The sequence below is a fragment of the Proteus sp. FME41 genome, from assembly GCF_014897315.1.
Classification (GTDB): Bacteria; Pseudomonadota; Gammaproteobacteria; order Enterobacterales; family Enterobacteriaceae; genus Proteus.
This window is the reverse complement of the sequence record NZ_JABUYL010000004.1, coordinates 173,014-229,380: the sequence shown is the minus strand read 5'-3', so window position 1 is coordinate 229,380 and position 56,367 is coordinate 173,014. Positions and strand designations below refer to the sequence as shown.

Annotated in this window: 68 protein-coding genes (2 of these 68 cut by a window edge); 25 read left to right on the top strand and 43 right to left on the bottom strand. The window is 38.2% G+C overall.

The window, feature by feature from the left end:
• Both INT04_RS06095 and INT04_RS06090 read right to left on the bottom strand, forming a co-directional pair.
• Positions 1-1,012, bottom strand: partial view of an AAA family ATPase gene (locus INT04_RS06095; RefSeq protein WP_193015265.1) — the 5' portion only. It extends 125 nt beyond the left edge of the window; only the first 1,012 of its 1,137 coding nucleotides appear in the window; its start codon is at positions 1,010-1,012; the stop codon falls past the left edge of the window.
• Positions 1,009-1,713, bottom strand: a complete 705-nt coding sequence (locus tag INT04_RS06090) for an RNA ligase family protein (RefSeq protein WP_193015264.1) — start codon at positions 1,711-1,713, stop codon at positions 1,009-1,011. The genes INT04_RS06095 and INT04_RS06090 overlap by 4 nt, the downstream gene beginning before the upstream one ends.
• A gap of 252 nt (positions 1,714-1,965) precedes the next feature.
• Here INT04_RS06090 and INT04_RS06085 point away from each other — a divergent pair, with 252 nt between their 5' ends.
• The 3 genes from INT04_RS06085 to INT04_RS06075 all read left to right on the top strand — a co-directional run bounded on the left by INT04_RS06085 (position 1,966) and on the right by INT04_RS06075 (position 4,185).
• Positions 1,966-2,754, top strand: a complete 789-nt coding sequence (locus tag INT04_RS06085) for a glucose 1-dehydrogenase (protein ID WP_193015263.1) — start codon at positions 1,966-1,968, stop codon at positions 2,752-2,754.
• Positions 2,755-3,124: 370 nt separating this feature from the next.
• Complete coding sequence (locus tag INT04_RS06080; protein ID WP_193015262.1) at positions 3,125-3,382, top strand: hypothetical protein; 258 nt, start codon at positions 3,125-3,127, stop codon at positions 3,380-3,382.
• A gap of 110 nt (positions 3,383-3,492) precedes the next feature.
• Complete coding sequence (locus INT04_RS06075; protein WP_193015261.1) at positions 3,493-4,185, top strand: XRE family transcriptional regulator; 693 nt, start codon at positions 3,493-3,495, stop codon at positions 4,183-4,185.
• Positions 4,186-4,206: 21 nt separating this feature from the next.
• On the opposite strand, the gene INT04_RS06070 is transcribed toward INT04_RS06075, so the two are convergent.
• The 4 genes from INT04_RS06070 to INT04_RS06055 form a co-directional block, all read right to left on the bottom strand.
• Positions 4,207-4,833, bottom strand: a complete 627-nt coding sequence (locus tag INT04_RS06070; RefSeq protein ID WP_193015260.1) for an ABC transporter ATP-binding protein — start codon at positions 4,831-4,833, stop codon at positions 4,207-4,209.
• On the bottom strand, positions 4,827-5,603 hold the full coding sequence (locus tag INT04_RS06065; RefSeq protein WP_193015259.1) for an ABC transporter permease: 777 nt from the start codon (positions 5,601-5,603) through the stop codon (positions 4,827-4,829). The genes INT04_RS06070 and INT04_RS06065 overlap by 7 nt, the downstream gene beginning before the upstream one ends.
• Before the next feature lie 101 nt (positions 5,604-5,704).
• On the bottom strand, positions 5,705-6,460 hold the full coding sequence (gene modA / locus INT04_RS06060; RefSeq protein ID WP_193015258.1) for a molybdate ABC transporter substrate-binding protein: 756 nt from the start codon (positions 6,458-6,460) through the stop codon (positions 5,705-5,707).
• Positions 6,461-6,693: 233 nt separating this feature from the next.
• Positions 6,694-7,680, bottom strand: a complete 987-nt coding sequence (locus tag INT04_RS06055) for a sugar-binding transcriptional regulator (protein ID WP_193015257.1) — start codon at positions 7,678-7,680, stop codon at positions 6,694-6,696.
• 371 nt (positions 7,681-8,051) lie between these two features.
• Here INT04_RS06055 and cutA point away from each other — a divergent pair, with 371 nt between their 5' ends.
• Together cutA and sra are read left to right on the top strand one after the other, a co-directional pair.
• A complete protein-coding gene (gene cutA / locus INT04_RS06050; RefSeq protein ID WP_193015256.1) occupies positions 8,052-8,360 on the top strand; it encodes a divalent-cation tolerance protein CutA in 309 nt (102 codons plus the stop codon).
• A gap of 328 nt (positions 8,361-8,688) precedes the next feature.
• Positions 8,689-8,922: a stationary-phase-induced ribosome-associated protein gene (sra, locus tag INT04_RS06045; protein ID WP_193015255.1), complete on the top strand. Its 234-nt coding sequence runs from the start codon at positions 8,689-8,691 to the stop codon at positions 8,920-8,922.
• Between the two features lie 113 nt (positions 8,923-9,035).
• On the opposite strand, the gene INT04_RS06040 is transcribed toward sra, so the two are convergent.
• A complete protein-coding gene (locus INT04_RS06040) occupies positions 9,036-10,091 on the bottom strand; it encodes a DNA polymerase beta superfamily protein (RefSeq protein ID WP_193015254.1) in 1,056 nt (351 codons plus the stop codon).
• Positions 10,075-10,854: a DNA polymerase beta superfamily protein gene (locus tag INT04_RS06035; RefSeq protein WP_193015253.1), complete on the bottom strand. Its 780-nt coding sequence runs from the start codon at positions 10,852-10,854 to the stop codon at positions 10,075-10,077. Before INT04_RS06035 ends, INT04_RS06040 begins: the two co-directional genes overlap by 17 nt.
• Positions 10,855-11,005: 151 nt before the next feature.
• Here INT04_RS06035 and INT04_RS06030 point away from each other — a divergent pair, with 151 nt between their 5' ends.
• Entirely contained in the window at positions 11,006-11,401 is a 396-nt protein-coding gene (locus tag INT04_RS06030; RefSeq protein ID WP_226893989.1) for a hypothetical protein, read from the top strand.
• Positions 11,402-11,600: 199 nt separating this feature from the next.
• Here the strand turns inward: INT04_RS06030 and INT04_RS06025 are convergent, their stop codons facing one another.
• The 4 genes from INT04_RS06025 to INT04_RS06010 are packed head-to-tail and all read right to left on the bottom strand — an operon-like array spanning position 11,601 to position 13,082.
• Positions 11,601-12,095, bottom strand: a complete 495-nt coding sequence (locus INT04_RS06025; RefSeq protein ID WP_193015252.1) for a hypothetical protein — start codon at positions 12,093-12,095, stop codon at positions 11,601-11,603.
• Complete coding sequence (locus INT04_RS06020; protein ID WP_020945794.1) at positions 12,095-12,439, bottom strand: M15 family metallopeptidase; 345 nt, start codon at positions 12,437-12,439, stop codon at positions 12,095-12,097. The genes INT04_RS06025 and INT04_RS06020 overlap by 1 nt, the downstream gene beginning before the upstream one ends.
• A gap of 2 nt (positions 12,440-12,441) precedes the next feature.
• Positions 12,442-12,714, bottom strand: a complete 273-nt coding sequence (locus tag INT04_RS06015) for a phage holin family protein (protein ID WP_004243326.1) — start codon at positions 12,712-12,714, stop codon at positions 12,442-12,444.
• A complete protein-coding gene (locus INT04_RS06010) occupies positions 12,711-13,082 on the bottom strand; it encodes a putative holin (protein WP_020945795.1) in 372 nt (123 codons plus the stop codon). Before INT04_RS06010 ends, INT04_RS06015 begins: the two co-directional genes overlap by 4 nt.
• A 161-nt stretch (positions 13,083-13,243) precedes the next feature.
• On the opposite strand from INT04_RS06010, the gene INT04_RS06005 reads away from it, so the two are divergent.
• The gene (locus tag INT04_RS06005; protein WP_193015251.1) at positions 13,244-14,281 is read left to right on the top strand and encodes an acyltransferase; all 1,038 of its coding nucleotides are present in this window, start codon (positions 13,244-13,246) and stop codon (positions 14,279-14,281) included.
• On the opposite strand, the gene INT04_RS06000 is transcribed toward INT04_RS06005, so the two are convergent.
• Both INT04_RS06000 and INT04_RS05995 read right to left on the bottom strand, forming a co-directional pair.
• Entirely contained in the window at positions 14,278-15,048 is a 771-nt protein-coding gene (locus tag INT04_RS06000; protein WP_193015250.1) for a hypothetical protein, read from the bottom strand. The two genes, INT04_RS06005 and INT04_RS06000, sit on opposite strands and share 4 nt — an antisense overlap.
• A gap of 12 nt (positions 15,049-15,060) precedes the next feature.
• Positions 15,061-16,569 (bottom strand): glycerophosphodiester phosphodiesterase family protein, encoded by a 1,509-nt coding sequence (locus INT04_RS05995; RefSeq protein WP_193015249.1) that lies wholly within the window; start codon positions 16,567-16,569, stop codon positions 15,061-15,063.
• Positions 16,570-16,742: 173 nt separating this feature from the next.
• On the opposite strand from INT04_RS05995, the gene INT04_RS05990 reads away from it, so the two are divergent.
• The gene (locus INT04_RS05990; protein ID WP_193015248.1) at positions 16,743-16,994 is read left to right on the top strand and encodes a hypothetical protein; all 252 of its coding nucleotides are present in this window, start codon (positions 16,743-16,745) and stop codon (positions 16,992-16,994) included.
• Between the two features lie 24 nt (positions 16,995-17,018).
• On the opposite strand, the gene INT04_RS05985 is transcribed toward INT04_RS05990, so the two are convergent.
• The 25 genes from INT04_RS05985 to INT04_RS05865 form a co-directional block, all read right to left on the bottom strand.
• A complete protein-coding gene (locus INT04_RS05985) occupies positions 17,019-17,318 on the bottom strand; it encodes a hypothetical protein (RefSeq protein WP_193015247.1) in 300 nt (99 codons plus the stop codon).
• A gap of 10 nt (positions 17,319-17,328) precedes the next feature.
• A complete protein-coding gene (locus tag INT04_RS05980; RefSeq protein WP_193015246.1) occupies positions 17,329-20,712 on the bottom strand; it encodes a hypothetical protein in 3,384 nt (1,127 codons plus the stop codon).
• Positions 20,712-23,795, bottom strand: coding sequence for a hypothetical protein (locus INT04_RS05975; RefSeq protein ID WP_193015245.1), 3,084 nt, complete (start codon positions 23,793-23,795; stop codon positions 20,712-20,714). Before INT04_RS05975 ends, INT04_RS05980 begins: the two co-directional genes overlap by 1 nt.
• Positions 23,796-23,797: 2 nt before the next feature.
• Complete coding sequence (locus INT04_RS05970; protein WP_193015244.1) at positions 23,798-24,346, bottom strand: hypothetical protein; 549 nt, start codon at positions 24,344-24,346, stop codon at positions 23,798-23,800.
• Positions 24,346-24,816: a hypothetical protein gene (locus tag INT04_RS05965; RefSeq protein ID WP_226893988.1), complete on the bottom strand. Its 471-nt coding sequence runs from the start codon at positions 24,814-24,816 to the stop codon at positions 24,346-24,348. Before INT04_RS05965 ends, INT04_RS05970 begins: the two co-directional genes overlap by 1 nt.
• A gap of 1 nt (position 24,817) precedes the next feature.
• Positions 24,818-27,280: a hypothetical protein gene (locus INT04_RS05960; RefSeq protein WP_193015242.1), complete on the bottom strand. Its 2,463-nt coding sequence runs from the start codon at positions 27,278-27,280 to the stop codon at positions 24,818-24,820.
• Positions 27,280-27,885 (bottom strand): hypothetical protein, encoded by a 606-nt coding sequence (locus INT04_RS05955; protein ID WP_161772410.1) that lies wholly within the window; start codon positions 27,883-27,885, stop codon positions 27,280-27,282. The genes INT04_RS05960 and INT04_RS05955 overlap by 1 nt, the downstream gene beginning before the upstream one ends.
• 51 nt (positions 27,886-27,936) lie before the next feature.
• Positions 27,937-28,278: a hypothetical protein gene (locus tag INT04_RS05950; protein ID WP_193015241.1), complete on the bottom strand. Its 342-nt coding sequence runs from the start codon at positions 28,276-28,278 to the stop codon at positions 27,937-27,939.
• Between the two features lie 8 nt (positions 28,279-28,286).
• Positions 28,287-28,718, bottom strand: coding sequence for a Bbp16 family capsid cement protein (locus INT04_RS05945; RefSeq protein WP_129041519.1), 432 nt, complete (start codon positions 28,716-28,718; stop codon positions 28,287-28,289).
• A 58-nt stretch (positions 28,719-28,776) separates the two neighbouring features.
• Entirely contained in the window at positions 28,777-29,757 is a 981-nt protein-coding gene (locus INT04_RS05940; RefSeq protein ID WP_060555917.1) for a major capsid protein, read from the bottom strand.
• 15 nt (positions 29,758-29,772) lie between these two features.
• On the bottom strand, positions 29,773-30,450 hold the full coding sequence (locus tag INT04_RS05935; protein ID WP_193015240.1) for a peptidase: 678 nt from the start codon (positions 30,448-30,450) through the stop codon (positions 29,773-29,775).
• A 29-nt stretch (positions 30,451-30,479) separates the two neighbouring features.
• Positions 30,480-30,794 (bottom strand): hypothetical protein, encoded by a 315-nt coding sequence (locus INT04_RS05930; protein ID WP_193015239.1) that lies wholly within the window; start codon positions 30,792-30,794, stop codon positions 30,480-30,482.
• The gene (locus tag INT04_RS05925; RefSeq protein ID WP_193015238.1) at positions 30,791-32,455 is read right to left on the bottom strand and encodes a portal protein; all 1,665 of its coding nucleotides are present in this window, start codon (positions 32,453-32,455) and stop codon (positions 30,791-30,793) included. The genes INT04_RS05930 and INT04_RS05925 overlap by 4 nt, the downstream gene beginning before the upstream one ends.
• Before the next feature lie 9 nt (positions 32,456-32,464).
• A complete protein-coding gene (locus INT04_RS05920) occupies positions 32,465-32,677 on the bottom strand; it encodes a hypothetical protein (protein WP_004243356.1) in 213 nt (70 codons plus the stop codon).
• A gap of 185 nt (positions 32,678-32,862) precedes the next feature.
• Entirely contained in the window at positions 32,863-34,347 is a 1,485-nt protein-coding gene (locus INT04_RS05915; RefSeq protein WP_175216672.1) for a terminase, read from the bottom strand.
• On the bottom strand, positions 34,347-34,910 hold the full coding sequence (locus INT04_RS05910; protein WP_234566131.1) for a terminase small subunit: 564 nt from the start codon (positions 34,908-34,910) through the stop codon (positions 34,347-34,349). Before INT04_RS05910 ends, INT04_RS05915 begins: the two co-directional genes overlap by 1 nt.
• 158 nt (positions 34,911-35,068) lie before the next feature.
• Positions 35,069-35,428: a hypothetical protein gene (locus INT04_RS05905; RefSeq protein ID WP_069368910.1), complete on the bottom strand. Its 360-nt coding sequence runs from the start codon at positions 35,426-35,428 to the stop codon at positions 35,069-35,071.
• Between the two features lie 59 nt (positions 35,429-35,487).
• A complete protein-coding gene (locus tag INT04_RS05900) occupies positions 35,488-35,982 on the bottom strand; it encodes a phage protein NinX family protein (RefSeq protein WP_193015237.1) in 495 nt (164 codons plus the stop codon).
• Positions 35,983-36,197: 215 nt separating this feature from the next.
• The gene (locus INT04_RS05895; RefSeq protein WP_175437864.1) at positions 36,198-36,371 is read right to left on the bottom strand and encodes a hypothetical protein; all 174 of its coding nucleotides are present in this window, start codon (positions 36,369-36,371) and stop codon (positions 36,198-36,200) included.
• A gap of 126 nt (positions 36,372-36,497) precedes the next feature.
• The gene (locus tag INT04_RS05890) at positions 36,498-36,893 is read right to left on the bottom strand and encodes a RusA family crossover junction endodeoxyribonuclease (RefSeq protein WP_193015236.1); all 396 of its coding nucleotides are present in this window, start codon (positions 36,891-36,893) and stop codon (positions 36,498-36,500) included.
• Positions 36,890-37,303 (bottom strand): hypothetical protein, encoded by a 414-nt coding sequence (locus INT04_RS05885; RefSeq protein WP_036936156.1) that lies wholly within the window; start codon positions 37,301-37,303, stop codon positions 36,890-36,892. Before INT04_RS05885 ends, INT04_RS05890 begins: the two co-directional genes overlap by 4 nt.
• Positions 37,304-37,525: 222 nt before the next feature.
• Entirely contained in the window at positions 37,526-38,008 is a 483-nt protein-coding gene (locus INT04_RS05880) for a replication protein P (protein ID WP_193015235.1), read from the bottom strand.
• Positions 37,977-38,912: a DnaT-like ssDNA-binding domain-containing protein gene (locus INT04_RS05875; protein WP_193015234.1), complete on the bottom strand. Its 936-nt coding sequence runs from the start codon at positions 38,910-38,912 to the stop codon at positions 37,977-37,979. Before INT04_RS05875 ends, INT04_RS05880 begins: the two co-directional genes overlap by 32 nt.
• A gap of 1 nt (position 38,913) precedes the next feature.
• Positions 38,914-39,135, bottom strand: coding sequence for a hypothetical protein (locus tag INT04_RS05870; RefSeq protein WP_072068381.1), 222 nt, complete (start codon positions 39,133-39,135; stop codon positions 38,914-38,916).
• A gap of 141 nt (positions 39,136-39,276) precedes the next feature.
• The gene (locus tag INT04_RS05865; RefSeq protein ID WP_223231915.1) at positions 39,277-39,498 is read right to left on the bottom strand and encodes a hypothetical protein; all 222 of its coding nucleotides are present in this window, start codon (positions 39,496-39,498) and stop codon (positions 39,277-39,279) included.
• Between the two features lie 134 nt (positions 39,499-39,632).
• Between INT04_RS05865 and INT04_RS05860 the strand changes: the two genes are divergently transcribed.
• The 16 genes from INT04_RS05860 (at position 39,633) to INT04_RS05785 (ending at position 48,940) form a co-directional block, all read left to right on the top strand.
• On the top strand, positions 39,633-40,241 hold the full coding sequence (locus INT04_RS05860) for a hypothetical protein (protein ID WP_004243373.1): 609 nt from the start codon (positions 39,633-39,635) through the stop codon (positions 40,239-40,241).
• A 248-nt stretch (positions 40,242-40,489) separates the two neighbouring features.
• Complete coding sequence (locus INT04_RS05855) at positions 40,490-40,651, top strand: hypothetical protein (protein ID WP_004243375.1); 162 nt, start codon at positions 40,490-40,492, stop codon at positions 40,649-40,651.
• Positions 40,638-42,362 carry a PD-(D/E)XK nuclease-like domain-containing protein gene (locus INT04_RS05850; protein ID WP_193015233.1) on the top strand — a complete coding sequence of 575 codons (1,725 nt, stop codon included), beginning with the start codon at positions 40,638-40,640 and terminating at the stop codon, positions 42,360-42,362. Before INT04_RS05855 ends, INT04_RS05850 begins: the two co-directional genes overlap by 14 nt.
• A 45-nt stretch (positions 42,363-42,407) precedes the next feature.
• Positions 42,408-43,448, top strand: a complete 1,041-nt coding sequence (locus tag INT04_RS05845) for a RecT family recombinase (RefSeq protein ID WP_069368900.1) — start codon at positions 42,408-42,410, stop codon at positions 43,446-43,448.
• 44 nt (positions 43,449-43,492) lie between these two features.
• On the top strand, positions 43,493-43,750 hold the full coding sequence (locus INT04_RS05840; RefSeq protein ID WP_193015232.1) for a helix-turn-helix transcriptional regulator: 258 nt from the start codon (positions 43,493-43,495) through the stop codon (positions 43,748-43,750).
• A gap of 30 nt (positions 43,751-43,780) precedes the next feature.
• The gene (locus INT04_RS05835) at positions 43,781-44,326 is read left to right on the top strand and encodes a hypothetical protein (protein WP_193015231.1); all 546 of its coding nucleotides are present in this window, start codon (positions 43,781-43,783) and stop codon (positions 44,324-44,326) included.
• Between the two features lie 39 nt (positions 44,327-44,365).
• Positions 44,366-44,692, top strand: coding sequence for a hypothetical protein (locus INT04_RS05830; protein ID WP_193015230.1), 327 nt, complete (start codon positions 44,366-44,368; stop codon positions 44,690-44,692).
• Positions 44,693-44,726: 34 nt separating this feature from the next.
• Complete coding sequence (locus INT04_RS05825) at positions 44,727-45,047, top strand: hypothetical protein (RefSeq protein ID WP_193015229.1); 321 nt, start codon at positions 44,727-44,729, stop codon at positions 45,045-45,047.
• A complete protein-coding gene (locus INT04_RS05820; protein ID WP_193015228.1) occupies positions 45,047-45,229 on the top strand; it encodes a hypothetical protein in 183 nt (60 codons plus the stop codon). The genes INT04_RS05825 and INT04_RS05820 overlap by 1 nt, the downstream gene beginning before the upstream one ends.
• Positions 45,222-45,575, top strand: coding sequence for a hypothetical protein (locus tag INT04_RS05815; RefSeq protein ID WP_193015227.1), 354 nt, complete (start codon positions 45,222-45,224; stop codon positions 45,573-45,575). The genes INT04_RS05820 and INT04_RS05815 overlap by 8 nt, the downstream gene beginning before the upstream one ends.
• 72 nt (positions 45,576-45,647) lie before the next feature.
• Positions 45,648-46,817: a DNA (cytosine-5-)-methyltransferase gene (gene dcm, locus INT04_RS05810; protein WP_193015226.1), complete on the top strand. Its 1,170-nt coding sequence runs from the start codon at positions 45,648-45,650 to the stop codon at positions 46,815-46,817.
• A gap of 90 nt (positions 46,818-46,907) precedes the next feature.
• Positions 46,908-47,273 (top strand): DUF2528 family protein, encoded by a 366-nt coding sequence (locus INT04_RS05805; protein WP_193015225.1) that lies wholly within the window; start codon positions 46,908-46,910, stop codon positions 47,271-47,273.
• Positions 47,274-47,276: 3 nt separating this feature from the next.
• Positions 47,277-47,645, top strand: a complete 369-nt coding sequence (locus INT04_RS05800) for a phage protein NinX family protein (RefSeq protein WP_193015224.1) — start codon at positions 47,277-47,279, stop codon at positions 47,643-47,645.
• Positions 47,646-47,664: 19 nt separating this feature from the next.
• Positions 47,665-48,102, top strand: a complete 438-nt coding sequence (locus INT04_RS05795; RefSeq protein ID WP_413465705.1) for an SAM-dependent methyltransferase — start codon at positions 47,665-47,667, stop codon at positions 48,100-48,102.
• The gene (locus tag INT04_RS05790) at positions 48,099-48,740 is read left to right on the top strand and encodes an MT-A70 family methyltransferase (RefSeq protein ID WP_036936129.1); all 642 of its coding nucleotides are present in this window, start codon (positions 48,099-48,101) and stop codon (positions 48,738-48,740) included. Before INT04_RS05795 ends, INT04_RS05790 begins: the two co-directional genes overlap by 4 nt.
• Before the next feature lie 2 nt (positions 48,741-48,742).
• Positions 48,743-48,940, top strand: a complete 198-nt coding sequence (locus INT04_RS05785; protein WP_036936127.1) for a hypothetical protein — start codon at positions 48,743-48,745, stop codon at positions 48,938-48,940.
• Positions 48,941-49,135: 195 nt separating this feature from the next.
• Here INT04_RS05785 and INT04_RS05780 read toward each other — a convergent pair whose 3' ends face one another.
• The 3 genes from INT04_RS05780 to guaB all read right to left on the bottom strand — a co-directional run bounded on the left by INT04_RS05780 (position 49,136) and on the right by guaB (position 53,678).
• Positions 49,136-50,332 carry a tyrosine-type recombinase/integrase gene (locus INT04_RS05780; protein WP_193015222.1) on the bottom strand — a complete coding sequence of 399 codons (1,197 nt, stop codon included), beginning with the start codon at positions 50,330-50,332 and terminating at the stop codon, positions 49,136-49,138.
• A gap of 218 nt (positions 50,333-50,550) precedes the next feature.
• On the bottom strand, positions 50,551-52,128 hold the full coding sequence (guaA, locus tag INT04_RS05775; protein ID WP_193015221.1) for a glutamine-hydrolyzing GMP synthase: 1,578 nt from the start codon (positions 52,126-52,128) through the stop codon (positions 50,551-50,553).
• Between the two features lie 83 nt (positions 52,129-52,211).
• Positions 52,212-53,678: an IMP dehydrogenase gene (gene guaB / locus INT04_RS05770; RefSeq protein WP_036936121.1), complete on the bottom strand. Its 1,467-nt coding sequence runs from the start codon at positions 53,676-53,678 to the stop codon at positions 52,212-52,214.
• A gap of 169 nt (positions 53,679-53,847) precedes the next feature.
• Here guaB and xseA point away from each other — a divergent pair, with 169 nt between their 5' ends.
• A complete protein-coding gene (gene xseA, locus INT04_RS05765) occupies positions 53,848-55,230 on the top strand; it encodes an exodeoxyribonuclease VII large subunit (protein ID WP_193015220.1) in 1,383 nt (460 codons plus the stop codon).
• Between the two features lie 101 nt (positions 55,231-55,331).
• Here the strand turns inward: xseA and INT04_RS05760 are convergent, their stop codons facing one another.
• Positions 55,332-56,367 carry the 3' portion of a TonB-dependent receptor gene (locus INT04_RS05760; protein WP_193015219.1) on the bottom strand. Its footprint extends 1,208 nt past the window's final position, so only the last 1,036 of its 2,244 coding nucleotides appear in the window; the start codon falls outside the window, past its right edge — the gene reads right to left on this strand; it ends in the stop codon at positions 55,332-55,334.

Sequence of the window (56,367 nt, the reverse complement as noted above, 5' to 3'; positions counted from 1 at the left end):
CATTATTTTGCTTTTGCCATTGAGCATAAGGCACTTCAATGTAAACCAGCGTTATTTTTGCATTATAACGATAAAACAAAGAGATCAGCTGATCCCGCATTTTTCTTGTAATATTCGTAGCATTCCAAACAAAAGGTTTGTGCTCTCGTAAATAAACTCGAGCTTGCTCTTTTGCTTGTTGTGCTATCCAACCATTAGCATCTCGATTATCGGGTTTAATATGATGTTGGCGGCGTAGCTCATCTAAACTTACGATAGGAATATCTGCACAATATTGGTGAATATAGGTATCTTTTCCCATCCCGGGTAACCCACACAGTACCGTGACGTCACTTCCTTTTTCAGGATAAGGCTCATAATTACAATCAGTACTATTCTCTGTATAAAAATAATGGAAACGTGCGTTATCAGACGAGAATAGAGCTGGCTTACGCCAACAATTTAACTCTTCACAATAAAGTATAAATAACGTAATTTTGTCAAAAAGCCCTTGTTTATCATCACAATCTCGCCCTAAAACATCGGCTTTAGCCAATAATGTCAGCAAATAGCAATCCACTCTTAAGGATGCTGCAATAAGTGCTTTTTTAGGATCAGGCTTATCCATCACCCACAAAGGTAATCCATGAAAACGAACCAAAGCTGCAATGTGCTCTCTATCGGCAAAACTTAAAGGTACTTTTTCGTAGAGAAAACGACGTGTTGTCAATTCACCTTTACGTGCATGGCCCGGAGAAATAATACGTCCCTCTTCTTCCCGTGTTGTAGAGCGTTTTTCTACATCATGAAGAAGTGCCGAAATCCATAAAATTTGTTGCTCTCTTTCTGTCAGGGTTTTATATTCAGGTAATAATTTAACTGAATTGATTACCCTTTGTGTATGTATTGCTACATCACCTTCTGCATGATGAATAGGATCTTGCATAACACCCGCCATATCACTCATTTCATCATACAGTTCACAAAGATGTTCCCATGACATTTCAGTGTGTAATTTCTTATGAAGTATCATCGAGACTCCTGTGTTTTTTCCCAATTTAACGGCGCACGTCGCCAGTTCTTTTTCCAATGCACATCCGTTTTGACATGATCTTTTCTAACATATTTAAAAACACGATGAGAAAAGTCATCTAAAGAAAATGATTGTGCATCTCGAGTGACAATACCTTCCATTGGGCTAAGTTTTTGCGTTAAAACATCTTGAGATTGAAAGAAACTTGCCTGTTTCGCTTGTGAAACAATCATATTTTCAAAATCAATTTTATCCTGGCATTCAGGCAATTTAATTTCTGGCACAGTTGGAAAATCAAAAAGTGAGGCATAAAATTGCACTTCTTCCCAACTTAACCATTTATCTTTATGGCGAACGGCAAATACATAAAAATATTCGTCTAAGTGTGCATATTCAATAGAGTGAATAGCATATAAATTTTCGCCAAAAATATCTAAATCGTCTAAATCATTTTTCATCAACTGCCAACGTTGACGTAATTGAGAAGTCCATGCTGATTGTGTTGGTGTCGCATGAGAGCGAGCAAAAACGCCCATTTTATTTAAGCAATTATTTTCTCCATCCAGTTTTTCTGTATGGATAAGATGTTTTATATTGCAGATATCCTGCCACCATTGCGCATTTATACGATCGTCGTTTGTTGTGCCTGGTGAAAAAGGATAGTGATAAGTTCTATCATATTTTTGTGATTGATTATTCATTATTTTATACTCATTAAGTAACAGAAGCCCTACCAAATTTAAGAGTCATTCGGTAAGTTAATTTTTCTGTATATGCACCATTCCTTCAGTGCCTTAATGCGTATTACATAATAACAACCTACAATAAAAAGAAGTGATAAATAAATAAGGAGATTATATTAGCGATAAGATTGGCTGAACGCTAGATAAATAATTCTTTTTATCACTCATATCACTTTTTGCCTAATTTTTAAATCAAATATCGGAGGATGTATGTACAACGATCTCCAAGGAAAAATCGCTGTTGTTACAGGTTCATCACGAGGAATTGGTGCTGCTGTGGTATCACGGCTTATCACTGAAGGAATGAATGTCGTCATTAATTATCATTCTGACGAAAAAGAAGCCCAATCCCTTGCTGATAATTTAAATAAATTAAACTTAGGTAAAGCTATTATTTTTGGGGGTGATATCAGTAATGAAGATGTTGCTCATCACTTTATTTATTACGCTATAAATTATTTTGGCAAGCTCGATCTTCTTATTAATAATGCGGGGATTGAAACACAAACCCCCTCTCACGCCGTTAACTTAGCCGATTGGCGTAAAATTATCGATGTGAATTTAACAAGTTATTTTCTTACGGCCCGCTCTGCACTAAAATATTTTGTAGAAAATAATATTCAAGGCAATATCATTAATATGTCTTCTGTGCATGAGATTATCCCTTGGCCAACCTTTGCAAGTTATGCCGCAAGTAAAGGTGGAGTAAGAATGCTGACACAATCTCTTGCTCTTGAATATGCAAACTACGGTATTAGAATTAATTCAATTGGTCCAGGTGCAATCAATACGCCTATTAATCAAGAAAAGATGGAGGATGATGCCCTTCGCAAAGAGTTAGAACAAATGATCCCAATTAAATATGCCGCTGAGCCAGAAGCTGTAGCTAATGTCGCAGCTTGGTTAGCATCTGAACAATCTATTTATATTACAGGACAAACTATTTTTATTGATGGTGGAATGACTCTTTATCCTTCTTTTCAAGGCGGAAAAGGTTAATCTTTAAAAATTAATATTATAGGTTTATTTCTGTCAGCCTAATTATTCTATAAATACTATCTGTTCTAACCGAATTAGAACAGATAGCAAATAATCTAAATAACAATATTAAAACAATAGCCCATAGGCGAAAAACAATTCTATTTGTTTTCACAATACCTTTATGTATATTATTTCCTGTTTTTTAGGTTGCTTTCCTATAACACATTGCTAATAATTACAAATAAACACTAGAAAAATTGTGATCATATACGCCTTTTTACATCATTAATGTCATTTAAGACAAATAGAAACTGCTTTTTTATCTACAAGTAGGTAATCTATTTATCTGATTTTGATGACCAAACATGAATAGTTAAAAGGATATTTTATGTTTACTTCACAGCTCATGCTGGTCGGTTACGTGTTATTAGTAAGTCCTTGTGGAAATGATTCTTGTGATGCCGTTCCTGTTACTGAAGCTATTTATACTAAAGATGAATGCACAACTCGACTTAACTACTTAAAACAAAAAAGACCAGACCTTATTATTTTCTGTGGAGAAGTCTTAAGAGATCCTGATGTAACTGATGAGAATCCTTACCTCACACCACCAAACAGTGCAGATGATGTTTTCCAAATTAAGTAGTTAACCGACTCTTAATTTTATCATTAAGATGAAATACAATTTAATTTGTTTTTTGTTTACGGTATACTCTTTGTACTTGAATATGTAAGGACACGTATTAGGAGTCACTAATGTCTATTGCGAAACGTACCAAAGACAAACGCATTGCGTTAGATTTAACACAATCCGAACTTGCTACTTTAGCGAATACCACACAGCAATCTATAGAACAGTTAGAAAGCGGTAAAACTAAACGCCCTCGTTTTTTACCAGAATTAGCCAAAGCCTTAAATTGTGATTTAGCTTGGTTATTAGACGGTGAAGAACAGCCTAATGTCGCTTCTGAGATCCCACCTGAAGATGAATGGCAACCCGTTAGTGAATGGGATAGCAACACCCCTTTAGGGGTTGATGAAGTCGAAATTCCCTATTTTAAAAGTATCGAGCTTGCCGCAGGTGATGGCTGTTGTACTAACGAAGATCATAATGGGTACAAATTGAGATTTTCAAAAAGCACATTACGCCGTTATGGCGCTTCTTCTCAGAATGTTATTTGTTTTTCTGTCTATGGTGATAGCATGTCACCGGTTATTCCAAATGGGTCAACCGTTACTGTTGATACAGGAAACACTCGTATTGTTGATGGCGGTATTTATGCTATTGAACAAGACGCCTTATTCAGAATAAAACTACTCTATCGTCAACCCGGCGGTAAGTTGATTATTCGTAGTTACAATAAAGATGAATTTCCAGATGAAACAGCTGAAACTGAATCTGTAAAAATTATGGGTCGTATTATTCACTGGTCCGTAATGGCGTGGTAATCAGCAAATAAGTATTTAACCTCACAGTATTGAACTTTCAGTAACAATTTGCCCTTTAGACAATAAAATCGTTTTATCTGCTAACGCCCTAATTTCACGGGGTTCATGTGTGACCATAATCATCGTTATCTCTTTAGATTTTAAAGTGTCGATTAGGTCCCAAAGCTGATGACGCGTTTCCCAATCCAAACTCGAAAAAGGTTCATCCAGTAGTAAAAGTTTGGGTTGGCTAATAAGTGCTCTTGCCAGCGCAACACGTTGCTGTTCCCCTCCAGAAATTTGATATGGGTAACGAGCCATCAAATGTGCAATTCCCATTTGATCTAATATTCCCGCTTCTCTTTCTTTACTTCGTTTTTGCTTTGCACCATATTGTGCTAACCATAAATTTTGAGCCACCGTCATAAATGGAAATAAATAAAGCCGTTGGTTTAAATACCGACAAGAGCGTAACCATACAGGTTGTGTATTGATATTTTTATCTGCAAGATAGATATCACCTGAATATGAAGCATATCCCGCTATTGCATTTAAAAGTGTTGTTTTACCGCTTCCTGATGTGCCACTTATTCCTAAACAAGTTCCCTTTTCTACCTTTAACGAGACATCTTTTAATATACCCGTAGTTAATGAGCGTATTTCTAACATGATGTCTTCCTTTCTTGCTGTAAACGATGCAATGCAAATAATAAAGTAATCGCAATAGCAATAAGAACAAGCGCGCAGCCTATTGCCAGTGTAAAATCTCCACTTGCGATATTCAAATAAATTGCCATGGGTAGCGTTTCTGTTTTTAATCGGGTTGCACCGGCTAGCATCAGAGTGGCGCCAAACTCACCTAATGCACGCGAAAATGCAATGATACATCCGCTCATTAATGCGGGCCAACAAAGTGGTATTTCAATCAAAAAAAAGGTTTTTGTTGGCGTTAATCCTAAATTTTGTGCGGTTTGAATATAAGCGGGATCAACAGACTTAAAGGCAGAAAGACTATTTCGCATAATAATAGCACTAGCGACATATGTCTGAGCAATAATAATACCTAAAGGTGAGAATAAAGAACGTGATAATTCAGGGAGAAACCCTGTTAAAGGTCCTTGGTTTCCTAACAATAATAATAATCCGATGCCAATCACTAAAGGGGGAGTAACTAAAGGTAAATCTAATAGTGCATCAATAAAGCGATGCCCTTTAAAAGGAATTCTCGCCATTGCCCATGCAGCAGGCACACCTAAGATAATAGCCAAACACAAAGAGGTGAATGCCGTACTCAGTGACATACCAATAGCAAAATGAAATTCAGGATCGGTAATAACTTGCCTAAGCTCAATATAAGAAAGCTGACAAATTAGTGAAATTAACGATCCTAAGATCAGAAATAACAGTAAAAAAAGTGGAATTAATGCCCAACGGAACACGCTATTTCCTTTTCTAAAAACAAAATCTATTTTGCTGTAATAATAAAAAAAGCCACCCGTGAGTTGGTGGCAAAAAAATACAATTTATGTGAGAAAAAAATCTATGGTTTCGAAATGACAGGAAGAAAACCATAATCAGTAAAAGCTTTTATTCCTTCTGGGCGTGTAAAATAATCAGCAAGTAATTGTGCTTCTTTTGGGTTTGCTGATGTTTTTAAGATCGCAAGTGTTGCCACTTCTTCTGGGCTACCTTCAGGAACCGGAAGTAAAACCAATTTATCTCGGTTTTTCATTGCATCTGCATATCCAATAATGGCGGCATCTACTTCGCCATTTAATAAATACATTAGTAATTGTTTAATCGTTGCTGTACGAACAATCACTTTAGTGCGTAATTTATCACCTTGACCTGATGCATCAATAAGCTGTTCGCCACTTTTACCGAGTGCAATAGCTTTAGCATCACCCATGCCTAACTTTAGTGAGCTGTTCGCAAGATCTTCTAGCGTTTGAATATCACCTACTTTGTCTTTACGTACTGCAATAACAGGAATATGCCTAACGATAGGATATTGATTAACAACCTGCCCTTCTTTATCTAATTTTTCCACATAATCTTGTGAACCAGGGAAGAATAAATCTCCCTGCTTAGTTAAATTAAAGCGTGTTAATATTTGACCAGAACCACCGTACTCAATGGTCACTTTATTGCCCGTTTCTTTTTCAAATGCATTAATAACTTGTTCTACTGGCTGTTTTAAACCAGCCCCTGCATAAAGATGAAGTTCAGCTGCAAATGTATTATGACAAATTAATCCTAGTGCCAGCCCTAAGCCAGCAAACCATTGGTATTTCATAAAATAATTAACCCTAGCTATCGCTATATAATTTTTTATATAATGAATGATATAAGAGCTTAAGGCAAGAGACTCATATAAAAAAAGAGAAAAATGTTAATAACTTATCATTTTACTCTTTTTTCGTGAGCCACCCTTAGGGGAATAATCAATAAAAATAATGATATTACATATTTTATTTTTATTAAAAAGCATCAATCCAGCCGTGGATCCTCGTTTTCACGAGGATTGTATTATTTGCTATCCATTTCCAATAGTGCAAGAGCGGTAACTTCATCAATTACAATATCAGTCGCGTAACCTCCTTTTATCGCGCCTATTGTTGCTTGAATATTTTCCACTCCACCCGCAATAAAAAGTCTTTGTGGTATCTGTCTTAATTGAGCAAGACTTATTCCCATTATTCTAAGGTCAATATCAGCAACCAAAGGATTACCTTGTGCATCATAAAAACGCCCACAAATGACGCCCACAGCACCTAAATCACGGTATTGCGCCATTTCACTGCTAGTCAAAACGCCCGTTGCAACCAAGGGGTTATCATCAAGTGTATTGCCAACAACAAAAAGTGCTTTATTACACTGATTTAATGCTGAGAAATTACGCCTAATAATAGGTTCAGCTTGCAGTTCCATTGCTAAACGCGCACTCGACACTACTGCAGGAACATGTAAATTAATACTGCACCCTGATAGTTTATTAGCGATTAATGCCGCTGCCTCTGTTGTTTTAAAATCAGGCTGCGGTGCGACTGCCCCTATCATTTGTAGTACAGTGACGTTGTTTAATGACTTGAGTGGAAGATAATTACCTAACTTATAAATTGTTCGTCCCCAAGCGACACCTAAAATATCATTATCATTAATTATTTGAGAAAGATACATCGCCCCTGCTTTTGCTAATCTTTCTCTGTTCATATTTAAAGTGTGTTGCGATTTGTTTTTTTCTTCATCAGGTAAAATAAGCACATTATTAAGATCAAATTTGGCTTTTATTCTGATTGCATAATCAATCGTAGAAAATACTGATGAATCCAAGCTAATATTTACGAATCCTTTTTCTCTGGCTAGATGTAAATACTTCACTACAGTAACCCGAGAAACACCCATAATATTTGCAACTTCACTTTGACTGAGTCCGTCCTGATAGTAAAGCCATGCAGCATAGAGAACGGGATCATTATCAAATAAACTCGCGTTTTTAAGCGAATTATTATCCATTTTAAACCCCACAAATTTTTATAAATTTTATGACTAATTAGTTTATTTTATATTAAAGATATTATTAAAGATAAAAATGCCTTTGGCTAAATTAAACCTTATAACACAAATAGATACATTTCATTAATCTACTCATAATATCGGCACCCTGGTATTTTTCTTTACTACAAGAACCTCATAATACGTAAAAAGCCCTTAATAATGCCGTAAATGGTTCATATCGAGAAAGTTTTTTTTGAAAACACTGTTTTATTTTGCTAAAAATAAAAATATTAGCTTTAAGTTTTAAAAAGTTTTATTTTGGTGAAATTAAAATTACCCAAATCTTATCGTTACTACTAAAAAACAGATTAATAACAAAAGGAAAAACAATGATAATTGCATACTCAACTGTGCCAAATGAAATGGTTGCTAATGAAATTGCTCACTATCTCATCAATGAAAAACTGGCAGCTTGTGTAAATTTGATACCTAATATTAAATCTATTTATTATTGGAATAATAAAATTATTGAAGATAATGAAATACTTATGATGATAAAATCCGAAAAAAGAAAACAACAAACTTTAATTGATACACTTGTCGAAATACACCCTTATGAAACTCCTGAGGTTATTATAATACCGATTGAAAATGGTTTTAAAGGTTATCTTAATTGGATACACCAATCGTTGAATTAAAATAACGTTAAGTTTTAACAAAGATCTCTTTTCTGCTCTTTAAAAAAAATGATCATAACTTGTAAATAAAACGTATCATTGCATCTCGATTATTAGACAAGTGCAGTTATGTTAATATTAAAAATAATTTTTCATTTTACTGTTGTTATTTTTATTTTATTTAAAACAATTTTATTCACATAATATTCTTATACTTAATTGTTACTCTTAAAAAAAACAGTTAATAGCCTTTAATGCTAAATTTAAACACTTACCAACATCTTATTCTTGTTATTATCTGCTATACTCAATACGCTTTTTCTAAATTACACATGAAAAGGAGTGAGTTGTGAAAACAAACAGAGTCGCAAGACGTATTTTAGGTTTACCTTATAATTTAAGCCGGTCTAAAAAGAAAGTGCGTTTTTCCATTATTGCCTCTACAAGTGCAGAAAATCTACCTGCTGAGCTAAAAAACATGGCTCAAATCTGTTTAAAACAAGATTTTAGAAAAAAAGCAGAGAATAAACGTATATATATGAAACTAGTAGATGCTTATCCAGAGTATCTTGCAACTAATTAATTTTTTATACGCTAATGCTATTTATAAATAATTATCATATTAGTTTATTTTTTAATTATTAAAAATAGTATATCCCTTACTTTATGTAAGGGATATTAAGTTGTTAAATAACCCTACTTTTTATAAAGTGCTTTCCGAATACTTATAAGTGCTGACTGAGCCGCTAAATAATCAATTTCTTCTGGCAAATAACTTAATTTAAATGCATTTCGAATACGTTTAATCAAAGTTTCACTATGCTCTAATAGTTCATCATAACTAAACTTACCTGCTTTAATGGCTAATAGCTCCTCTCTGTTATCACACCAAACGTTGACTTTACTTTCTTGTGCAATACCTAGAGCAACATAGAGCAATCTAAATGTGTGCATCATATTTTTGCTATCGTAACTTCGCCCATGATCAATATTTTGCTGATAACGGATATCATTACGTTGCTCTACCCATTGCCAGTAGTCATGATATTGCTTGCGATATGCACTATAGCCTTCTTTATTGAAACTGAGATAACCTTGTACTTTAGCGTCTTTAGGAATACTGCTTAACAATACATCACTCGCATTTTCTTTTCTAATAATGCCTTGAAAAAGAGAAGTACTATCATAATACATTGCATATAAATCTTGAGCGTGAGCCAATTTTACTAACCCAATATGCTCTTGTTTCCAATGGTGGTTATCTAACCACGTATTAATTAATATTGTTTTTCCATCTTCAATCACATAACAAAAATCTAAAATAGTTTTTAGCTTTTTCTCGACTGGATTTACTATTTTTTTATTTAATCCTTGTGCTTTTTTAATTTGTCCTTGAGCATAATGCACAAATGTTTGAATGCAGGTTTTAGATAAGAACCATTCTGGCTTAATTAAAGACATTAAAGGATGTCGATATATAACAACTTTCTCAGGAGAATTCAGTAACTCTAAAATGTTAGGGTTTGAAGCACATAATAACTCAACAAATCGCCCAAGCTCATAATAAACAATATCATTGGTTTCATTACTGACTTGCGGTGTATATTCCAATCCATAGAAAAGATCTTTAGGAAGATAAAACACACCTTTAATATCTGTATCTGATGTTTCAGTCGCAAGATTATGTGAACGGCTTCCTGCGATACTTTCAAACAAAAGGTAGGGTTTTATATCTTCAATTGTCAGTTTCATCTAATTTTTTCCTAAACCAATTATTTAAAACATCATTATCTGGTACTTTCCGCTTTGTTAATTGCACATCTGTCTCTTGCCATAAAAAAGTAATCAAACATTGCATTATATCTGTTGGCATCCAAGTAAAATGCTCATCTTTATCTGATTTAAACTCTACTAATTCGTGGATAGACTTTTGTTCTTCAATAGATAGGATTTTTATCAATTTATTTAGCTCCATAGGTGGAATATCACCCGTTCTTACTGTCCAATAAGCAGATAGAAGAGAACGTAGCATATAGAACCATTTTTTTAATTTTATTGGTGCTGCACTAATCTTATTTTTAAGGTTATTTTCAGGAGAATATCCACTCACAACTTTAGCAATCCCTCTGTAATGATGAACAATCACTTTGGGTTGATAATAGAGTTTTGCAAGCTCAAATAGTTCTTTTTGAACATTAGGATATTGTTGATAAATTATTGGTGATTGAAGCCATTCTAATAATATACAGTTCGATTTACGTAATAAGTGTAGTGCTTTAGTAATATCCCAAGCGCCCACATCAAACCAACTGTTTTCTATCCATTCAAATGTTTCTTTAGGTTTATCAATAGAAAGATAAGCATGACGAGGACGTATAAAAACGCCTCGTACATCATAGTCACTGTCTGTTGATGCAAAGCCCCAAGCACGGCTTCCACTTTCAGCAACGTAGAGTAACTTCACCTGATGTTCTTGCTCTATTTGTGGCAGTTTTTTTAAAATCTCATTTTGCATGATGTCCTTATCTCCTTTATTTTACTTCTTTAGCTAATTTACATTTTAATACTAATATTTTATGGTTATAACACAGTCATGCGCCAATACAAACTTGACCAATTTTTTATTTTATCCATGTATAATTAGAGGGATTATTAGTAAATATTGGATGGATATAGACCATTTGAAAGAAGGTCATGCTGGATCAGAAAAAGAAGAATACATTCCGACAGAAATTAGCAAAATACTCTCAGATAACATCACAACATTCATGTTAAACGATGGAATAAAATCAAGAGTTAAACTTTCCGTTGACTCAGGTCTTGCTCAGTCAACGGTTAACCGCATTATTAATTGTGAAGCAAGTGCTACGGCTGAAAGTATTGATGCTATAGCTAAATCAATGGGCCGCCAAACTTATGAATTGTTAATCCCTAAGAATGATAAAAGTGCTATTAACTACGATAGAAAAGCCTATTCTAAATTACCTTTAAGTGAGCAAATATCAATTCAAAACTTTATTGAATTTATTATTTATAAAAATAATCCTATTACTAGAAAATGATTATATATAAAAAAGCCACCAGTAACATACTGATGGCTCTTGGTTTTTTAACCTTTATCAACTATTGCTGATAAACGGTAGTTTATTCCCACTCAATTATATTCTGGCAATCTAACTCACTGATAAATATAAATTATATTTAAATTAGATATCACTAACACCGTCACCGATACCGCCATTATGAAATCTGTCTACTTTTTCATCGGTAAGAATTGAGGAGTTTTTCCTTTGCTTCCAGCTCTGAAATACAAAGGTTGAGTGTTCTGGTGTTTTCATCTGCACGCTGAGCTTCACGCCCATATCGTTCAAGTGTTTCTCGTAGTTGTCGAGAAAGTTCACTGGCTTTGGATTTCTCAACTCGGCAGGTATTGGCGTTATCGGTACTTGTAACTTCTGTTTTCGTGGTACCAGTTGAGAGCTGCATCCTGTCAAAGTGATTAAGAACACGATCAAGCAAAGCGTCTGTGCGTATCGTATCATGCTGTTGTGCGTCATGATATATCTCCAACCTATTCTGCTGTTCATTGTCTGCTTGTTTACGCAGTTCAATATTTGTGGCCACTTCCTTTTCATCTAATTGATTACCTGCAATCTGTTTACTCATTGCTCGGTTATCAAAATAAATACCGCCAGCAACAAAGCCAGCGGTAAAGGAAATAGCCAAAGCAATTAACGCTATGACGGTTTTATTCATTAACGAACCCCATTGTGCTCTAATGAAAAATGATTACCGTCAGGACGAGTTTTAAAACGCCCGCCCCAACTTCCGCCCAATGATTCCCAATACTCCCCCAGTTCTTTATAGTCGCTGGTGGCTGTAAGGTATTTTCCGTTAGCATCAAATAGGTTGAAATCAACTGCTAAACGTTGAGTATGCAGACTGTTGCTAATACCCGATCCTTTCTTTGCATTTAATTTAGCTTGTTCTTCGGTACGATAAGCCTCACCAAACGTCAGTTTATATCCCTTCTGCTGAGCAAAGGTGATCAGCTTTGCAACCATACCTGTAAACGTATTCTGTTTATCGACTAATGACATATTCACCCCTTTATAAACTTGATGACATTGCCTTTACTGACTAGCAACGTTGTGCAGATCAGGATATTGGCAAAGATGTTGTAGATATCAGCGTGATAATTAGGATCGAAATAAGCGCGAATAGGTACGCTTGAAGAGTAAGCAAGAATGAGGAAAGCTAACCATCCACCTTTTTTACAGTGTTGTCTGCCGTCACGTTTAAAATAGAACACACGTAGAAATATGACGGTACAGATGATGGCATTAACAATAGTGAGCAATGTTTCGCATTTCATTGTTGCCCTCCTTGTTTCGGTATATCAGCCCTTCCATATGCTTTTACGCTTAACTTAACCACAAGCAAAGCGGAAACAAAAGCCCCTACGGCATCGATATGTTCGATTTCGTATTGCTCCGGTTTCACACCGAAAAGACCAGTAACAGAAATAAAGATAGTTGCTGCAGGACTAAAGAATATAAGACCACAAACGAAGCTTAGAAAAGCTAATACCGATCTACGTTTAAAGCTATATTCAGTAGCAGCAGTGGTAAAGAAAATGGCTCCCAACAGTGAACCCATAACAACTTCTGCTGGAAGCCCTGCGAAGTAACCAAGAAAAGCAGTAGTGCCGATCCCAGCTTTTGTGTAGACATCTTCTTGCATGAGTGTAGTACCAGTGATTAATGAATAATCATGATACTATATAACCAGGAAGATAACCAAAAATGCAAATAACAAAAAAAGGCACAAGAGATGATGTTTGTTTCATTCATGATAATTAATATATATCATATATAGTTATTATTAATATATATGGAATTATAATGGAACGCATATTATGGGTTGATGTTGCTAGGGTGATCGCTATTTTTCTAGTTGTGTTCACTCATGCTCATGAAGTTGTTGCTTATGGAGATATTTATACAAAAAGTATTTTTTATTCCATAGATAGGCTGGCCGTCCCTATTTTTATAATGATTTCAGGTGGGTTAATATTACCAAAATTATCAAATGTTAATATCCTATCATTCTACAAAAAAAGAATCCCACAATTTATTCTATTGATAATTTTCTACTCAATTTTTACTAGCGCCATAAAATATATGACTGATGGAACAGGATTCTATGACTCATTCTTAAAAGCCGCCATTGAAAACAATGGAATAACAAATAACAATAAATATCCCGGCTCATATGGTTACGCAAGGCAAATGTGGTATATGTACATGATTGTACAACTATACTTGATGGCGCCGTTTATATCTAAAATGGTTACAAATACCAAAACGTCACACTTAGTTTTATTTATATTCATTTGTCTATTTTTTAATCAAATGAAGGATACCTTATATCAATTAGGCATTGAAATTGACTTTATATCAAAATTAGGCAAGGATTTTACAGGTCCATTTATAGCATATTTTGTTGCTGGATATGTCATTATGTGCAGAGACCCAATAAAGTTATTGGATAACAATATTACTAAATTATTATTATTAATAATCCCTTGTTTAGCCTTGCTCTATATTGATGTTACTAACAATAAGGTTAACTGGTCTTTGCACTGGTACCCAAGATCTTTATTTATATTTTTCTCTAGCATCGGATTTATTTTATTGATAAAGGAATTTTTTAATAAAACCAACAATAAAATTATTAGTTTTATTAGTTATTTCTCTTTTGGCGTATACCTAGCACACTATGCATTTATATTTATCACATTGAAAATAATGAAAATTTATGGGTGGGATGACAATAAAACACTATTACTGATTTCCCTGTTAGTCATCCCAATTATCATGTCACTCATTTATGCGAAAATTATGAGCCTCAATGAATATACTAAAAAATTAGTATGTTAAATATAAACTGAAAACGAGATAGTTTTGTTTATTGTCTCTCCAGTTGTACCTACCATTACTCCATCTATAGGGTGCTGCAATCTAATATTCAGCGCCCCCGCTTTTGTAAATGATGCAACAGGCTGTAATATTGCGTTTCTTACTGGTTTATCATCAGCGTTATAAATTGATGTTATGTTTACGATGGGAAGTCTGTCTAGAGCTACAATTTCTTTTGGTCTTACATCTAAGTTAATACTTGATGCAACAACCTCTCCTATATTTCTATGATCATAAGAGTTGTCCAGTGTTGCAACGCCATTTGTTAGCTTTACAACGCCGTCCATTAGTATTCGCCTAGAACCTAAGTTTTGTGATTTTATTTCAAAATAAATATCTGTAAAATAAGCGATTCCCTCAGTTCCGTATGGAAGAGCTATGATTAAATTAACAGCACTAGGTGGGTACTCTGTTGGTACTTTCCATGATACACGGTGTAATACTGCATCTTCATTATGATTAAGTGTTACTATGTTTTTTCTAACTGAGTTTGGGTGTTCTATTGCTATAACACACTGACCGGATGCCAAACTTGTTGTTTGTCCTATTGCGAAAATTGTCACCTCGTCGCCAGCCATTAACAATAAACTTTTATTGATAATAGACCTAGACTCTTTATCTGAGTTTTGTAGACGTATGCGGCCATCATCATTCACGCTAATGCTTCCACTGCCACTTGTATATCTGTTAAAGTTGCTAAAATCTCGTTCTGTATGAATATAACTCATTGTTAGCCTCAATTATTTATTTAGAATATCAGCGAAATCTTTGTCTAAAGTTAGATGTCGAATGCCGTAGGATAGGACTTCATTTAATTGCTCCATCGTATAAATAGTCCATACACCTATGGTTAATCCATTTGCTTCCCATTGTCTTAGTTTTTCTATCCCTACTTTAGGTAAGGCAGCTCTTGCTATATCGACAACCCCACCACCCCAAGAAATCAGCTCATTTATATTTTCATCCATATAAGGCTCATATGATGCAATAACATAACCATATGATGAAGTTGAATTTATATTATGTAGATATTGGAGTACTGGAAAATCAAAACAAATGAATGTTGTTGTGGGCGCTAATCCATATGTTGAAATAATTGTATTGTACTGGGAACAATCATCTATAGTTCTATAGCCCTTAATTTCAGCTAACAGTTTCTTTCCTGTTCTTGCAGCAACCCTGCAAACAGCACTAAGAGACGGAATAGATAGCATATCTGCATAACGAGTGTTTTGAGCACGTTTGTAGCGATACGTTCTGATTTGTTGAATAGTGTTGTCTTTTATTGCTCCTTTACCTGTCGTTTGAATTGATAGATCGTCATCATGAAAACAAACAGCTACCCCATCTGATGTTGTCTGCATATCAATTTCTATCGCATCAGCTCTACACTGACTAAACGCGAGTAATGTCTGTTCAAAATAAGTTTCAGAATACCCTCGATGGGCGTTAATGATTAGCTGTCTATCTCTAATAGGTATTTGACTTCTAATGCTTTTATTCGATTCCCATATCAAGTTATTTGAATTATCTAGACATTCTTGAACGGTATCACCAGTGTTAGTTTTTACTAAACTAGCACCTGTAGGCTTAGCCAGCTCAATTAATACATCAGAAGCAGAACCACTCTCAGGCAAAACAGTGATTGGCTGACCATTATCATCAAACGCTAAAATTTTATTGGCGCGTTGTTCAGTGTTTGGTAACGCATTAATAGGTTTATCTTTGACTCGCAACGTCTTGCTATCAATATCCTTAATACTGTTATCAACATAGTCTTTATTTACTGCATCAGTACCTAACTTTGGCGGTGCCAAATTAGCAATACGATTGCCTTTAGCATCATAATAGTTCGATAGATAGGTAGGTTTTCGTAGGCTTAAAGAGAAAGTGCCCAATGATTTTTGAATTAACATCGTTAGATAATCAAAGGCATCTTCATGTACTTCTGCAAAGAATTTCCCTTGATTACGTAAGTCAGTTTCTTGTACAACGGGTAAATCACGTTCTAATAATATCTTCCAGCCTCTAGCTAAAGGTTTATTTAAAACCACCTTACCGCCATGATAGGAACCTGCACCGACAATAGTGTAATCAGTACCATTCTTTAATGTTGTTTCATTGCCGTCACTGTCAGCAACCACCACGATCAAATGTTTGCTTTCAAAGATACGGAAGCGGAAATCAAAATCCGTTGTTACGCCATTACCTACATACTCTTCATGGCTTAGTTCAGTAGATACCGTCATTGCTCATCTCCTCTGGTGTTGATGAGGATATGATACGTTTAACTACAAAATATATCCATATTTGCAATAATGGTTATCAAATAGAAAATTAAATTAACCATTTAGATGAACATTTTAATGCATTTACATTATTATAGTTTGCGTAATTATTTTCATTAGTGAGGACTTTAGCCATGGAAAAGAAGTATGAATACCCTGCACCAGCTAACTATCCAGATGTAGTGAATACCGATAAAGGGATTGAAAAGTTAATTACAAAATCAAACCTTGAAGCGCTTTTAACAAAGATGGAAGAAGATGGTCATGATGTATCAGCTCCACTTGTAGAGCTTATCGCAATGAGAAATTTTATAGTTCAGAAGATGAGAGGCAATAAAAATATAATACCGTTGGTGGAATGTATTTTAGCTGAATTAAAGAAATGAGAACAATGCACCGCTTAAGCGGTGCTATTTATATATTTCGTTAATAAAATCACTTTTTGATTCTTTATATTTCTTACCAAAAAGACTTTTACAAGCATCATCCATTACCAACTCTGCTTTTTTGAGCTTGTCTTTACAGTGAAAAAAGTACAAACATAAGCCTATTGTCACAAAAACAAATAATATGGTTCCGCCACGTGGGAAGATAAAGCTCATAAACAGACCAAAAATACAGGCAATAAGAATATATTTTGCTGTATTATAATTAAGCATTGCATCATCATAATCTTTCTGTATTTTTAATAATTTATCTTTATTCCACATGGCGTTTTCTCTACTTCATCTGCTCCTCAACCTGATTCAATAATGGTGACAAATAAAACAAGTTTTGGAAAGGTAATAGTTTGCGTACAGATCGCACTTCTCTATCATCAAACTCACCATTTAATACACCTGATGTGATGTTTTTAATATCACCGCCAAGGTCAAATGTAGGACCTAATAAGGCCCCAATCCCATTACGGCTTTGATAACGTGATGCTGGTGGCCCACCAAACATGGCACTCATACCATAAGTACCACCGCTAAGGTTTTCCAATACGTTGTTAGGCTCACCTAACCAGCCCATCATTCCTGACCAGTCTAAACCCTCTTTCACTAAGTTAGCCGGTTCGGTATTAATATCACGCCCTGCCATTTTAGCTTTAAGGACATAGACTAGGGATCCAAGTGCTACTTGAAGTAATGCCCCATAGTAAAATGATGCATCACCCGATTGTATGCCTGAGACCAGCGCTCTATTGTGAGTAGCAAAGAAGAAGGTTTTAAACTGCATAACTATCTTACCTAGTTCGCTACTCATCATTAATGGTGTATCACCAATACCCGGTGTGATAACAGTAGTTCTTACATCTTTTAATACTGCAGCCTGAAATGTTTCTCTCACAACACGATCATCCCATAAGTGGCTATGCCCTGTTAACATGCCATCTAAGTCTTCACCGTGTCGCTTAAACTGATCTGCTATACGCTTTAGCATTGATTCATCAATACCAATATGAGCCAGTTTCTTTATTTCTCGTTTACTTAACGAACCACCAGCATCTAAAGTGTTTGCTGCTCTCAGTACCTTAGATTGAGTAATAACACCAGACCACATTTTCATAGTATCGGTGTATTGGTTCATCAATGTAAGGTTGCCAAATTTCTGTGATGACCATTGTAAACCACGTTCTAAATAGCTACGTCTGCTATATGGATCGTTAAGGTCAGCAATCACCTTAGAACGACTGGATAATACATATTCAAGACCAATACCCATTTCACGTAAATCAGTTTTAGCAATACGCATAGCACCGATATCAGTTAGCATCTTACCCAATGGTTTTAACGCACTACGTAAGCCGTGTTGCATAATCGGACGAGCCATATCAGGTAACGATGATATTGTCATGCCACCTAATAAACGTAAGAAGTTAACGTGACGAGCCACACGACCAGCACGAACAAAGAAACTAGATGGATCTTTAGGTGCGCCATAAGTTCCTAATAGACGGTCACGCATAGCACGAATATCACGTAAATCAGCTTCTCTTCGTGCTTCTAATCGACTACGTTCTTTAGGTGTGGTTGCATCAGCAATAAGCTGGTTGTATTCCTCTGTAATCGCTTTGATTTGATTATCCATATCAACACGACCAAATTTAGCCGTGAGTTCAATTTCAGGCGCAACTTGGCGAATATAGTTTTCCATCACATAGTTAACATCTGATTCAAGATAGTCTTTAATGCGTTCATCAGGAATGTTAAGCGTTCTATCTTTTGTAAAACCAGCACGTTTAACTAACCCATCAGGGATTAGCTCACTGGGTACAATGCCAGATGGTGCACCGATAATTTTATTAACAATATCATCTGCTGCCGCATCTAATTCTTCACGCTCTAAAGGTGTCATGCGATTTAATGCGGATTGTCTAATTCTGTCATGGCGAGTTAATGAATTTGCAGTTCGTGTTAAACGACGATGTTCATTTCTAAACTTGCGAGGGTTATCAAGAATATCTACGCTACGTTGTAACGCAGGCAATTTATTCTCAGCATCATTAATACGCTGTAATTTTCTTTGTAATGTTGCCTGTCTTCTTGTTTGTGTTTTATTTAGCTTAGTAAGGTTAGAAAGTGAATTTAGCTCAACTTCTACCGCGTTCTTTTCATTAATGATTTTTTGATATTTATTAATATCATCCATCAACAAAGATTTTTTACCTGACCAACTCTCAGCCTCTTTAATCTCAAGCCCTAAACGTTCAGCTTGTGGTGAAGCGTTACGTGCTTTATCAATACCAATTTCAGCACGATCAAGGCTACCTTTGGCTTTATTTATCGAGGTTTGATTAATCTCTTCTAACCAGTCAGCAATGATTTTCTTAAATTCAGTACGATCATTTAAAATTTTGTCGAATTTATAAATACGAGGGAAATAGCTTTGTGCAGTTGTCACCTTTACACCTTCACGTAAGATCCCTAATTCAACCATTCTATCTTTGGTTGCTTCGACAATAGGTCTAATAGAACGTGCCGCCTCTGCAATTTGTGGTATCGCATGAGTATCACCATTGCGCATAGCATCACCAACAGCTTCACTAAATTGGTAATAGCTCATATCACGGCCACCAGATTGACGATACTGTTTAAAGTGATCTTTCGTCGATTCTACTTGCTTATAAACAAGTGTTTCATAACCTCTCACTTTTGTTTCAACAGCGGTAAATGTCGCAATACCTTCTTCATTTTTAGCAAAGGTAAAGTTATTTTCTGTAAGTTGTTGGTTAATTTGGCGCGCTGTTTTAGAGGGTGATTGAGCAACACGGCCAACAGGGCTAACCATCATTGTTCTATTAACAAAAGATGGTCCTTTTAAGGTTTCTTGTTCTAATGTGGTGTTAGGGACTTCCATTGCACCAACACTAGAATTATCAGGAATATTATTTGGAATATTTTGTTGTCCTGATTGTTGTTCTCCAATTAAATCATTTCTTACTTTTGTTACCAATTCACCACGGTTTTTTACTAATTGCGCAGCTGAACCTAAGGTTCCACCAATCATGGCATCCAGTGTAACGTTAATTGCACTTTCAGTTAATGTTCGTGTTTCTTGGGTACTATGTAATGCCATTTCAGAAGCTACGCCACCAGCGGTATTTGCTAGCGCAAACTTACCTGCTGTTGCACCAACACTACCGCCTTTTACTATTGCACCACCAGGTATCATCATTGCGGCAACATTAATTGGATCAATAACCCCCATTGCTATACTACTCACAATACCGGCACCGCCTGAATCCATTAATTGCTGTCTGTCGTTCTTCTCACGATCAATACGTTGTTTTATTGCGGCGGTTTCTTGAGGAGAGTTTGAATGAATAAAGGCATCGGCATAGTCTTCATAGCCTGAAAGCGTTAATTCATCTTCAAATGGGTTATAGCCATCTACATCTTCAAATTGATTAAAAGGTGCAGTAGCAATCAAGCTACCCACTGAGTTATCGATACGAAACGCCGCATCACGTAATTCTTTAGTTTGCCGTCTATCATCAAGCGGATTAATAGGGTCATACCAAGATGGTGAAACATTATCACCGTAAGTAGGTTCAGTTTGCTGAACAGCATTAATATCCGCAGATAAAATATCATCAGGTTGTTGTTCGTAAATAGGCATCAGTTTTTATCCCAAGAAAAATAATTATTGAATTTATTTACTCGCTCATTGTGAGCTTCTTTATATTGCTCACGGACACTTTGACGACGTTCATCAAATTCTGAGCGCGATTTATCCAATGCTTCTTCTCGTTCCCTTTTATCCTGAGCTTCCTTAACGCTTTGCTGGCGTTTTTCCATTACCTCTTTATACATTGGTGATGATGACTGTTTTGGTTTAAAGCGAATAGGTAAGCCGTTATCTCCCGTGTATGGACGATAAATAGGGATATCATCACTACCGGTTTGTTTTATCATTATGCCGTAGCTGTAATCTCTTGCTGTCACTGCATCAGAGACAATAACGATTTCAGTGCCAGAAGAAGCGCCACCAAATGACATAGACATTAATTGCTTTTTCTCTTCTTCCCATTGTCCAGTGATCCAGTTGCCAGCACCTGATTCATTAATACCGTATACGGCTTCTGGTGCATAACGCATAACTTCTTCACTGCCATTAATATTAGATACCGCCCACGTTCTTTTAATTTGAGCGTTGGTCATTTTCTTGGCGAGTTCTGCGTCACCGCCTGTTTCAGCAAAGTTAGCGTCATACAGTGTTTGATAGTCACGTAAGTAAGCGCCATTTTGAGTACCCGGCTTACTAACGCTTGGTGAAGAAAATGGTTTATACCAAGGGTAAAAATCATTGATATTAGATTGCGCTGCTTTATCTCTATCCTTGATATATCCTTTATCCCTGATTTGAGAAGCGATCATTTGCTTAGTGCGTTCATCTTGTTCAAATGTCGTCTTAAATGCAGTTTCTACCGCTTTATCATCAGGCATACCCGCACGATTTAAACTATATACTTTTGAATAATACGCCATTGTGCTTGATGGAATATCCGTAGCTGATGCCGGATTATTATCAAATATCTGCCCATACATTTTCGCGATAGGAAGAACAACTTCAGGATCTTTAGACGTTGCCCCCATATTCAATACAGACTTAACTTGTGATGGGATAATCCCTGTTCTTGCTGTAAGTTCAGCAACGGCATTTAAGCTATTATCATCACGTAAATTAAAGCTCTGCTGAATATGTTGTTCAAAGTAATCATCTGCTGCCTGCTGATTATTCTTATCATTAGGATCAAGCGGAAAGTTATTTTGAATGGAAAGCTGTAATCGGTTAGCTGCAAACTGTTTATCTTGTTCCTTGATATTACCTTCAACGAACTTACCAAATTTCTCCCAACGTTGAATTTTGCTTTCGTAGTTTGCTTCACCCGTTTGTGGCCTGATTTGAGATAACAAAGCTTGCTGTGCTTGTGGCGACATCTCTTTAGCTGCTGACATAAAACCAGCATAACGTTTAGCTTCTTGCATATCAGCAGACATAGCCGAGCCTTTGTCATAGCCAAACGCAGAGATTAATTCATCATGAGTAGGCGCATCAGGTGCATCAAGTCCTCTTTCCCATGCTGCGTAAGAGTCAGCGACACGAGTACCAAATTGTTGCTGTAACTCACCTTGCTTTTGCTTACGTAGCTGTTCTGCTTGTCGTAAATATTTTGCTTGGTCAGCTTCATCTAATGCATCGAAAGCGGCAGATCCAGTTAATAGTTTTGGTGCTTCTGATGTCGCTTGTAATTCAACAAAACCAAGTGCTGATTGTATTCCCGTTGCTATCTGCTCATCAGTGTAATTAACACGATTACGGCCATTTTCTTTATACATTATCGCTGTCGATAAATGCGTTAAGGTATCAAGATTCGTTAAATCTAATGGCTGATTAGGTTCAACACCAAGGTAATCAGATACATACTCAATGTATGCCTGAGTATCATTATTATCTTCTGGTGGCGCCCAACGATTAATGATCTGCTCTGGTGTAACAAACCCTTGTCGAGCATAAGAAAGTAGATTTTTACCTAATGCTCTAATGCCGTGCTCAGGTGTGGCAAACTTAGCAAATGCACCATCATCACCGGTTTGCCCTACCCATTTATTACTAGATATACGAATATTACCGGGGTTATTGTTTCTAACACCTCTTGTATCACCATTACTAGGTGTATACATATTCTCTTGCTGTTTATGCAGATTATCAGCGTAAGCAGTAGCATCTTCAGGGTTATCAAAAACCCCTAAGTGCTTACCTGTTTGCTCATATAACGCAATGGCTTCATCATCAGATAACAGCTTACCATCGTCACTTACGGTAGGTATTAGCACTTCGCCATCATCGGTACCAATAGAAATCGTTCTTACTGTACTAATTGAGCCGTCTTCGTTTTTAACTGTTGGCCTATTGAGTAAATTAATATTACCCTGTTGGGTCATTCCTTTAACTTTACCAACAGTACCACCATAGAACGCATTATTTCTGGTAGCACCACCAAGGCTTGAAGGTTCTCCATTTCGTTCCAAGAACCCCATATAATCAGCACCGAGTTGATTTTCAATCGCTTTACGAGCAGTTGCCACTTTGAATTCTTGTTTCTTGGCGAGGATCTGCTCTTCACCCCAACCGTGTGATAATCCAAACTCTTCTATTTGCTGAAACACTTGTTTATGTGCAGAGATATAAGCCTGATTATCACCGTACATTGATGCGGCAGACTCTGCATTTAATGTTAGCGTTGATTGAAACTGATCTTGTTCATAAGCTTTGATTTGCCCCATCTCATGACGATTCGCTTGTGATGCAAACTGAACACCCATTTCTTGCGCTTGTTGCATAAAGCTTTGTCGAACAATATCGTCAGGTAATGTTGATGATATTTCACCAGCATAATCACGAAATGACTGCTCATACTCAGACGCTTTACCAATCGCATTTTTACCTTGTTGAGAAAGTAATCCATTTTGTGGATCGGTCATCAGTTCGTTGGCTTTCTGTCGTAGCTGTAATGCGGCATCTTGCGCCAGTGCAACATTGGCTCTTTGTTTTGCTTCTGCAAATAAACCGACATATTGCTCACCAACACGACCAAAGCCAGCGCCAAAAGCATCAGGTGATGATTGAACAGAAAACCCATTATTTGGTAACTGTTCTGGCATAACCGTTCTATTATCGTATGTAGGTACCTTTGGCATAATTAAAATCCTTTTGGTGCTTTAGCAAATGTCTTACCCGCTTTCGCAGCACCTGAGCCACCACCACCGAATGGACTCCATGTACCACCAGCCAACTGATATGCGCCATAAGCTTGAATCGGTGCTGTTAATAACGTTGTCATTGTCCCCATATTGCCTGAGCGTCTTGCCATTTTTGCATTAAGGCGATCATTCTCAGCTTGCATACGATAGCCATACGCTTCACGAGAAGCGTTATTTACCATAGTTAACGCATCAAGCTCACCCATTGCGGCAGTATCACCCAAAATATCTAAAGCACCCGCAGTGCTTAAATCAATGCCACTGGCTGACATTGTTGCCGCCTGTGTGCCGGCTAATTGGCGAGTACGTCTACGCTGTTCTTGTGCCTGAGCGTTGCCTTTATTAATTGCATCAAGCGCAGCATCTTCATTAATTTTGGCGTTTTGATTGGCCACTGATGCTTGAAATTTACCATCGGTATATTGTCCGTATGCTTGCAATGCAGAAGTACCAATTACTGCTGCCGCTAATGTTGTTGGTTCACACATTATTTAGCCCTCAATGTAAAACGATGGAAAGGTAACTGAAGTAAACCTGCTGGCTTTGCTTCTTCAATCTGAAACCCCAACCAGTGGAGCCAAGCCTTAGCAATATGATTACGTTCATCGACATAATTCATCAGTGTTGGGTATTGCCCTAACATCTGTTTTAAGATGGGTTTACAGCGTCGTAGAAAGGTTTTCTGGTGTTGCTCTAATAAATCAGTTCCCACCAACCAAGGAACACCTAAACCAGTAAGTAATGAGCCAGAAGCAACACCAAAAATAGTCACCACCTCATCATTAATAATGCCGGTATAGGCTTTAGTAGAAACAGATAAGCCATGCCGTAATACCTGTTCAGGTGTTTGCATTGACATAGCGTAGAACTCATCAACATCAGCTTGTCTTACATGTGGCAATAAACGAACGATATGTTCATGAGTGGCAGGAATAATTTGTACATGATGTTTTTTCATATTAGAAACCACCAGCATCAATACGCGGAATAACAGAGAGCACCGCTAACGGTAAAGGATCAACCTGTCTAATAAAGACACGTCCGTTTTTGCTCCAATCTGCATCTAAATTAATTTCAACAATGCCTGTGGCATCATCAACAGGATTGTCGTAAAACTCGAATTGACGTTGAGGATACTCATATAGCCGTTCTTTTTCAGTACCGGCCCAAATACCCCGACTACTATTTACAATTAAGCTGGCAACCTTAATAAGCTTCTTCTTATCAAGTAATGTTTCTTGCCCATTGATATGGATATCAAGCGTTTCTAATTCGCTGGTAATAGGTAATCCGATATGTACTACGGCTGATGGCGTATCAATTTCCACTGCACCATTGGTGACAATAGCCTGTGGTGAAACATTAGCGTCAGAAAGAATATTAACTGTCTTACCTTCAAGATGATTTAAGCCAGCAAAGCGATAGCGGGCAATACTCCATTCAGTAGTGGGCGTATTTTGTAATGCTGGTGGAATGTTGCGATTAGCAGAAATAACCACTTGATTTGCAGATACATATTGAACAATCTTACAGCGAAGCTCTTTATGTTCATTATCTTCAAAATAAGGAATATTGACGGCACTACCAATATCAGAAGCACTAAAGACCGGATTGCCTGAAATCACTAATTGATAGTTTTCTTGATAGTTCCACTCACCCGCTCCACCAGTGATAGTTGCTGTTTTTACATCATCTGTGTTTCTACCGTCATAACTTAAGCCTGAATCCACAAAGAAAGCATCTTCTGTACGAGTAAATAAACGGCTAGCCAAGCGCTCTACATATCGAACCTGTTTGCCGTTTACTGTACGCTGGACAATAAAATAAGCTGAGTCTTCATTGCCTTCACTGATCGAACACGTTGACTCAAATTTCCCTTCTGTCGATTGTGGCGCCCATGCAAAAACTTGCTGTTCTCTTAAATAGGTTAAAGCCAGCATTAACCCATCGTCACGAATGCACCATGCAATAGAATATGGAACCGTAGTAAATGACCAATCAACAATGCGGTGACGTTGAAATAGGTGATTTGCCAACATAGTTAAGTCAGTGCCTTGATACCCATCGACATCAAAGGAATACGATAAATCACGCACAGCACTACCTTTCTCTTGTATATAAAGCGCAATGTTCGCAACAGAGATTGGCGGTAAATCACTTGAACCGTTAGCACCTTGTGATGACATTGAAAAACTGGAAGGTGTAAGCACTTTGTTCTGATCGCCTGTGATTTGATATTCACCACCAGAGGTCAATGCCACCAGCGAACCGACATCAATCAAATGGCGAATTTCATTAACTTGACGACCTGCATACGTGTAGATAATGCGATCATCATCTTGAATAGGATTGTTGCGCCCAAAGTCTTTATAGTCACCGCTACGACTGGCCCATATCGTTTGCGGGTAGGCACGAGAGCTAGCAAAGAATAAACGTTGTTGATAATAAACAACGGTGCTTGGATAACCATCGACATCATTCCACACTGCACGCGCCCATTTATGGCTTGCATTATCTTCACCAACGGCATTGGATGGAATATAAGAGATCACCTTTCCTGTGGCTGTTTTACCATCTTCACTTACAGTTTCAATTTTTACGATACCAAAACCACTATGCAGATATTCCCACTGGATCCCTGTATCACCACCCCAACCATCCCAGCTCATTCCTTCCGTGTGAGACGGCCTTAGTGTTCCTGTTTTACCGCCACTATTGGCACGATAGTAGTTACTGTCAGCACGACGTTGATCATTGAGGTTGGTTGTTTTATCTGTTTCCCAGACAGGAACCGCATCAATATCACGTTGCTCTAAATAGAACTGTTTACCTATTTGCTCGGTACCAAAAATATCATGCGTAGAGGTTAACGTAATTTGCCCCGTGCTTGCACTGGCATAAACTTTCATTGCCTTATCGGTATTGATATCTTCAAAGGGGCCGTTCTTGGTTTCAACGGAGACTAATTTCCAATCATCATGATCGTAACGCTGTAACTCCATTGGTGGATAATCAGTATGAACAATCGTCATAACATCGGCTGATTGCGTATACTTCAAATCAAATAAATCAGCTTCTTTATAAGGTGTCGCTAATTCAAACACTTCGCCTTTATGTTCACCATCAGCATAGAGAACCTGCCCACCATCTTTAAATACGCGAATATAACGATCACCAAACTCTAACGCATAGGTTTGTACGGTGCTGAATTGGAAAGGAATAAGGCGAGACTTCTTATTTTGATACTTTGTTTCAGCAATAAATCGTGTGCCTGGTCTATTCTCAACGCCACCATATTGACGAACAATAAAGTTATGGCACTTGCGCAGTGCAGTTGAATACTTCGCAAGATCAACACGACCATATAGGCTTGGTGCAATTTCACCGCCTGAAAAACTAGGTTGAATAAGACTAAATGGCATTATGACAACCTCGCTAGTGTGAATTCATCCATATAATCAGTTGGCTCTGCTGACTCACTTAATGAATGTGCGGCCGCGCTTTTAATTACACCTTGGTAAATTTGTAGTGCTTCACCACCAATACCCGCATTTGATGCCAATGGACGAGCCAATTCAGCCGCTAAACGCCATGCAAGGGCATCTTTAAATAACGCATCAAACATATTGACGTCAGTAATACGTGCAACATACTCAAGCCATGCACTAGGGTGATCAGTAAAAATTAATCGGCCAGTACCGTTTTCATCTGAACCAACATGAAAATGAATTGCTGTATCTGGCCTGCGGTACTTTTGATGAGGTTCGACAATACCAATGGCTTTTAGACAATCATTAGGATAGCGATAGGCATACGCCCAATTAGGTGGAGGATTATTTGTATTGGCTAATGCCACCTTTTTAGTCGCAAAGTTCCAAGGAAAATCGGCCAGCACACTATCACGGCATTGCGCATAATGAAGGTTGCATTGAACGGCTTCTTTGCTGGCTTCAGTCATGCTATTAATTGAACGACTATTACCAATGCGACTTAATGCAATATTGCAAATTTCAATTTCTGAGGCCATATCATTTATCTCCAATAAAAAAGGGGCTCTCGCCCCCTTTATCATCGGGGGTTAAACCCCAAGTTCTTTCCGCTTTTCATCTATTGCGGTGCGCATTTTATCTGCGCCCATATTGTGATGAGGTGCTTTACCAAATAGCTGAGTATATTGCTCACGAAGCGCATCAAGGCTTGAGTCAATCGCTACACCTGAACCGCTAACAGCAATATTACTTACGCCTTTACCAGTATTATCACCAGCCCCATCAGCCACACTATGAGTATTAAGTCGAGCATCAGCGCCACCAATTAACGCTAAGTTATCGCCAGCTATACCGTCGTACTCAACCTCTTCACCGATTTCAAGTAGACGCCCAGCGATAAATGATTTTTTTAAAACCTTATATCGTGACATGTCACACCTTATTGAGTTACAGCATCGTAAATAGGATGAGCATCAACAGTTAGGTTAATGCCCGCAGTGAACTTACCCGCCGTTAATGGACCTTCTGCAACAACGTATTGCAGGCGTAAATACTTCAGAACGCCTTGAGGTACTTTCGCCACAATACGTTTTCCTGCATTTAAATCAGCAATTGGCATTGCCACAGATTCAAAGATAGATTTAGCATCAGAGAATTTATCATCTGTCGCGGTTTCTAACTTAATTTGAACAGTCGCTTCACCTGCTGCTTTAGCCTGTTCAGTCACCTGTGCAAACAGCTCTAATGGCTCACCAATACCGATATCACGAAATGCGCCATGCACTGGCGTTAAGTCGATAATTTGCTTACTTACAGCAGATGCAGTAACCGCCTGATCCAGTGAAAAAAGCGTTTCTTTATCTAAAATCATTTTGACTATCTCCAAATAAATGAAAGTTAGCGGAGCCGTTAAACGACACCGCAATAACTTATTTCACCTGATCTTCAGTCGTTAAAATGGCATCAACACGGCGAACAGGAATTTCATCGAATGAAACAACTTTCTTACCGGCAACTTCTGCCATAGAAATATTGACGTTTTTGCTGTTTTTAATTTGACGACGCATCCAGCTACGGATTTGCTGGTTACAATAAAAAACAGGACGCCCCATAGAGAGGTTAGGGATCTTCTCAATCGCTTGAATAAACAAGTCTGGTAAATCTAGTGTGTCCGCTTTTTCTGGATCTTTACCAATTTTAGATAAATCAATATTGGCGATACGGACAACATAACGCCAGTCACGAACTGAGATACCATTTTTCCATTGGAAATGAGTACGAAAGCCTTGGTATTTACCTTTGTTCTCATCTTCTAAAGTAACTTCACCTAAATGGTTTTGCTCTAAACCTGCTTTAGAACCTTTAGGGAAAATACCGTGAACCGTGTTTTCACCCCATACCACTAACCACACAGACGTTAAATTACTGCCAGTACCACCAGCATCAATGATATTGACCGCATTCTTTGCGTTCATATCGTTAAAGCGTGCAGCTAAACCCGTAAAGCGCTGAGGATGAACCGTCGCATCACCATAAATAACCGTTTCAGCCATTTGCTGGTTCATTGACTCTAAGAATGCAATTGATTCAGACAATAGAAATTCATTCTTTTGTCCGTTCAAATTAGCAAGGTCTTTATCAACTTCAGAATAGGTTTCAAGCATACCAATCGCATCAGTAACCTGTGCTGTGGTTGATTTGCTTGGCGGTACGCCATAGTTAAGCAAGCGCCATGTTGCAGATGGTAAACCAGTACGAACGGTTGTACGGTGACCCGTTGGTAAGTTACCTTCAACGAAAACCATATCATCAAGAATTTCATTAGACTGATTCAGCAATTCGACGATCTTCGCTTGCTTGCTGTCAGGGCCTTGTCGTTTAGCCCAATCAACGAGAGTTAAAGCAGGCATGTTATTTCCTCTTTGTTATCCAAATAAAACATCAGCAGCACTTTTACTGCCGTTACTGTTGCCAGTGACAAGACCGTCCTCTGACATTGCTTTGCCAATCTTGGCAAAAGCCCGAATAATCTCTGGGTGATTACCTAACCCTGTTTCTGTTAAATACAATTTCAAATCATCAGAACCATAGGTATCTAATGCCTTTTGTGCTGCACCAATAGACTCATTTGATCCTAATTCTTCATCTGCTTTAACAGTTTTAACCCATTGCTCAGTCTGCTTTTGCCAACCATCATTGATTTGTTTCTGAATAGCAGGCATGATTTTAGAACCATAAACATCAACCAGTTTTTGCGCTTGTTCGTTGTTTAAATTCAGCTCACGAGCAATAGGCTCAAAGACTTCTAATGCACCTTTATCAAGCTCTTGCCCTTCTTCTGGTGCTTTAAATTCATACTTTTCAGGCGCACCTACATCTGATTTATTGGCATCATTTTTCTTATCATCCGGCTTGACCTGCTCTCCACCATTCTCTTTTTCAGTGCTTTTAGTAGGATCATCACTGTTTGCTGGTGGCTCATTTTTATCTGTTGCTGATGTTTCTTGAGTAGGTTCCGTTGCTGTACCGCCACCGCCTTCACCTCCCTCGCTGTGTTGCTCGTTATACAAGCGACGCATGATTAATTTCTGCCATAAGTTCATGACTGTTTCTCCCATTCTTTAAATCTTGGTTAAACGCTTGGTGTAACTGCTTCATTTGCCATTTGCGCATAAAGCTCAGGGCAAACTTGGTGTAATTGATTGAAAACTTTTAACCCATAGTTACGCTCGCCCTCTCTAAAGGCAGTTGCATATGGATCGTTAGAAAAAGAGTTACGAAATACGCCAGAGTCAGAAATCAAACGCCAAATAACAGCACGCCCAGCTTCTGTGGACATAACCTCTTTTAGCTGTTGTTCTTCTTTCTCTTGCCTATTTTTTTGTTGAATATCGTATTCAGTGCGAGCAATTTTCTCGTCTTCATACGCATCGAATGGATGTGTCATTGAGCACCTCCACCAGCCATAGCGGACAAGGCACTATCATTATCAAGATTGGTATCACTGAGGGTTTTAGCACCATCAATAGCAGACTGCGCCATTTGCATCTGCGCCATTTGTTGTTGCTGTGCTTGTCGCTGTTGGCGTATGGCTTGTACTTGCTCATTGGTTGCAACGATAGTTGGAGAGACACCAATTGCTGATGCATAGTTATCAATAGCATCATCAGCATTAAGTTTATCTAGGGCCTCTGGCTTAACTTTTGCCAAATTTCCAACAAAGCCAGCAAAGCGTTCGATACTGCCAACGCCAATCGATTTCTGTGCCTGAGCCATTACAGAAATGTACTCAACCTTTAGATCCATTCCCTGCATTTCATCAGGCGCAACGGGAAGTAAGTTTTTGTTTACCAAGATTGAGAAAGTGCGATTAATCAGCTTGTCGAGTAACTCAGAATCAAGGCGTTGCAGAACGGGCCCTAATTGCAATAGCTTCTCTTCTCGCATCTCAACAACGGCTTCAATCGGCATAGAGCGCGTATTCACCATTTGCATCATGCGGAATAAATCAACAAAGTAAGCGGTATCAATCAGTTGACGAGTATCTTGAACATCTTCAAGTAATGCTTTCAATGCTACAGGTTGAACATCAAAAATCGTTTGAATTTTATTAGTAGGATTTGCCTCATCAAGATAGTTAATGCCCCCTGGTATGGTATTTACCCGTTGGTTTTTTAATGATGCAGGTACTTGTAAAGGTGGGTTAGTCAGCTTATCAATCATCTGCGCTTTACGTTTTTGCATTAATTGAAGTGCTTTAGTACCACCTAACGCCAACATACCAGGGCAAGATGAGCCGTAAACATCTTCACCATTCACTTCCCAACGTGGCGCCATGATGGGAAATTCATCATAGCCAGATTCACGTAACACTTTCTCGTTATCGCCTTCCACTTCAAGATAAACGGATTTAAAAGGCTTATGCTTTGCCTCTAACTTTCCTGTTTGTCGTTCAAGGTTTGGATATACAGCATGAACCACTTCAACCCATTGGCTGTACTGGCTTGAATTCCACATTGATTTAACAGTATCGCTGACACTATCAGTCCCGAACTCCATCACCAACTGGCGAACGGTCATCGTAAATTTGCGATAGCAAACATCAACACTCAAGCTTGGGCTATTCGCAATGTAATAACTACCAAGGGGGAAATGAACAGTGCGAATAATACGCTGACTGTCTTCAACAACAGCCATTGCAGCAGTGCCAAAGGTACCTAAATCACCATACATCAACGGTAATGATTGATAGAGATTAGAACGATTGAACACTTCGTTCATGCGTTGTTCGGTGGTTTCTAGCCAAAGTTTTACAGGGCCATAATCCATTAAATCAGGATCAGGTGTCGCTAAACGAAACCAAGGACGAGCAGGACTTGTAATACCTGACATCATGCCACTGGAAAGCACCGATGAAGCTAAAGATGCTGTAGGGTCAATGATCTTACTATTACGGCGATCACCCCGATTAACATCAGATGCAGTAAAGCGCGTACTACGAGGACGAGTGAAATCTGACAATTCACGCCAATGCAGTTCAAATGAGCTACGCTCTGTTTCCAACTGATTAAGTTGTTGCAGTAGCTGTTGTTTCAATGGCGTTGACATAGTCACCCCTTATTGACCAAGTAAGGTTTTACCGCTGGTGGATGCTGAACTTGTCGCACCCTGCGCACCTGTTAGTAACGTAGACTTACGACCTGCGGCTGCACGGCGACGACGCATTTCATCATCACGACTACCCGTTACTGCCGCATCTTGTTCTTGAGGTGCTGCCTGAACAGCAGGAGGAGTTGTAATTTTTGGAGTATTGCCAAATGGATTACACATATCGACACACCTTTATAATTAACCAATATTGCATATTAAATTAATAATACATGTTATTTGACAATATTGAAAATTATAACTACCATTTTGGTTATGCAATGCCACTGCATTTTTTCTCGGTATTGTTACCACGACAGCGTGCTTTACCTTAGGACTGTTTGCCCTCTACTCCAGAGGGCTTTTTTTTATGCGAATGGATCGTAATCTGAATTGCTGACATTAACGCCAGAATGAGGTGAGGTGTAATTTCTATCTATTTTAGTGACTGGATAGGCGAATGTCAGTGCTAGTGCATCACCTTTACCAGGTGAACGACCAAGACGTTTTTTAATTTCTGTTTTATCTTCTAGTACAATCTTGCTATCAATAACACGAACTTTGTATTCACCACATGACAAATCATCTGCGGTTTCCTGATCATCAATAGCCCCGCCAATTTTTAGCCATGTCTTAACGCTGTTATACATTTCACCACGTTTGTTTAGCATTTGTGGATCAGTTGATGCACCACCAAACTTAACTAAACGCCACACGCGCCCCCAACTTGTTCCAATTGAGTGAATGCCAGTACCATATCCAAAGTCGATATGAACAGCGTCAGCCTTATATTGATCTTCAAAGTCAGCAATACGCTTTGCCATAACAACATCATCAGTTGTTTTAAAGCCCGTCCACAAACATTTACTGAATAAACCTTGGCGCAGATAAATCACCGCATCATCAATACCAGAATAGGCAGGGTCAACACCAATAATTACTGGAGCATGAGCAACTTCTGCCTGTGTGACAATGCGCTTCATGGCTTCATCCGTCAAACCTGTTGGAATAAACTGCAACTCTGATGCTGACGGGAACACACCACGAACACGGACTTTAAAGAAGTCGCTATCTTCGCCGTAGTCCTCTTCCCAGTTTTTAATCTGCTCTTTGTTGCTACCTTCAACGGTACGGCTATCAATCTGCTTGGTGTTCCAACGATGTTTAAACTTACGAAAACACTCACGAAAGCGCCCTGTGTTACGAGTTGGGTTACCAAATGCTATCCAAATGATTTCTGTGCCTTCATCCGTTAACGCTCCTTCTGCCACTTCCCATACCAGATCGGCAATGTTAGACGCTTCATCAAACACAAGGATAATACGCTTACCTTTGTTGTGAAGCCCTGCAAATGCCTCCGTGTTGTTCTCTGACCATGGTACCGCATCAGCACGCCAAGCATTAGCGTGATTAGGATCATTTGAGTAGATAGCTGTCTTAGTGCAAGTAAACCAATTATTGGTAAGTGATAGACGTTGCCACTTCGCTATTTCTGGCCACGTTTTAGTACGTAGCTGATTTTCGGTGTTGGCAGTGACGACTACCTTACAATCTTCGCAGGTATCCATACCCCACTTGATGATCATTGAAATAAATGCCGATTTACCGATACCGTGACCAGAAGCACGAGCAAGTAACAATGGCTGGTGGCGTGTCTTTGGATTGCGTAGATGTTCACCGATTTCATTTAATGCTTCGGCTTGCCACTGACGAGGACCATTGTATTCTTCAAGCTCTCCACCAGCTTCACCCCACGGAAATGCGTAATACGCATAACCTAATGGATCATGCGTAAATGATGCGATATCTTCAATGAGTTGTTCTTCTGGTGACTTCTGCAAAGCTTCTGACATTACTCAATGCTCCCTTGCTGAGCACGTTTACGAGCAGATGCCAACTTATCAGCAAGCGATACGTTTACATCGACCTGTACTCTGTCTCTAAAGGCATTGATATCAACATGCTTACCAATCAACTCAAGCACCTTGATTTTATCCAGTAACTTCACTTTTTTAATGCGTGTATCACCGTCAATATCAATGATATCAAATGCAGCAACACTTTTACGCCAAATAGGTGACCATTCAGATATTGGTTTAATATCGCCTTTCTCATTGAGAATATCGGCAATATCCGCATCAAGCATATCAACCAAACGCCTGAGTACATTGTCAGCACTCATCTTGGTGCGCTTATTGCGCTGTTGCATAAGTTGAGCGATACGCTCTTGAATACGGGGATCAGCCATTAGCTGTGATGCGCGCTTGCAAGCACTGCCAGAAGCATATCCAGCAGAGATTGCAGCATCAGTTTGATTATCGGGGGATTTGATATATTCCTGACAGAAACGTTCCATCTTGTCGTTGATAGGCGTTGGCTGTCGTGCAGGTTTCTTTCTTGGTCTTTTGATAGTCATAATCATCACCTCTTTGGTTATTATGGCTATTCAAAATATAACATTCAAATCTAATTAGGTATTAATACACCAATTTAAAACCCCAGTATTCGAGGGAATTAAAATAGAAATGAACACCCGACGGCTATCTGGTTGACAAAATCGCGTCAACCAAATTTCTATTTTGCTATCGTTTTGTCAACCAAGTTAAGCTGTAATTCGCGATATCCATAAGTGACCCAACATTTAGCATCACCAGATAAACAGCATTGCTGAACGGGTAACTGTTCGCCACAACGCTCACACTTACGCTTAGATAGCTCCTCAGCTTGTCGCTTATACTCCGCATCATCTTTACGAATAAGCATCTGTATGTATTCAACAACATCATACTGTTCACGACCAGGCATACGTAGAACACAATTACGCTGTAACATCTCCAGTTCCTGATTATCCACCAGCAGTTCAATCTTCGTTACGCCAAGTTCCTTTTGGCGCTTACGTTGTAATGCCTTACGTTCAGCAGGTGATTTAGCCATTAAGTGACACTCCAATCACAGTAACAACGACACACCAGAATACAGCGAATAAAATGTACTTAGTTAGCATTTATCAGCTCCTCAGGTATCTCAACTTCATCACCTATCTCAAGCATAACAACCGCTCGGCAAATAGCTTCTTGAGCAGTATTAGCAGTGGCATAATCACCCATTAAATGTGGCGGTGATGCATAGCAATAATTAACCCCGTCAACTTCTTCAAACATTAAATCAATCCAGTAGTTATTTATAAACTCACCACACTTTAACCAGTCGCTAGATGGGCTATATACACAGTTATTAGCATCAACAATAAACTCTTTGCCAATACGAGCATCAACGCCAACGGCTTTACCTACTGCCCAATCAAGCGCTAATCCTTTTAGTTTTGAGGTTTTAATTTTCATCATTGCAATTTCATTGCTTTGCAAATCATCCTCACCCTGTTCGTTAAGATAATTATTTATTGCACCACACTGCTTACATTCCGTATGAGATAAATTTGTTATAGGCCCAATCCAAACAACTTCTCCACCACAATCAGCACATACCATTATTTCGACCTCAATTAAAAAAACTCACAAGTTTCAATGAATTTAATCGTAACAATCGGTTCATAACTCGCTCACTACGATATGGCTTATATAACTTACGATTCCAATCGTCCGCTTGTTTTCCAGCTTTCACATATCTTCGCTTACGTCTCATCCTTTCATCAGAATAAATCCACATCAATTTTTTAATTTCTGTTCCTTTCATCACTCAACCCTCAATTAATAGCGCTGTGGTATTCGACGCTCAAATTGTCTGCATGAGCGCCACATAAATTAGCCCAGAAGATTACCGTTGCCTCTGCATCTAATTCACATTCAGCTTGCATTAGCTTTTCAAATGGTTTTCCGTTCCATGTGCCAGTAATTTTGTAAACCGCCCCGTCATCCATCTTAAAAATCCTCTTGCGTGACATGTCACGATTGTTTGATTTATTGAATAAGCCTAATAGCATCAATTTCTTGGCTCATAATTTCTTCCCAAACTCATTCAACGATTAATTAACTCAGTCACGAACTTAACTCATGGTAATAAGTTCATGATTTTCTGTATTTTCAGGTAACGTTACCCCTATCTTTCCCTGCTCACCCCAAAGCTTTGACGCGCTGATATTCCACACCCTGCAATCTTCATCAAAGATGGCATCCATAACAGCTTTAATCAGGTTATCGACATCAGGACGTTGCTGGTGGGGTTTACCATTCATCTCAATGCGTTTTTTCTTGCTCCATGATTTAGGCATAGGAATAACAAACGTTAGGTGAGCACCGCTTTCCGGTAACGTAAAACGGTTAGCTCTCATCTCGTCACAAAAAGCGTGGTACTTAACGACAACGGGCCTTTTCTTCCATGCATCACGCTGTGTCATACGTGGTTTTGGTACAGGGTTGATATAATAAATTTGCTGTTTCATGCGCGTACCGCCACCAGCATTGCGTTCATACGGTTATGAATATCAGCAATCTTTCCATGCTGTAACGGTGGTAAGCTCTTTCTGACGTAGGTTAGTGAGCCTTTCTGACAGATAACATGCTTATCCGTAGGTTTTGCTGGCTTCTTGGTCATTAGAGAGGCTTCTTTTTTGATATCTAATTCACGTAGACGCTCCATGTAATCAGGCGCTAGCGTGTATACATAACCAATGCCGACTACCGCTTTGCGCTCAACAACCGCGCATTCAACCAACTTGATCAACGCATAATTGGTTGTTGAGCGATTTTTCTTACCATCAAGCTCTGAGGCAATCTCGGTTATTTCGTTAACTGATAACGGTTTTTTCTTGTCATGTAATATTTCAACAACAAAATCCTGCATAAATTTCATATACGATAACCCTTAAGAGATTAATCATTATGGTTAATATATCCAATTTGGTTATGTTTTCAAGTATAAAAAAACAGAGTTTTTAATTAAACTCATACCCACTTAAAACGCTCTCAAATCGCCTATACGCTGTTTTCACTACTCAGACATCCAATCGCATACCTACAACAAATAAAACTCACCAGTGTTTATTACGCTAAGGATTTTGATATCCAATAAACCTTATGCCGATTTATGTTTACGTTTATCAGCATTTTCTAATAAATCCATCCATGCAGGTCTTGGCTTGGTTTTATCTTCAAGTCTTAACGTGGGTTTAGGTATTACCTCTCCTCGTTGTACTCGCTCAGACCACATACGGATCATTTTATTTAAACACTTCTCAACCTCCGCTTCTGTCAGCCTAAGGTCATATACCTTTTGCCTAAGGTCAGTGAAGATCCAATACTGCACCGGATGTCTAAAGGGGTACATCTCAGCACTATGGTAATTACATCGTCTGGCTAGGTATTTATTGAAATCTCTCAGCATTTCATCAAATGGAATTCCAAAAGCATTAGCGTCTACCAACTTGTCAGAAAGCATTGAAATGACATCAGATAACTCTGGTGGCCACGGATTACCATTGCTACAACGTTCAATGCAGAATTTAAATATCAAATCGAATTGATCGCTATTCAATCCGCTGAGTGCTCGTTTCCACATCAATGAGGGTTCCGTCCCGTTCTTGTTTGTCCATTTCTCCCCATAGAACTCCGTCATTTGTAGCCAAAGAGTCGAGATACTCTTGCCCATGTTTTTCTCTGATCTTATGTTCCACGAGTTGTACGGCTCTTGATTTGCCACTGTTTGGATCGAATTTAAATTCTGATTTGCCATTATTATTTACTCCAGTATTGCTGTTATTCGCTTTAGCACGTTGGAATTTAATACTTTTTGCCAATGCCATTTCCCATTGTTCGTGATGTTTAGCTTTCCCCTCGGATTTCCAGTACGTAATAAACTCGGCAAGTTCAGTTGGTTTAACTGGCTCTGTTAGTGCATGTCCCCAAAAAGCAGATTTACGTAAAAAATCGCTATCAGGTTCCCATTCATCAAACATCACAAATTTACCGTCAACGCTAAAACCACCAGCAGGAACTCTGTCATTTAAAATGGCATTATCCACATCAGGCAAATTTCCTTCGCGCGCGTTACAGAGAGTTGTTTTAATACTTCCTTTCCCTTCCTTTCCTAAAGGTAGTCCTACCGTATCACTACCGTAGTCATATGGTAGTAGATTCATCTCTTTGATTTTACTTGGCGTTTTCTTGTTTACGACTTGATGTTTTGTAAAATTATTTATTAATCCAAAGTGCTTCCCATTTTGGGCAGAAAATAAGCTGATATAGCCACAGTTGGAAAGCTCCTGTAGTAGTACCGGAATACTACTGGAGGTTTCACGTATTGGAAAAATAGCCGCTTTTATTAGCTTCGGATTAGCATTGAAATAGCCTTCATCATCAGCGTAATTTAATAGCCCTATCGCCAATAAACACGCTGACTCAGATATTTCAGCCATATCCTCATCAGTCCAAAATGTTGGCTTAATAGTCCTGATACGGGCCATATCACCCCCTGATATTGTCTTCATAAGCAATATTTCTATTACGAGCCATCTTTAATAATCGGCTGACTTCTTTTCTGTAGTTGGATGAATTAATTGCAGAACATTCAACACAAACACCATTACTGGTAAAACGCTCAGAATCATGACCATATCTACATAATTTTCCCGTATAGAAACGACTTAAACCATTTTCAATGGCTTGCTTTCTAGTCACAATTTTCATCACCACCTCTTTTTCTATGATTAGTTAGCAATAAGATTATCCATTATTTTAAAATAGATCAACCTAAAAAGACTTGTTGGTTATCAATAAAAAATTAAGGACCACCGAAGTGATCCTTATCTATAAACAGCCTTTGAATTGTTATCGAATAAAGAAATTGATTAATTGCTCTCTGGTTGTATCTGCACCGAATTCAATACAAATATCATATAACTTATTGAGTTTACTTAGTGAAGGCTTACGTTTTGCATAGCGTAGCTGATGTGATAGATACAATTGGCTATACCCCGTTCTTTGAGAAAATGCTTCTCTTTGCTTAATCGTTAAGCTATTCCAAAATTTTTTAAAGTCGAAAACTTCCATAATTTCACCAATTTGATTAACCAATAAATAATAGTAACCGTTTAGGTACTTTACCAAAAGGGTTATTTGTTTGTTTAATACACCATAACTTAATCAAATTTGTATAAAGAATAGACACCAAAGGACTTGGATAAATGAAAAGCATTGCTGAAATTAGAAAAGATAACCTGATTTATATTATTGAACGCTACTACAACGGCAAACAAAAACTATTGGCTGATGCGTTAGGCGTAGCACCAAGTATGATCTCTCGTTACCTATCACCAAAAGATTTAAAAAGTCATCGTGAACTCACCGATCCAATGTCACGTAAAATTGAATATGTGACTAGAATTAGTAAATATTGGATGGATGTAGACCATTTAAAAGAAGGTCATGCGGAGTCAGAAAAAGAAGAATATATTCCGACCGAGATCGGAAAAATACTCTCAGATAACATCACAACATTTATGTTAAACGATGGAATAAAATCAAGAGTTAAGCTTTCTGTCGATTCAGGGCTTGCACAATCAACAGTTAACCGCATTATCAATTGTGAAGCCAGCGCCACCGCTGAAAGCATTGATGCTATTGCAAAAGCAATGGGCCGCCAAGCCTATGAACTACTGATCCCTAAAAATGATAAAGGCACTATTAACTATGATAGAAGAGCCTATTCAAAACTTCCTGCCAGCGAACAAGCTGCTATTGAAAACTTCATTGAATTTATCATTAATAAAAACCAGCCTATCTCCCACGACTAACCCTTTCCATTAAAAAGAAGTCATATACTGGCTTCTTTTTACTCTTAATAAATCATTAAATTTCATAGTGATAAAAACAAACATAACCATATTGGTGATTTATTTGTTTTTCATGGTTGACAATGGTTAATTTATGGTTATGATTAAAAGCATAAGTTAACCAATACGGTTAATTTGCTCTTTAACAATATGGATAAAAGAGACTGATTTTTTAATGCGCTCAGACATAACCAATTTGGTGATTAGTCATGATCTTTTATATCAAAGACGGTAAGCATGTATTTACCTTATCTGGCTTAAATGAGTCACAGTCATTTGACAATTTTAAAGCCGGTATTGAGTGGGCTTATGTAAGAAAGCTCGCATTACAAACAGAACAATTAGTAGGTAAACAAAATGTCAGACACTAAGCACTTAAATGTGTTGATTGCAAAAGCTCTTTTACTTAACCAAGATATTACTGGTAGCGAACAAGTAGATGCGCTAACAGGTCATATCAATGGTGATATTGAAAAAGAAGAGTTTAAGCAATATGACCACTTTATTAATATCACGTTACTCGCACTTTCATTGGTTCCTAATATCAGCAGTGAACTCAGTGAAGAGCAAATCGTTAACGCTATTATGTCATTTATTGATAACCCTGATATGCGTAGCGTTCGCCATAGAGTTAATCACTTTAACTCATTAATAAATCCAAAAACCACCTCAAATGAGGTAGAAAAAAAGGAAGTACCTCAGGAAGAGGTGATTTTTCACGCCAGTGTTGATAACCGAAACGGTCAACTCAAGGAAACGGAAGATATTCCAAAGGAAGAAAATGACCAACCTGCTTATTTTGAACCTGGTCGGTATCCCGATATTCCTAACGAGGTGTATCACAGTTCAAACGGCATCAGTAGTTCGATGCTAAAAGATGCTCGTATTAGTTTGATGTATTACGAGTTACGCCATATAACAAAAGTCATTGAGCGTGAAAATAAGCGTTGTTTCGATTTAGGTAGCGCATTTCACACGTTAACAATGGAACCTGAAAAGTTTGATGCTGAATTCAGTGTTAAACCAATTATTCCAGAAGGTGCCTTTACAACAACGGAAACAATGAAGTCATGGATTGACGAATACAACAATAAGTTGCCTAAAAAGCTCTCACAAGATGAGTTAAAAGCAATTATTGAAGAACATAATGCCACTCTGACACCGCAACTTTCCACCAGCGGAAAAGCCGAAGATCTAGGTCAGATATACATGCAGTTGCCCGATAAATTTAAAACTATCCCCGAAGATGGAAAATTTACTGGTGCAGCAATGAAAGCCTGTATCAAAGCCTATAATGATACTTTGCCAACACCATTGAAAACCTCAGGTAATACAGACGCATTACTTGAGCAGATATACCACCACATCAACCCTGAATTATATTTAGCAGAAACAAATAAGCCTGAGCCACTTAGAAAACCCGTCAAGAAAGATGATCTCATGCAGATCATTAAAGAAGTTAACCCTGATGCTGTATTTGAAGATGAAATCATTAGCCAGTGGCTTAGTGACGATTCAAAAATTCATGTTCAAACCGTTGACTATGAAATGGCAAATAACATGCGTAACGCTGTTATGAACCACAAAGAAGCATCCAGTTTATTAAATCACCCTAACCGTGTATCAGAAGTTAGCTACTACGGCATTGATGAAGATACTGGTCTTGAAATTCGTGTTCGTCCTGATATCGAAATTCAAACAGAAAATAACCGATTAGGTTTTGACCTCAAATCAGTAGCACTTGGTCGATTTAAACAAGATGCCATTGAAGCCATGATCCGCAGAGAAATCATTAATCGCGATTATCACATCAGTGCAGCTATGTATTGTGATGTGGCAATGCTGGATCAGTTCTTCTGGATATTCGTTAACAAAGACGAGCATTACCACTGGGTCGCTATCGTTGAAGCATTACCTGAATTACTTGAATTAGGTCGTGCAGAGTACAAAAAGACACTGCGTGATATCCGTGAAGCTATGGATACAGGATATTGGCCAGCGCCTATCACCACTACTCTCACTATCGGTATCACTGACTTTGAGCAGAGAAAGTTAGAAGAACTGCAAAACGAAGTCGCTTAATAAAAATGCGCTTGAACAATCAGGCGCACGCTTGGAGTAAATATTATGTCAGAAGTAGCAACTCTCGAAAGAAATCAATCAGTAATGAATAACACATCATTACTTTTTAATCCTGAATCATTAGACCGTATTGTCAAATTTGCTGAGCTAATGGCATCAGGTACAGCAACGGTGCCAAGACATCTGCAAGGTAAACCATCTGATTGTCTTGCTATCACAATGCAGTCCGCACGTTGGGGAATGGATCCTTTCGTTGTCGGTCAAAAAACTCATGTCATCAATGGTGTGCTTGGTTATGAAGCCCAATTAGTAAATGCAGTTATTACCAGTTCAAATGCTGTTGTAGGTCGATTCCATTACAAATACGGTGGCGACTGGGAAAAGATTGTAGGCATGAAAGATAAACGTGATGAATCGGGTTTATTTATTGAAGTCGGTGCAATTTTAAGAGGTGAAGAAGAAATTACATGGGGTGAGCCTGTTTACCTTGCTGATGTACAGACGAGAAACTCACCACTTTGGAAAACAATGCCTAAGCAACAAATCGCGTATCTCGCTGTAAAATATTGGGCCCGTCTTTATTGCCCTGAAGTTATTCTTGGTGTGTATACGCCAGAAGAACTTGAAGATCGCCCGATTAAAGACATCACCCCACAGAAAGAACGTGTAAGCATTGATGAAATCACTACCCAGCAACAACCAAATAATGCTGAACCTGTAAAAGAAGCTCAAGGCGAGTTTATACCTAAGTTCGATGCTGAAGCATTTAGATTAGCTATTGATGATGTTCAGACTGTCGAAGAAGCTAAAAATATTCGCGCAGAAATTGAGAACTTAAAAAATGAAATGGGGATCAACCTGTTTGCTGAATTAAAAAATAAAGCAGTACAGGCATACCACCGCATTGATGCACGTAATGCCTTAGAAGCTTCTATCAACTCACTTCCTGAATCTGGCTCACCCGAAGCCACCGAAGCATTTGAAAAAGTAGACAAGCTACTTAAATCAAGCAAGCGAAAACTCGGTGATGAGTTATACGAGTCTTTCTCTATCACACTTGATGATATGCGCCCTGAATACCAGTGATCCTATTTAATGCGGAGCGATACAGCTCCGCAAGGAGTTTAGATATGAATATTAAATTACCTATCAAACCTATCCGTATGCCTGCTGTTTTAAAGCTAACAGGACTTTCTCGCTCAACTATTCGCACCTTAGAGAAGAAAGGTGATTTCCCAAAGCGTATGTATTTATCGGTGCGCTGTGTTGCCTGGGAAGCTGAAGAAGTTGATGAGTGGTTGAAAAAACGTTCTCAATCAAGAAAGACGCCTAAGTATTACACCGAACGTAAGCGTAATGAAGCTGGGCAGTTTGTGAGTAACGCCTAACCCCTACCCGTTCAACCAAAGGATATAACCATGAAAAATAAAGTTGTTTTATATAATTCATCAGAATCAGCAAGCATCAAAACTATTACTGGCTGGGTTGATCGTGATGGTCGCTTTTGGGGTGATAACGAGCACCAAGCAAGATATTGTGGTGCAACTCATAATGTTTGTGATAAACACCCAAATCAAGAGCCATTCGTCATTAACTGGGGTTGCCCTGCTTGCAAGGAAGAACATCAGCAAGAACGATTTGAAAGCTTTGAACGTATTCAATGGGATGGTGAAACACCCATAACAATGTTTTTTGGTGATAAATACTTCTTTGATATCGATGATGTTCGTGATTATTGCGAAGAACACGAAGTATCTGTTGATGACCTAAAGCTAGTGTTATGTGAGCCAAATTACCCACATCAGTTAGATCCTAACGATATCTTTGTGGATGTCTTGCCGGAAGATGGTGAAGTTTCAGAGGAACTATATTACGCCTTTGAAGCGCTAAATAAAGTTATTGTCAATCACTCGCCATTAAGCTGGTCGCCTATTGATAAAGCGGTCATTGTCACATTGGATTAACCCACGGACTCAGTGCAAGGATGCAAACAGGAGATAGATATGACAAATAAACTCAAAGAAGAAATTAACGCACTTCAACAAGAAGTAGCTAGAGGTCATGTGTACGAGTGGGAATTACACAGACTAAATTTATTACTTTTAGTGATTGAGTATTACCTTTCAGAAAATAATGCCAAAGAGGCTCACTTGTGGGCGCAAAGCATATTCCAGTGGATTGACTCAGAGTTTTACGAAGAGATGAAAAGCAACACTGGAGATATTAACGCTTGGTTTAATAAACAAATGGAAGGCGCAGTAAGCACCGAGCAGGCGTTAAAAATAACTCGTGAATTATATCCAGAAACCGAAAAGCTACGGACAGCTTAATTTAACTCGCAGGGATGCAATAAGAGGAATGAATATGAATAGTTTTACACATTATGGGCAATTTATGAAATTTACATTGCCAGAACCAGACCCTAAGAATGTTTGTAATCTTTGCAGTGGTAACGTGGGTAAGGACAATTTGATTCAAGGTCAGGCGGCAAATATTTGTTTTGAATGTTCCGACTTAGCGAAAGAAATTGCAGATGAAAAGCGTAAGGAAATAGCAGAAAAGGAAATTCAGCAAATGGCAACTGATTTATCAACTGGTGGCATAGGTTTAGTTGATATGGGAATGGGTACTGCAAGAAAACATGCAGAGCGATTATATAGAGCTGGGTATAGAAAGGTGGAGTGATGAAATTAACAGAGCGTCAAATTAGCACATTAAAAAATGTAGATAATGGATATAGGCAGTTAAGCAATAGTATGTCAATTTTCTCGTTGGAGAATAAAGGGCTTATTAAGCTTCACCCAAAGGACGGATGGCAATTAACAGAGTTGGGTATTGAAGAACTAAAAAGGTGGAATGATGGATAAATCAAGACAGCAGTTTGAAGAGTTTATTAAGTTTCACATGGACGACGCAGAAATAAACAATAAATTCGAAACAGCAAATAACGGATTAAATTACGCTGACATCCATGTAGATATTATGTGGATTAGCTGGAAAGCATCACGCGAGAGTTTAATTAATAATTTACCAGAAAGCATTAATTGCACTACCGCACCAGAATTAATATGGCTACAAGTTGACCCCGAGCCAGATGAGATAAATAAACCTGAATTTCCAGTTAATTTACGTAGTGACGATGTAACTTGGTGTGCAGATAGAATTCATCCAACTGACACATTATATATTCGTGCTGATTTAATTCAAAAGTAAACAACCATGCAAATAATCGGATATGTATTACTCATGCTAATACGGGGTTCTGCACATCTATAGGAAATCAAAATGATATATTTAAGCTTGTTCAACGGAATATCCGCTGGGCGATTAGCGTTGTCTCGCGCTGGAATTAAATTTGATAAGTATTACATCGCTGAAATAGATAAATTCGCTAATAAGGTATCTGAATTTCATTATCCAGACAATATCCAATTAGGTGATGTTAATAATTGGCGCGAGTGGGATGTTGATTGGTCAAATGTGGGGTTAGTTACTGCCGGCTTTCCATGTCAGTCGTGGTCTGTGTCGGGGAAACAGTTAGGAGATAAAGACGAGCGCGGTAAATTATTCTGGACGACATTAGAAATAATGAGCCATGTATTAGAAAATAATCCAGATGCTAAATTCATGCTTGAAAATGTGAAGATGAAAAAGGAATTTGAGGAATATATAACACTGCATACGGAGCGCGCTTTAGGTTATGTAAATAAAACTCTTATTAATAGCTCATTAGTATCAGCACAAAATAGACAGCGTTATTATTGGACTAATTTTGAAGTTAGCCAGCCAGAAGATAAAGGTATTTTGCTGAAAGATATTATTGATGATATTAATTCGCATGGGTTCAAAAATAACAAAGTTATAAATAAATTGTTTAATGTAAATCCATCAGGGAAAGGAATGAATGGCAATGTTTATAGCGTAGATGGAGTTAGCCCAACATTAACAACAAATAAAGGTGAAGGAATAAAGATAGCGCTCAGATCATGCGAACCAAGAAAGAATATCAAGCAATCTAAAGACGGACTAATTCATGTTGCTAACGCCTCTGATATTAAAGGTAATGAACAGATAAAGCGTATTTATTCTGATGCTGGGAAAGCCCCAACTCTATCTACGTGCCAGGGTGGGCACAGAGAGCCGAAAGTCGCGATTAGAGATAAGAGTAAAACTATTCGCTCATCTGGACGCAATTCATATGATAGACATGAGTGGGATTCCATTACTAACTGTCATTATCGCAAATTAACTCCTACTGAGTGTGCAAGACTACAAACATTTCCCGACGGCTGGTGTGAAAATATAGTCTCAAATTCACAGTCATATAAATGCTATGGCAATGCGTGGACTGTTGATGTTATTGCTCACATATTTAAATGTGCATACAGAGAAAATAAACATGAAGCTATTCGTTCTACTGTTAATTATGAACAATCATGCAGCGCTAATATCTGAGGATTTATACACGCAATCGGAGTGCAATAAACATGCTGAATATTTAATGTCAGTGAGGAATGTTGAGGTTGTTTGTGGAGAAATATACAGATGAGACAAATTAAAATAAGTTCTGGTTCGTGGCAAAAAGATTTAGAAATGGTAATCACTGTTATCGATGAGGATAAATTTAAAAAATCATGTGAACAAATTAATAAATTCTATTCTGGTGATGAATATAGAGCTGATATACACGATAGCCATGAGAAAGCTGGTTTTGCAATGTTCTGTGCTGAGTGCTTCCAGCAAATAGCATTCAATAACTTCAAGGATGCAGAATGGCTTACCGAGCAATTCGATTGGTCTAAAGATAAAGGAATTGATGGTTATCCTTCTCTAGATGATATGGGGATTCGAATTGACGAAATAGAACCTTGGTTTATTGACTCTGACGATATAGAAATTACAGGATGGTAATCAATGAATAAATACACCGAACTATCTGACTTCGAGATTAATAAGCGCGTCTTTGTTGCTGCGAAAATAGAACATGAAGACACGAACTTACATAGTAATAAAGTTTTCTATGGTGATGGAGCAAACTGGATTGAATTTAATCCCTGTAATAACCCTACTGACGCAATGCCGATTATTATTGAGAATAAGATTAGCCTACTTGCTGGTGACGGTAATTTCTGGTGTGCTAGATATGGAGAGTGGAATATACTTCCTTGTCCATCTGGTATTGGGTTTATAGAAAAAGCACAAGTTATAAACGATAGCCCATATCGCGCAGCTATGGAATTATTTCTATTAATGAAGGATGCTGAACGTGAAACCAATACTTGATATGTGCTGTGGCTCTCGTATGTTTTATTTTGATAAACAAGATGACCGCGTTTTATTTAATGATATTAGAGCCGAAAAGCATATTTTATGTGACGGGAGAATTTTAAATATAACACCAGATATTATTTCTAATTTTAAAAACCTTCCATTACCAGATAATACCTTTTATCAGGTGCTATTTGACCCTACTCATTTAATTAGAGTTGGTAAAAATAGTTGGATGTTTAAAAAATACGGCTCGTTAAATAAAGACTCATGGAGAGACGATTTAAGTAAAGGGTTTAGTGAAGCATTTAGAGTGCTTAAGCCTGGTGGAACATTGCTGTTCAAATGGAATGAAACCCAAATACCTGTTAAACAAATTTTAGCACTAACAGACCAAAAACCAACAGCAGTACAGCGTGTAGGTAAAAATGATAAGACGCACTGGATCTCTTTTCTTAAGGAGGTTAAATGAAAAAATACGACCTTATCTATTGTGATCCTCCGTGGGATTACAAAAATAAAGTTTCAAACGGTGCTGCTAAAAATCATTATCCAACAACCTCCCTCTTCAATTTAACTCATATCCCTATTCATTCTATTGCATCTGATAACGCAGTTCTTGCCATGTGGTATACCGGTAATTTTGTACTCGAGGCTATTAAATTAGCTGAAGCTTGGGGCTTTAAAGTCCGCACAATGAAAGCTTTTACATGGGTTAAGTTTAACCCTTTAGCATGGCAACGAATTGATAAGGCTATTCAAAACAGTGAGTTATTTGATTATCACGACCTGTTTGAACTATTAGATGCTGAAACAAAAATGAATGGAGGAAACTACACCAGAGCCAATAGTGAAGATGTTTTAATCGCTACTCGAGGTAATGGATTACAGCGCATTAGTGCTAGCGTTAAGCAAATCGTATTTAGTTGTTTAGGTGAGCATAGCGAAAAGCCGTGGGAAGTAAAAAACCGTCTTGAAGAGTTGTACGGTGATGTAAATCGCATTGAGCTATTCGCTCGTGACATGTCACAAGGTTGGGATGCATGGGGTAATCAATGTCCTAACAACAGTATCGAACTTATCAATTCTCATTTTATTTGTAAGGAATAAATATGCCTGATATCGCAGATGATGCTAATGACTTAACGGCTCTACAAATCAACACCGCATTAGCAAACAGAGAACCACCAGCAAAAAGCTTAACTGGATTTTGTATCTGGTGTCGTGAAGAGCCTGTAACAGAGAACAGCGCTTACTGCTCTAAAGAGTGTGGTGATGATCATGCTCAGTACAAAAGGAAAAACGGATAATGATTATTGTACTCACATTATTAGCTGTGTACTTATGGCTTGCTGGATACCTATTTTCAGAGTCTAAGCACGAAAGCGACAATATAAAAGATATTGTGGCCAGACTGTTTTACTCCACAATCTGGCCTGTTGTTGGTGTGCTTTATCTATCATCACTACTTGCTTATAAAACACTTGGCAAAGAATGACTGAGCGTTAATCTTTCTCTTTTATCCATTCATCCACCATATCCGCCCACTCTTGTAACATCTTCCTGCGCTGTTCAGCATATTCAGCTTTGTTGTAAACGGCTCTAACGCCATTTTGAACGTGTGCTAAACATTTCTCTATCCAATCTGAGTTATAACCTGCTTCGTGCAATAGCGTGCTTGCCGTGCGTCGTAAATCGTGAATAGTAACCGATTCGAACTCAATACCTTTCTCATTGATACGTTTTACGGTGCCATCAATCACGTTATTCAATGCAGCATTAGAAAGTGGCTTTTTAATATCATATCGACCAGGCATTAAGTAATTGCTTCCCATAGCACAAACTTTCATACCAGTTAGGATATCCATTGCTTGGTCAGAGAGATAAATAACATGCTCTTTTCTCCCCTTCATTCGCCCTTTAGGGATCACCCATTGTCTATTTTTAAAGTCTATTTCATCCCATGTTGCATGAATAAACTCAGACTTTCTGACTAATGTTAGCAATACAAACTTAACGGCCAATTTTAAGGTTGGATAACAACTATAGTTTTCTAGTTCACGAAATAAGATACCGATTTCTTTCGGCGACATTGCCCTTTCGCGCGCTTGAAAAGTACCTATCGAAGATGCCTTTATTGCATCTGCTGGGTTACTAATTTCATAACCTCTGTCTATGGCATAAGTAAAAACAGAGCCAACAATCTCACGCACTTGTAATGCAGTCGCTTTTGCGCCCCTATCTTTTATCTTTTCACACAATGCTCTAAGCCGTGGTGTGGTGATCTCTTCTAGTTGAAGCTTGCCGAATACAGGATAGATTTCTTTTTCAATAATTGCTTCTTTCATGGCCCTAGTAGAGTCGGCATATTGGGCATCATTAAGGAAATTGACGGTATAGTCTTTGAATACCGTCCCTATTTTTTTACTCTCAATACCGTCACGTTTCTTTGAAGCTGGCGATATACCTGCGTTTAGTAGCCTTTTTGCTTCAATTAATTCGGCTCTTGCTTCTGCAAGTGTGATACCGTCAGCACTGTATCGACCAAAAGTAACCGTTTCTCTCCTTCCATTAAAACGATAATCATATCTAAATGAAATAACACCACTTTTTGTTACTGCAACATATAAACCATCTCTGTCAGACACTTTATAAAGCTTGTCTTGTGGCTTTAAACTTCTCAGTTTTGTATCGGTCAGCATGCTATAACCTCAATGCTGATACCGTCAAATGACAGCAAATTTATGACGGTATCAGTGTCTTAATTTTATAATTTATTTTTTGATACCGTCACATATACCGTCATTTTTTTCGGTTCTTGTCAACCATTACTAACCATATAAAACAAAAAAGCCATCAGTAACACACTGATGGCTCTTGGTTTTTTAACCTTTATCAACTAGTGCTGATAAACGATATTTTATTCCCACTCAATGGTTGCAGGTGGCTTGCCACTGATATCATAAACAACGCGGGAAATTCCACCTACTTCATTGATAATACGGTTAGAAACACGGCCTAAGAAGTCATACGGCAAATGTGCCCAATGTGCAGTCATAAAGTCAACGGTTTCAACTGCGCGCAATGAAACAACCCAGTCATATTTACGACCGTCACCCATAACACCAACTGAGCGGACAGGTAAGAACACCGTGAAAGCTTGGCTTACTTTGTTATATAAATCAGCTTTATGCAGCTCTTCAATAAAAATAGCATCTGCACGACGCAATAGATCACAATACTCTTTCTTAACTTCACCCAATACGCGAACCCCTAAACCTGGCCCTGGGAATGGATGACGATAAAGCATATCGTATGGTAAACCTAACTCTAGGCCAATTTTACGTACTTCATCTTTAAAGAGTTCTTTTAATGGCTCAACTAAGCCCAATTTCATATCGTCAGGTAAACCACCTACGTTATGATGTGATTTAATCACGTGTGCTTTGCCTGTCGCTGATGCAGCTGATTCAATCACATCTGGATAAATGGTACCTTGTGCTAACCATTTAACTTGTGGCTGTTTAACGGCTTCTTCATCAAAAATTTCAATAAAAGAATGACCAATAATTTTACGTTTTTTCTCTGGGTCGTTTTCGCCTTTTAGTGCAGTTAAGAAGCGCTCTTCTGCTTCAACATGGATAATATTAAGGTCGAATTTACCTTTAAACATTTCCATGACTTGCTCTGCTTCATTCAGACGCAGCAAACCATTATCAACAAATACGCAGGTTAAACGTTTACCAATTGCACGATTTAATAGTAATGCGGTAACAGATGAATCAACACCACCTGATAAGGCTAGAATAACGTGATCATCACCAATTTGCGCTTTTAAACGGGCAACAGTATCTTCAATAATAGCAGCCGAGGTCCAAAGTGCATCACAACCACAGATATCTAAAACGAAACGTTTTAAAATCGCTAAGCCTTGGTGAGTATGTGTCACTTCTGGGTGGAATTGAACACCATAAAAACGTTTTTCTTCATTGGCCATAATAGCAAATGGACACGTTTCAGTACTTGCTACTGTGACAAAGTCTGAAGGGATAGCAGTCACTTTGTCACCGTGGCTCATCCATACATCTAATAGTGGTTTGCCGTCTTCACTTACTGAGTCTTGAATGTCGCGGAATAATGCACACGTTTCACGGATTTCAACTTGTGAATAACCAAATTCACGCTCACCTGAAACTTCGACATCGCCACCTAATTGCATCGACATCGTTTGCATACCATAACAAATACCTAATACAGGAACGCCTGCATTAAAGACATATTCTGGTGCACGAGGGCTGTTGTCTTCTGTCGTACTTTCAGGACCACCAGACAAAATAATACCATTTGGATTAAATTCACGAATTTGTTCTTCAGTAACATCCCATGCCCAGAGTTCACAATAAACGCCGATTTCACGAATACGGCGTGCAATAAGCTGCGTATACTGTGAACCGAAATCAAGGATAAGGATGCGATGATTATGGATATTTGCTGTCATTTGTGGTGAATTCCAAAACAGATAAAGTCATAAAGTTGAAAGGCTTGTTCAGTATCGTTACACCAAGCCTTTCTCGGAATAAATTACATACCTAAGCGATAATTAGGTGATTCTTTTGTGATGGTTACATCATGAACATGGCTTTCCTGAATACCCGCACCACTGATGCGAACAAATTCAGCTTTAGTGTTTAATTCTTTAATGGTTGCGCAACCTGTTAAGCCCATGCATGAGCGTAAACCACCCATTTGTTGATGAACAATGGTTTTCAATAAACCTTTATATGCAACACGGCCTTCGATACCTTCTGGTACTAATTTGTCTGCGGCATTATCCGTTTGGAAATAACGGTCTGATGAACCTTTAGACATCGCGCCTAATGAACCCATACCACGGTAAGATTTATAAGAACGACCTTGGAACAGTTCAATTTCACCCGGAGATTCTTCAGTACCTGCAAACATTGAACCCACCATAACGCAAGCCGCCCCCGCTGCTAATGCTTTCGCGATATCACCAGAGAAACGAATACCACCATCAGCAATAACAGGAATGTTGCGATCTTTTAGTGCTTCAACCGCATCTGCAATAGCAGTAATTTGTGGTACACCAACACCGGTTACGATACGTGTTGTACAAATTGATCCTGGGCCGATACCGACTTTAACCGCACTTACACCCGCATCTGCTAATGCTAAAGCACCTTCTGCGGTTGCAACATTGCCACCAATGATAGGTAGATTTGGATATAAAGCACGAGTATCACGAATACGTTGTAGTACACCTTCAGAATGACCATGTGATGAATCAATAAGTAAAACATCAACCCCTGCCGCGACTAATGCAGCCACACGCTCTTCATTACCCGCGCCCGCACCAACAGCAGCACCAACACGTAAACGACCATGCTCGTCTTTACAAGCATTCGGTTTGCGTTCTGCTTTTTTGAAGTCTTTTACTGTGATCATGCCTTTCAGGTGAAAGTGGTTATCAACCACTAACGCTTTTTCTACACGTTTTTCATGCATTTTTTGCATAACGATATCGCGTGCTTCACCTTCTTGAACTGTCACTAAGCGATCTTTAGGTGTCATTACCGCAGTAACAGGTTGATCTAAGTCTGTCACGAAACGAACATCACGACCGGTAATAATACCGACTAATTCGTTGTCATTCGTCACAACAGGATAACCCGCAAAGCCATTGCGTTCTGTCATTGCTTGAACTTCACGCAGAGAAGTTTCTGGTGTTACGGTGATAGGATCAGTGACGACACCACTTTCATGTTTTTTCACGCGGCGAACTTCTTCAGCTTGGCGTTCGATAGACATGTTTTTGTGGATAAAACCTATTCCACCTTCTTGAGCTAATGCGATAGCTAAAGGCGCTTCAGTCACAGTATCCATTGCAGCAGAAAGCATAGGAACATTTAGGCGGATTGTTTCAGTCAGTTGAGTAGACAAGTCAGCAGTATTAGGAAGGACAGTGGAGTGTGCAGGAACTAACAAAACATCATCAAATGTAAGTGCTTCTTTTTTAATTCGTAACATAGCAATATCTCACCAAGGCGGCTTTTAGGAAATAGAAAATATTGCCGCGGAATTATACACACCGTAATCGGTTGCTTCTAGCTTTTTTTCAAAATATTTATTGATCCTGCCGCGAAGTTAGGTAGTATCAATCAATTAAGTCGTTGTTTTAAAATTTGATCTGGCTCACATGACACTACCAATAAACAATAATATTTTTACTGTTAGCCGTCTAAATAAGACCGTTCGCCAATTATTAGAAATGGAAATGGGTCGCATTTGGATCAGCGCTGAAATTTCCAATTTTACTCAACCCTCTTCTGGTCACTGGTATTTTACGTTAAAAGATACTAACGCCCAAATTAGGGCCGCGATGTTTCGTGGGCAAAATAGCAAAGTTAGCTTTCGCCCTCAGCATGGTCAACAAGTCTTAGTGCGTGCAACAATCACATTGTATGAGCCACGAGGTGATTACCAGTTAATTGTTGAAAGTATGCAACCTGCTGGTGACGGGCTTTTACAGCAACAATTTGAGTTATTAAAACAAAAACTCAGTGCAGAAGGTTTATTTGATGCTATTCATAAAAATTCCCTGCCATCACCTGCAAAACAAATTGGTGTTATCACTTCATCAACAGGCGCTGCACTACACGATATTTTAAATATTCTTCGTCGTCGCGATCCATCTTTACCCGTGCTTATCTATCCAACTGCCGTTCAAGGCGCTGAAGCACCTATGCAAATTGTTCGTGCCATTGAACTTGCTAACCGCCGTAAAGAGTGTGACGTTTTAATTGTTGGCCGTGGCGGTGGCTCATTAGAAGATCTCTGGGCGTTTAATGATGAACGTGTTGCCCGTGCTATTTTTGCCAGTAAAATTCCTATTGTCAGCGCCGTTGGGCATGAAACTGATGTAACTATAGCTGATTTTATTGCCGACCTTAGGGCGCCAACGCCTTCTGCTGCAGCAGAACTAATCAGTCGTAACAAACTTGAATTATTGCGCCAATTACAATCTCAACAACAACGTCTTGAGATGGCAATGGATTACTATTTAGCAAAAAAGCTTCGCGCAATAACACAGCTTCATCATCGTTTACAGCAACAACATCCTCATTTACGTCTTGCTCGTCAGCAAAATGTATTGGCTTCAATGCAACAGCGTTTAGTTTCTAGTTTTCAGCGACTATTGCAAGCCAAACAACATCAACAAACACAACTACAAAGACGCCTTAATTACCAAGCGCCTAGTTCCCAAATTCAGGCGTTACTTCGTCAGCAGCAACAGTTGATTTATCGTATGCGAGAAAGTATTTCACAACAGTTATCTCGTCAACGTGAACAGTTCGCTATTAGTTGTTCTCGTTTGGAAAGTGTGAGTCCTCTCGCAACACTTTCTCGCGGTTACAGTATTAGTGAAACAGAGTCTGGAGAAGTGCTGAAAAATACTAAACAGGTAAAAGTGGGTGATCCATTAAAAACACGTGTTGAAGACGGTTGGATCACCAGTGAAGTGGTGAAAACACAAAAAATAAGAGCAAAACGTAAAACAACCTCTAAAAAGAATGATTAGATCAAATCAAATAACTTAAGCTTTATGTAAATACAAAAGAAAAACGGCACCAAAATAATATTGGTGCCGTTTTTTATTATTTATATAATTATTACTTAATACTAAAAACGCACTTCTCCTGCAAATAGATAGCTTCTACCTCGAGCCGTTTCTCGATTGGCACCTGGATCTTGCATAAGTGGTGCCGAATTACTTCTATCAAGCGCATTAGAATAGTTTTTATTCATCAAATTATGCACTGCAAATTTTAGTGCGATATTTTTATTAATTTGATAATTACTATAAACATCAATTATCGTTGGGATATTATCTTGTTGCACCATAGGAACTTTACCCGTATCAGAATCAACACCCTCAGGTGAAGATTTACGCGATTTCCCTGTGATTTGGATCACGGTACCTAGTTCTAATGACTGGTCATCAAAGAAACGGACACCGGTATCAATAGAGGCATAATATTTAGGTAGTTCAGAAGCCGGTGTTTGCCCAAAGTCTGTACTAGCAATCGAAGTCGGTTGAGATGTTCGCTGGTCACTATAAGAAAGGTTTGTATAAAATACCCCTGCATCATAATTTGCTTGAAGTTCATAACCGCGTAAGGTGACGGGATCAAGACTATTAGTATAAAGATTAATATTACCGTCATATTCTATATTGCTGTAATCTTTCAATGTTAAACTGCCGTCATCTTTACAGCGTATCCCACCTTTACACACCAAATAAGAGTCACTAGAGATGTAATCTTTAATTTTTGAGTGATACCACAATCCTTTAAATCTTAAGCTGTCACCTTCAATAATTAAATCTGGACGATAGCTATTAAAACCAATTTGAACGGTATCGGCTTTTTCACTTTTTAAAAATGGATTCATTGAAGCGCCACCTTCATTGGCAAAAAAGATCTCTTGTGAGGTAGGCGCTCTCATTGTTTGTGCATAGCTGACAAACGGCTGGAATTCAGGAACAATTTCAGCGGAAAGTAACATGCCAGGGTCCCAATTTCTATCATGACGATTAACATTCATCTCACCTTCAGGGAAACAGGCGGCGGTTGGATCACAAGCAGGTTTACGTCCTTTAATATGATAATCCACATAATTTAAATTAAGATCTAACGTATAAATATCGTATTCAAAT

Coding starts and splice junctions, on each gene's coding strand:
- INT04_RS06090 (WP_193015264.1), bottom strand. CDS start 1,713: ATGAATAATCAATCACAAAAATATGATAGAACTTATCACTATCCTTTT.
- INT04_RS06085 (WP_193015263.1), top strand. CDS start 1,966: ATGTACAACGATCTCCAAGGAAAAATCGCTGTTGTTACAGGTTCATCA.
- INT04_RS06080 (WP_193015262.1), top strand. CDS start 3,125: ATGTTTACTTCACAGCTCATGCTGGTCGGTTACGTGTTATTAGTAAGT.
- INT04_RS06075 (WP_193015261.1), top strand. CDS start 3,493: ATGTCTATTGCGAAACGTACCAAAGACAAACGCATTGCGTTAGATTTA.
- INT04_RS06070 (WP_193015260.1), bottom strand. CDS start 4,833: ATGTTAGAAATACGCTCATTAACTACGGGTATATTAAAAGATGTCTCG.
- modA (WP_193015258.1), bottom strand. CDS start 6,460: ATGAAATACCAATGGTTTGCTGGCTTAGGGCTGGCACTAGGATTAATT.
- INT04_RS06055 (WP_193015257.1), bottom strand. CDS start 7,680: ATGGATAATAATTCGCTTAAAAACGCGAGTTTATTTGATAATGATCCC.
- cutA (WP_193015256.1), top strand. CDS start 8,052: ATGATAATTGCATACTCAACTGTGCCAAATGAAATGGTTGCTAATGAA.
- INT04_RS06040 (WP_193015254.1), bottom strand. CDS start 10,091: ATGAAACTGACAATTGAAGATATAAAACCCTACCTTTTGTTTGAAAGT.
- INT04_RS06035 (WP_193015253.1), bottom strand. CDS start 10,854: ATGCAAAATGAGATTTTAAAAAAACTGCCACAAATAGAGCAAGAACAT.
- INT04_RS06030 (WP_226893989.1), top strand. CDS start 11,006: ATGGATATAGACCATTTGAAAGAAGGTCATGCTGGATCAGAAAAAGAA.
- INT04_RS06025 (WP_193015252.1), bottom strand. CDS start 12,095: ATGAATAAAACCGTCATAGCGTTAATTGCTTTGGCTATTTCCTTTACC.
- INT04_RS06020 (WP_020945794.1), bottom strand. CDS start 12,439: ATGTCATTAGTCGATAAACAGAATACGTTTACAGGTATGGTTGCAAAG.
- INT04_RS06015 (WP_004243326.1), bottom strand. CDS start 12,714: ATGAAATGCGAAACATTGCTCACTATTGTTAATGCCATCATCTGTACC.
- INT04_RS06010 (WP_020945795.1), bottom strand. CDS start 13,082: ATGCAAGAAGATGTCTACACAAAAGCTGGGATCGGCACTACTGCTTTT.
- INT04_RS06005 (WP_193015251.1), top strand. CDS start 13,244: ATGGAACGCATATTATGGGTTGATGTTGCTAGGGTGATCGCTATTTTT.
- INT04_RS06000 (WP_193015250.1), bottom strand. CDS start 15,048: ATGAGTTATATTCATACAGAACGAGATTTTAGCAACTTTAACAGATAT.
- INT04_RS05995 (WP_193015249.1), bottom strand. CDS start 16,569: ATGACGGTATCTACTGAACTAAGCCATGAAGAGTATGTAGGTAATGGC.
- INT04_RS05990 (WP_193015248.1), top strand. CDS start 16,743: ATGGAAAAGAAGTATGAATACCCTGCACCAGCTAACTATCCAGATGTA.
- INT04_RS05985 (WP_193015247.1), bottom strand. CDS start 17,318: ATGTGGAATAAAGATAAATTATTAAAAATACAGAAAGATTATGATGAT.
- INT04_RS05980 (WP_193015246.1), bottom strand. CDS start 20,712: ATGCCTATTTACGAACAACAACCTGATGATATTTTATCTGCGGATATT.
- INT04_RS05975 (WP_193015245.1), bottom strand. CDS start 23,795: ATGCCAAAGGTACCTACATACGATAATAGAACGGTTATGCCAGAACAG.
- INT04_RS05970 (WP_193015244.1), bottom strand. CDS start 24,346: ATGTGTGAACCAACAACATTAGCGGCAGCAGTAATTGGTACTTCTGCA.
- INT04_RS05965 (WP_226893988.1), bottom strand. CDS start 24,816: ATGAAAAAACATCATGTACAAATTATTCCTGCCACTCATGAACATATC.
- INT04_RS05960 (WP_193015242.1), bottom strand. CDS start 27,280: ATGCCATTTAGTCTTATTCAACCTAGTTTTTCAGGCGGTGAAATTGCA.
- INT04_RS05955 (WP_161772410.1), bottom strand. CDS start 27,885: ATGGCCTCAGAAATTGAAATTTGCAATATTGCATTAAGTCGCATTGGT.
- INT04_RS05950 (WP_193015241.1), bottom strand. CDS start 28,278: ATGTCACGATATAAGGTTTTAAAAAAATCATTTATCGCTGGGCGTCTA.
- INT04_RS05945 (WP_129041519.1), bottom strand. CDS start 28,718: ATGATTTTAGATAAAGAAACGCTTTTTTCACTGGATCAGGCGGTTACT.
- INT04_RS05940 (WP_060555917.1), bottom strand. CDS start 29,757: ATGCCTGCTTTAACTCTCGTTGATTGGGCTAAACGACAAGGCCCTGAC.
- INT04_RS05935 (WP_193015240.1), bottom strand. CDS start 30,450: ATGAACTTATGGCAGAAATTAATCATGCGTCGCTTGTATAACGAGCAA.
- INT04_RS05930 (WP_193015239.1), bottom strand. CDS start 30,794: ATGACACATCCATTCGATGCGTATGAAGACGAGAAAATTGCTCGCACT.
- INT04_RS05925 (WP_193015238.1), bottom strand. CDS start 32,455: ATGTCAACGCCATTGAAACAACAGCTACTGCAACAACTTAATCAGTTG.
- INT04_RS05920 (WP_004243356.1), bottom strand. CDS start 32,677: ATGTGTAATCCATTTGGCAATACTCCAAAAATTACAACTCCTCCTGCT.
- INT04_RS05915 (WP_175216672.1), bottom strand. CDS start 34,347: ATGTCAGAAGCTTTGCAGAAGTCACCAGAAGAACAACTCATTGAAGAT.
- INT04_RS05910 (WP_234566131.1), bottom strand. CDS start 34,910: ATGACTATCAAAAGACCAAGAAAGAAACCTGCACGACAGCCAACGCCT.
- INT04_RS05905 (WP_069368910.1), bottom strand. CDS start 35,428: ATGGCTAAATCACCTGCTGAACGTAAGGCATTACAACGTAAGCGCCAA.
- INT04_RS05900 (WP_193015237.1), bottom strand. CDS start 35,982: ATGGTATGTGCTGATTGTGGTGGAGAAGTTGTTTGGATTGGGCCTATA.
- INT04_RS05895 (WP_175437864.1), bottom strand. CDS start 36,371: ATGGATGACGGGGCGGTTTACAAAATTACTGGCACATGGAACGGAAAA.
- INT04_RS05890 (WP_193015236.1), bottom strand. CDS start 36,893: ATGAAACAGCAAATTTATTATATCAACCCTGTACCAAAACCACGTATG.
- INT04_RS05885 (WP_036936156.1), bottom strand. CDS start 37,303: ATGAAATTTATGCAGGATTTTGTTGTTGAAATATTACATGACAAGAAA.
- INT04_RS05880 (WP_193015235.1), bottom strand. CDS start 38,008: ATGTGGAAACGAGCACTCAGCGGATTGAATAGCGATCAATTCGATTTG.
- INT04_RS05875 (WP_193015234.1), bottom strand. CDS start 38,912: ATGGCCCGTATCAGGACTATTAAGCCAACATTTTGGACTGATGAGGAT.
- INT04_RS05870 (WP_072068381.1), bottom strand. CDS start 39,135: ATGAAAATTGTGACTAGAAAGCAAGCCATTGAAAATGGTTTAAGTCGT.
- INT04_RS05865 (WP_223231915.1), bottom strand. CDS start 39,498: ATGGAAGTTTTCGACTTTAAAAAATTTTGGAATAGCTTAACGATTAAG.
- INT04_RS05860 (WP_004243373.1), top strand. CDS start 39,633: ATGAAAAGCATTGCTGAAATTAGAAAAGATAACCTGATTTATATTATT.
- INT04_RS05855 (WP_004243375.1), top strand. CDS start 40,490: ATGATCTTTTATATCAAAGACGGTAAGCATGTATTTACCTTATCTGGC.
- INT04_RS05850 (WP_193015233.1), top strand. CDS start 40,638: ATGTCAGACACTAAGCACTTAAATGTGTTGATTGCAAAAGCTCTTTTA.
- INT04_RS05845 (WP_069368900.1), top strand. CDS start 42,408: ATGTCAGAAGTAGCAACTCTCGAAAGAAATCAATCAGTAATGAATAAC.
- INT04_RS05840 (WP_193015232.1), top strand. CDS start 43,493: ATGAATATTAAATTACCTATCAAACCTATCCGTATGCCTGCTGTTTTA.
- INT04_RS05835 (WP_193015231.1), top strand. CDS start 43,781: ATGAAAAATAAAGTTGTTTTATATAATTCATCAGAATCAGCAAGCATC.
- INT04_RS05830 (WP_193015230.1), top strand. CDS start 44,366: ATGACAAATAAACTCAAAGAAGAAATTAACGCACTTCAACAAGAAGTA.
- INT04_RS05825 (WP_193015229.1), top strand. CDS start 44,727: ATGAATAGTTTTACACATTATGGGCAATTTATGAAATTTACATTGCCA.
- INT04_RS05820 (WP_193015228.1), top strand. CDS start 45,047: ATGAAATTAACAGAGCGTCAAATTAGCACATTAAAAAATGTAGATAAT.
- INT04_RS05815 (WP_193015227.1), top strand. CDS start 45,222: ATGGATAAATCAAGACAGCAGTTTGAAGAGTTTATTAAGTTTCACATG.
- dcm (WP_193015226.1), top strand. CDS start 45,648: ATGATATATTTAAGCTTGTTCAACGGAATATCCGCTGGGCGATTAGCG.
- INT04_RS05805 (WP_193015225.1), top strand. CDS start 46,908: ATGAGACAAATTAAAATAAGTTCTGGTTCGTGGCAAAAAGATTTAGAA.
- INT04_RS05800 (WP_193015224.1), top strand. CDS start 47,277: ATGAATAAATACACCGAACTATCTGACTTCGAGATTAATAAGCGCGTC.
- INT04_RS05795 (WP_413465705.1), top strand. CDS start 47,665: ATGTTTTATTTTGATAAACAAGATGACCGCGTTTTATTTAATGATATT.
- INT04_RS05790 (WP_036936129.1), top strand. CDS start 48,099: ATGAAAAAATACGACCTTATCTATTGTGATCCTCCGTGGGATTACAAA.
- INT04_RS05785 (WP_036936127.1), top strand. CDS start 48,743: ATGCCTGATATCGCAGATGATGCTAATGACTTAACGGCTCTACAAATC.
- INT04_RS05780 (WP_193015222.1), bottom strand. CDS start 50,332: ATGCTGACCGATACAAAACTGAGAAGTTTAAAGCCACAAGACAAGCTT.
- guaA (WP_193015221.1), bottom strand. CDS start 52,128: ATGACAGCAAATATCCATAATCATCGCATCCTTATCCTTGATTTCGGT.
- guaB (WP_036936121.1), bottom strand. CDS start 53,678: ATGTTACGAATTAAAAAAGAAGCACTTACATTTGATGATGTTTTGTTA.
- xseA (WP_193015220.1), top strand. CDS start 53,848: ATGACACTACCAATAAACAATAATATTTTTACTGTTAGCCGTCTAAAT.